A 55,954-nucleotide genomic window follows, 5' to 3' on the forward strand; every position below is an offset into this window, starting at 1 on the left:
GGTGGATGCGCCTACGCGGACGGGCCCGTCGCGACCGGGCGGCCGGGGGTGTTCGACCACTGCGACCACGAGCCGGGGTACAGGCGCGGCGCGAAGCCCGCGAGGGTGAGCGCGACCGCGTCGGCGGCGGCCGTCACTCCGGAGCCGCAGTACACGCCGACGGGAGCATCGGCCCGCACCCCGACCGCCTCGAAGCGCGCGCGCAGCTCGGACGCCGGGAGGAACCGCCCGTCGGAGTCGACGTTCTCGGTCGCCGGCGCGTTGAGCGCCCCCGGGATGTGCCCGGCGCGAGGGTCGATCGGCTCGACGTCCCCGCGGTACCGCTCGGGGGCGCGGGCGTCGAGCAGCACACCGGCGGAGGGGAACGCGGCCGCCGCGTCGATGTCGAGCACCGGCAGGGAACCGTAGGCGAGCTCCACATCACCCTGCTCCGGAGTCGCCGGCCCGGTCTCGAGCGAGCGACCCGAGCCGGTCCACGCGCGGAGCGAGCCGTCGAGCAGCCGCACATCCGAGACTCCGGCCGCGCGCAGCAGCCACCAGGCCCGGGCGGACGAGAGGTTCTTGAGGTCGTCGTAGACCACGACGGCCTGCCCCCGCCGCAGGCCCCAGCCGCGTGCCGCCTCCTGCAGCGCCTCGATCGGAGGCAGCGGGTGCCGCCCGTCGCCGGGGTCACCGTGCGAAGCCAGCTCGCGATCGAGGTCGACGTACACGGCTCCCGGCACGTGTCCCTCGAGGTACGCGGGTCTGCCGTCGGGCCGGTCGAGGCGCCAGCGCACGTCGAGGACGAGCGGGGGCTCCGGCGACGCGAGCGCCGCCTCCAGCTCGTCGGGCGTCACGAGGACGGCAGCGCGGTCCGGGATGTCGGTGCCGGTGGAGGAGGCAGTGTCGGTCATGACCGTCCTTTCGAGTGCGCTCACAGCGCGGTTCCGGGATTCAGGATGCCCTGCGGATCGAACAGCCGCCGCACCGCGCGCTGCAGGGCGACGATGTCGGGGCCGAGTTCGCGCCGGGCCCACTCGCGCTTGAGGCCGCCGACGCCGTGCTCACCGCTGACGGTGCCGCCGAGCTCGAGGGCGAGGGCGAACACCGCCTCGGCCGCGGCGTCGGCCTGCGCGCGCGCCTCCGCCGAGTCGTCGCGGAGGCGGATGATCGGGTGCAGGTTGCCGTCGCCGGCGTGGGCGAAGACGTAGACGTCGGCCCCGGTGTCGGCGGCGATCGCGTGGATGCGGCGGATCGCCTCGGCGAGGCGCGACCGAGGCACGGCGATGTCCTCGATCAGCACGCGCCCGCGCGCCTCGATGGCGGGCAGGGCATCGCGACGCGCGGCCGCCAGGGCGAGCCCCTCGGCGGCGTCGAGCGTGGTCTCGACGCTGGTCGCGGTCACCGCGAGCACGGCGCGCACCGCCTCGATCTCGTCCGCCGCGCCGTAGCCGTCGGTCTGCACGAGGAGGAACGCGCCTCCGCGGGCCGCCAGATCGCTGCCGCGCAGACTATCGATCGCCTCGAGTGTGCGGTCGTCGACGAGCTCGAGGACGCTCGGGCGGAGCCCCGCCAGCGCCAGCGCGACCGCCGCCTCGGCTCCCGCGGCGACGTCGGTGAAGAACGCGGCGGCGGTCGCAGTGATGCGCGGCCGCGGCAGGAGGCGCAGGGTCGCACCGACGACGACGCCGAGACTCCCCTCCGACCCCACCACGAGAGCGGTCAGGTCGAGGCCGACGACGCCCTTCACCGTGTCGCGGCCGAGGTGCACGAGGGAGCCGTCGGCCAGGACGACGTCGAGGGCGAGTACGGCGTCGCGCGTCACTCCGTACTTCGCGCCGCGCAGCCCGCCCGCGTTGGTGGCGATGTTGCCGCCGATGGTCGAGATCTCGACGCTGCCGGGGTCGGGGGCGTAGAGGAGGCCGTGGCGGGCTGCGGCGCGATCGAGATCGGCGGTGATCACCCCGGGCTCGACGCGCGCGATGCCGTCGACCGCGTCGATCGAGAGGATGCGGTCGAGCCCCGAGACGTCGAGCACGATCACGCCCTCGCCCGCGCTCGCGGCGCCCGCGAGTCCGGAGGCGGCCCCGCGCGTCACCACGGGGATCCCGTGGGCGGAGGCGTACGCGAGCGTCGCGCGGACCTCGTCGACATCGCGGGCGCGGACCACTCCGACGGGGTCTCCGCCGGGCGACCAGCCCGAGCGATCGGCCAGCGCGACGGCCGGCGCGAAGTCCGGGGCGACGGGCGGGGCGACGGCGCTCACGCCTCCACCCGCGTGATGATCGCCGCGGTCGCCGCCGACGCCTTCACCCGCTCGAGGAACAGCACCACGGTCGCCGCGGCCGAGCGGTGCGTCGCGTCGTTCAGCGCGTCGTGCCGCCCGTCGGCGAGGAGGTGGATCTCGGCGCGCGGGGCGGTGCGGTAGACGGCCACCGCCTCCGCCGCGGGGCTGATCGCGTCGGCCTCGCCGTGCAGCGCGAGCAGCGGGGCGCGCACGGCGCTGGCCGCGACCGCGAGCAGCGACGGCGGCAGCACCGCGTCGCGCGCGCCGGCGTCGGCCTCACGCGCCAGCACGCCTGCGTGGTTCGGGCAGGCGGTCCGCTCGGCGATGCCCTCGCCGCCCTCGGCGCGGACGGGCAGACCGGCGACGATCACCGCGTCGACCGCGTCGGGGTGGGTGGCGGCGATCTCGAGGGCCACGGCCGCGCCCGCGTCGGAACCGACGAGCACGAGGGGCGAGACGGCCGCGGGGTCGCGGAGGAGCTCGAGCGCCGCCTCCCGCACGCCCACTCTGGTCGCGTCGCCGAGGGCGCGGACGCGGTAGGCGTCGCGGGCGATGCGGCTGCCGAAGCGCTCGTAGACGGCGGGAGTCTCGCCGCGGCCGCCGAGGACGATCAGCGTGCCGCGGGGGGCGATGCCCTCGGGCTCGTCGAAGTGCCGCGCCGGGAGGACGGGGATGGTCAGGGTCATGCGGGCACTCCTTCAGGAGAGGGGACGAAGACAGAAGAGGGGACGGAGAGCTCGGCGAGGGCCAGCGGCACGACGGCCGCCTCCCGACCGCGGAGCCCGAGGAGGAACTGCAGCCGCTCGCTCACCGGCACGGCGACGCCCGCGCGCCGGGCGAGCAGAACGACCTCGCCGGTGAGGTGATCGACCTCGCTGCCGGCACCGCGGGCGAAGCTCTGCCAGGTCGAGAGACGACCGGGAGTGTGGCCGGCGACGGGGTCGACACGGAGGCGCGTGCCGTCGTCGTCGGCGACCGTGCGGCCGTTCGCGGTGAGCGCGAGGCGCGCCTCGGCCACGAGCACCTCGCGCAGGGCGGCGCGCTCGTCGTCGCTGCCGGTGAAGAGATCGAGGCCGTTGACGGCGTTCGCGAGCAGCTTGCGCGCCTTCCACGCACTGATGTCGGGCACCGCGCGGGCCGCGAAGCCCGCGCCGCGGAACGTCGCGGCGAGCGCCTCCGCCCGCGGATCGTCGGCGTCGGGATGGGGGCCGATCCACAGTGCGCCGACGGTCGGGAACGACGGGGAGACGACTTCGCCCGGGGTGAGGAAGCTGGCCGCGATGCCGATCGAGACGCCGTGCACCTCGGCGAAGCGCCGGAGGGCCAGGTCCTCGGCCGCGAGTCCGTTCTGGAAGGTGAGCACCGGCAGGGTGGCGCCCGCTCCCCCGCCGGCCAGCGGCGTCCACGCCCATTCGGCGAGCGCCGCCTCGGCGTCCTGCGCCTTGACGGTGAGGACGAGCACGTCTCCCCGGCGGGGCGCGGCCTCGAGGGGCCCGCTTGCCACGGGAAGGGGCACGATCTCGTCGCCGGCCGGTCGTCGGAGGCGCAGCCCGCGCTCGCGGACGAGGCGCAGGTGCTCGCCGCGCGCGATCAGGACGACGTCCTCCCCCGCGAGGTGCAGCTGCGCCGCGACGACCGAGCCCACAGCGCCTCCGCCGATGACGACGAAGCGCCGGCTCACGAGGCCACCGCCGAGGCGCCCGGGATCGCGGCCAGCAGCGTCCGGGTGTACTCCGCCTCCGGGGAGCGGAAGACGCGCGACGTGGTGCCCGCCTCCTCGACCCGGCCGCGGTTGAGCACCACGATCTCGTGCGACACCTCGGCGACGACCGCGAGGTCGTGCGAGATGAAGAGGTAGGCGACGCCGAGGTCGCGCTGCAGCTCGACCAGCAGCTCGAGGATCTGCGCCTGCACCGACACGTCGAGGGCCGACACCGGCTCGTCGAGCAGCACGAGGTCGGGGCCGAGCGCGAGCGCCCGGGCGATCGCCACCCGCTGCCGCTGGCCGCCCGACAGCTCGGCGGGCAGGCGGGACAGGAAGGAGTCGGGCAGCCCGACCCGGTCGAGCAGCTCGTGGGCGCGGGCGAGGCGGGAGGCGCGATCGCCGACTCCGAAGGACACCAGCGGCTCGACGACCGACTCCAGCACGGTGAAGCGCGGGTCGAGCGCCGCGAACGGATTCTGGTGCACCAGCTGGATGCGCCGGCGCAGCGGCCGCCACTGCTTCTCGCGCGCCGTCGTCAGGTCGGCGCCCTCGACGAGCACGCGGCCGCTCGACGCGCGCTCCAGCCCGAGGGCGATCCGGAGCGCGGTCGTCTTGCCCGACCCCGACTCCCCCACCAGCGCGAGCGTCTGCCCGGCGCGCACGGTGAACGACACGTCGTCGAGCGCGCGGAAGTCGCCGCGGCGCCCCGGCAGCGGGAAGTCCTTGACGACGTTCTCGATCCGGAGGATCTCGGGTGCCGGTTCGACGTGCTCGAAGCGCGGCACGACCCTCCCGCCGTGCCCGAGACCGGGCGCCGCGGCGATGAGGGCGCGGGTGTACTCCTCGCGCGGCGAGACGAGGATCTCGGCCGGCGGACCCTGCTCCACCACCCGGCCCGCGCGCAGCACGAGCACGCGGTCTGCCCGGTCGGCCGCGACCGCGAGGTCGTGCGTGATGATCAGCAGCGCGATCCCCTGCTCGCGGACCAGCGACTGCAGGTGGTCGAGGATCCGCTTCTGCACCGTGACGTCGAGGGCGGAGGTGGGCTCGTCGGCGATGATCAGCCGCGGCTTCCCCGCCAGGGCGATCGCGATCAGCGCCCGCTGGCGGAGCCCGCCCGAGAGCTCGTGCGGGTACTGCCGCGCCCGCAGCTCCGGGTCGTCGATCCCGGCCTGCCCGAGCGCCTCGAGCACCTCGGCGTCGACCGAGCGGCGGTCGACGCCGCGCAGGCGCACGGCCTCGGCGACCTGCGCACCGATCCGGAGGGTCGGGTCGAGCCCGACCATCGGGTCCTGCGGCACGAGTCCGACGAACCGGCCGCGAAGGCGTCGCAGCTCCTTCTCGGAGGCGCGGGTCACGTCGTCCCCGGCGATCTCGATCGAGCCGCCGAGGATCCTGCCGTTCGCGGGCAGCAGCCCGAGCACGGCGTTCGCGGTCGTCGACTTGCCCGACCCCGACTCGCCGACCACGGCCACGATCTCGCCCGGTGCGATCTCGAGCGAGACCTCGTGCACGACGGTCTGCTCGCCGTAGGCGACCGAGAGGCGGTCCAGCCGCACGAGCGCGCTCATCGCTGCACCTCCTCGACGGTCTTCGCCACGTGGTTGAGCGAGAACACCAGGAGTCCGACGAACAGGCCGGGCAGCAGCGAGAGCCACGGGCTGGTCACCAGGTAGTTGCGGCCGCTCGAGATGAGCGTGCCCCACTCCGCGGCGGGTGGTGCGGCACCGAAGCCGAGGAAGCTCAGGGCCGCGACGGCGATGATCGCCGTGCCGAGGTCGAGCACCGCCAGCACGGCGACCGGGCCCCACGAATTCGGGAGCACGTGCCGCACGAGGATGCGCAGGCGGGTGGCGCCTCCGGTGCGGGCGGCCTCGACGTAGGGCAGCGTCTTCACCCGCAGGACCTCGGCGCGGGTGGTGCGCGCGAAGCCCGGCAGGATCCCGATGCCCACGGCGAGCGCCACCGGCAGCGTGCCGAAGCCGATCGCGGTGACGATGGCGAGCGCCAGCAGCAGACCCGGGATCGCGAGCAGCACGTCGACGATCCGCATGATGACGGCGTCGACGACTCCGCCCGCATAGCCCGAGACGACGCCGAGCGCGAGACCGCCGACCAGGGCGATCGCGAGGGCGATTACCGTGGCCTGGACGGTCAGCGCCCCGCCGTGCAGGACCCGCGAGAGCAGGTCGCGGCCGAGCTCGTCGGTGCCGAAGGGGTGCGCACCGCTGGGCGCCTGCAGCTTGTCGACCGGAGCCGTCGCGTACGGGTCGTAGCCGGTGAACAGCGCCGGGACGATCGCCGACAGCAGCACGAAGACGGCGAAGGCGAGCGCGAGCACGAATCCCGGTCGGCGCAGGAGGAGCCGGAGCGTCCTCAGCCGCCGGGCAGACCTCCCGTGCGCGGCGCGCTCTCGGGGCTCGGAGGCGAGCGTCACGGCGGTCTCGGTGCGGGTCAGTTCGAGCGTCATGGCCGGCTCGCCTTCGCTGTCGTGGTGATGCGCGGATCGAGGAGGGGGTAGAGCAGGTCGACGAGGAGGTTGATCCCGACGAAGACGGCCGCGGCCAGCACCACGATGGCCTGCACCACCGGCACGTCCTGGGTGAGCACCGACTCCTGGGCGAGCGTGCCGATGCCCTGCCGGGCGAAGATCGTCTCGGCGACGATCGCGCCGGTGACGGTGTTGCCGGCCAGGATGCCCAGGATCGTCAGCGTCGGCAGCGAGGCGTTGCGGAACGCGTGCCGCCACTGCACCGCACCGCGGGAGAGCCCGGTGGCGCGCGCGGTCGTGATGTACGCCTCCCGCTCGACGTCCGCGAAGCTGCGGATCAGCACCTGGGCGAGCATCGCCGAGGTGGGGATCGCCATCGTCACCGCCGGCAGGATCAGGCTCGCCGGCGTCGCGCTGCCGGTGGAGGGCAGCAGATGCAGAGTGAAGGCGAAGAACTGGATGAGCAGCAGCCCGATCCAGAACCCGGGGAAAGCGACTCCCGCCGACGGGAGTCGGCTCAGCACCACCTTGAGCGGCCGATACCGCACGTACGCCGCCAGGTAGGCCAGCGCGGTGCCGCCGACGAGCGCGAGCCCGATCGCGAGGGCGCTCAGCTGGAGGGTGCCGGGCAGCTTCTCGGCGATCAGGTCGGCGACCGGGATCCCCTTGGTGATCGAGGTGCCGAAGTCGCCCCGGAGCGCACCGCCGAGCATGTGCAGGTACTGCTGCCAGACCGGCTGGTCGAGTCCGTAGCGCGCCTGCGCCTCGGCGAGCTGCTGCGGGGTGAGGGAGTCGAGCTCGACGTTGTTGGCCGAGAGCAGGAGCGCCAATGGATCGCTCGGCAGCAGCCACAGCACCGCGAAGGTCACGGTGTAGGCGGCCCACAGCACGAGAACGGCCTGACCCAGCCGGCCGGCGACGTAGCGGCCGAGGCCCGAGGGGGCCGAGCGGGTGCCCGGCCTCCTCGGCGCCGCGAGCGTCGTCATCGCTGGATCCAGGTCCCGGCGAAGTCGCCGAACGCCTCGGACGTGAAGCGGAACCCGTGCACCGCCGACGAGACGCCCGCGAGCTGCACCCGCTCGGCGAAGGGGAAGACCAGCGCGTTCTCGAGCAGGTAGTCCTGCAGCTCGGCGTAGACGTCCGCCCTGGCCGTCGCGTCGACGGTCTGGACTCCCTCGTCGAGCAGCGCCTGCACCTCGGTCGCCTGCGCGGCGGTGAAGTTGTTGACCGCCTGCGCCTTCGATCCGGCGTACCGGGAGTCGATGATCCACTGGATCACTCCCGGATCGGCGCGGGTGTAGTAGGTCGAGATCAGGTCGTAGTCGCCGCTGGTCAGCACGTCGGCGCGCTGCGCCGCGGTGATCACGTTCAGCTCGAGGTCGATGCCGACCTGCTTGAGCTGGTCCTGGATCAGCTGATCCCCGGCTCCGAACTGCGCGACAATCGGCGTCGAGAGGGTGAGCCTCGTCCCGTCCCTGTAGCGGTAGCCGTCGTCCTCCAGCGCCCAGCCCGCCTCGTCGAGCAGCTCGCCCGCGCCGTCGGCGTCGAAGGCCAGCGTCGCGGACTCGTCCTCGTAGAACGGCGTCGTCGTGTCGTAGACGCTGGTCGCGGCCGGGTAGTCCGCTCCGAAGACGGTCGACGCGTAGGTCTCGCGGTCGATCGCCTTCTGCACGGCCTGCCGCACCGTCTCGTCGGCCAGGATCTTCCCCTCCGCGATGTTCGGGTAGTAGTTGTACGCCGGGCCCGGCAGTGACCGGCTCTCGACGGAGTCGCCGCCGCCGGTGATCACCGCCTGGTCGTTCTCGGAGATCGGGTTGCGAGGCCAGGCGATGTCGATCTCGTCGCTCGTCAGCTGGCCGACGCGGACGCTGTCCTCGGCGACGTAGCTGATGTCGATCCCGTCGAGATGCGCCTCCCCGGTGTTCCCGCGCAGGGCTGAGCCCCAGGCGTAGCCGGCGCGCTTGTCGAGCGTGATGCCCGTGCCCGGCGTGTAGTCGGTCAGCGTGAAGGGCCCCGAGCCGACCACGGCCCCGAGGCAGCGCTCCTCGGGCGTCTTCTCGTACGAGGACGCGGCGAGGATCGCGAGGTTGGTGGTCGAGGTGCCCTGGAGGAACGCGGCGTTCGGGGTCGAGAAGGTGACCTTCACCGTGTCGGCGTCGATCACCTCCGTGCCCGAGTAACCGGAGAGGTAGACGCCGCCGTAGGCCGCGGGCAGCTGGGCGAGCGTCGCCTGGTCGTTGTCGAACGCCGTCTTCACGCTGTCGGCGGTGAAGGCGGTGCCGTCCGAGAACGTCACATCGGTGCGCAGGTTGAACGTGTACTCCGTACCGGCCTCGTCGACGCTCCAATCCGTGGCGAGCCACGGCTCGATCTCGCCCGTCTCCGGGTCCTGGTCGGTGAGGGAGTCGGCGACATTGCGGATCACGGTGCGGTGCTCGATCCAGTAGGTCTGGAACGGGTCGACGCACGAGAAGGCGGCGTTGTCGGGGAAGAACGCGAGCGAGAGCCGGCCGCCGTCGACCGGGGTCCCGTCGGTGGAGGCGGTTCCCGCGTCGGAGGATCCGGAGCAGGCGGTCAGAGCGAGGGCGGTGGCGAGGGTGAGCGCGGCGGCGCCGGCCCAGCGGGATCGTCGGAGAGTCATGGCTGTGTGTCCTAAGAGGAAGAAAGGGTCAGAACGCGGCGAGGGTGCGCGTGCCGGCGATCAGGAGGGCGGCGTCGTCCTGCGGCGGGTGCACCCGCGAGGCCAGGACGTCGCGGAGGTGGCGCTCGAGCGGGTGGTGCCGCGTGAGCCCCGGGTTGCCGAGGGCGGCGACGGCGGTCTCGACCGCGGCGATCGCCGAGCGGGTGGCGAGCAGCTTGCCGACGACGAGGCGCTCGGCGGCCCTCGGGTCGCCGGCGTCGACGCGGGCGGCGAGCGAGAGCAGCACCTCCTCGGCCTGCACGAGCTGCGCCTCGATCTCGCCGGCGACCGAGCGGATGCGCTCCGTCGTCGCGATCGGGCGGCCGAGCGAGGTCGGGATCCGCTCGTTCGCGAACCGCACGAAGAAGCTCTGCGCCGCCCGCCCGATGCCGACGTAGAGCGCCGCGACCGCGAGGCCGAAGCCTCCGCCGGCCCCCGCCTCCGGAGCGAGCTGTGAGCGCGGGACGCCGCGGAAGTACTCGAGCGGCAGGCGCACCTGCTCGTAGACCACGTCGTGAGTGCTCGAGGCCCGCTGACCGAGGTGGTCCCAGGTCTTCTCGACCCGGACCCCCGGGGCGTCTCCCGGCACGATCGCGTGTGCGAGCTCCGGCTCGCCCGAGGGTCCCTGCAGGTCGACCGCCCAGACCAGGTGGTAGGCGAGCCCCTCGGAGCCGGTGGCGAAGCCCTTGCGCCCCTCCAGCACCCACTCGTCGCCGTCGCGGCGGATGGTGGTGGCGGGCAGCCCGCCGCGGGCGGGGGCGCCCCATTCGGGCTCGGCGCGCACCGCGTTCAGCAGCACCGGGCGCTCGGCGGAGTCGGCGAGGACGCGGCGGTACAGCTCGTCGGGCCAGGTCGCCCCTCGGTCGTGCGCGGCGTGCTGCAGCACGGTCATCGCCGAGATCAGCGCGACGGCCGGATCGCCCTGGCCGAGTGCCCCGAAGATCCGGACGAGATCGACGGTGGAGGGCGGCGTGCCGCCGTAGCGGGAGCCGACCGCGACGGTGAGCAGTCCCGCCTCGTGGACGGCGCGGATCCCCTCCCACGGGAACTCGGCGGTGCGGTCGTAGTGCTCGGCGGTCTCGGCCAGGCGCGCGGTGAGGCGCGCGAGGGCGCGGTCCGAGAGGTCGGGGACGAGGCGGGCGGGGGCGTCGAGGAGCGTCACGCGATCGCTCCGACCAGCTCGGGGCTCTCGAGCGGAGGCTGCGCGACGATCTCGCCGCGGCGTCCGGACGCCTCGCGGTGCGCGAGCTCCTCGCGGACCAACGGGATGATGTAGCGCCCGTAGTCGACCGCGTCGTTGAGGTTGTCGTAGCCGCGGATCGAGATCAGGTCGGCGCCGAGGTCGACGTAGTCGAGGATCGCCGCCGCGACGGTCTCGGGGGTGCCGACGAGAGCGGTGGAGGCGCCCTGCGCACCGGTCGCGGTCGCCGTCGGGGTCCAGAGGGCGCGGTCGTGCAGATCCTTGCGGCTCGCGATGTCGAGCAGGCGCTGCGAGCCGACGTTCGCCGGTCCCTTCGCGTCGGGTGTCTGCACCCAGAGGCCCTTCTCGCCCTTCCGAGGGGTCGCGGTCGCGCTCGAGCGGCCCTGCAGGATCCCGAGGATCCGGTGCGCCTTCTCCCACGCGAGCTCCTCGGTCGGCGCGATGATCGGCCGGAAGGTGACCCAGGTGCGCGGAGTGTCGGCGCGACCCGCGGCGAGCGCGGCGTCGGCGATCCGGTCGATCTGCTGCTGCGTGTCGGCCAACGGCTCGCCCCACAGTCCGAAGATGTCGGCGAGCGCCCCGCCCTGGCGGTAGGCCTCGTCGCTCGAGCCGCCGACCGAGACGGGGATGCTCCCGCGCACCGGTCGCACCCGCGAGACGAAGTCCTCGAAGCGGTAGTAGGTGCCCTCATGATCGAAGGGCTCGGTCGCCGACCACACCTGGCGCAGGATCCGGATGTACTCCTCCTGGCGGGCGTAGCGCTCGACCTTGCCCAGGCGGTCGCCCTCGCGGGCCTGCTCGTGGTCGTTGCCTCCGGCGATGAAGTGCACCACGGCGCGGCCGCCCGAGAGCTGGTCGAGCGTGGCGAGCGCCTTGGCGGCGACGGTCGGGTAGACCGTGTTCGGCCGCAGCGCGACGATCGGCTTCAAGTGCTCGGTGTACTGCGTCACCGCGGCGGCGACGGTGAACGGGTCGTGCCCGGCCGAGCCGTAGGGCACCAGTGTGTAGTCGAAGCCGCCGTCCTCGAGGATCCGGGAGTAGCGGCGGAGGTGGGCGACGTCGATGCCCGCCTGCGTGAGGCCGTTGACCTCATTGGAGCTGTTGACGTTGATCGCGGAGATGAACTCGACGGCCATGGTGGTGGTCCTTTCGAAGGGGGTGCGCGAAGGCGCGGAGACGGTGCGCGGGCGCGGCGCAGCGGCCCGGCGGAGGGGGTCGACGGCGCTGCACGAGGAGCGCCCGTCGCGAGCGGCCGAGGATGCGGCCGTGTCAGAGGAGGGTGACGCCGAGGCGTCAGCGCAGGCGACGCGGAGGCGTCAGCGCCGGGCCGTCAGCGAGAGGCCGGACAGGAACATCCGCGCACCGACGCGAAGGGGTTCCCGCCCACGAGCATTCGGCGGCGCATCCGACCGGCCGCTGCTCCGAGGCGCGCCACTCGCACCGCGCCGAAGGGCACGGTCGAGACGAGGGCACGCGGAGAGGTCATGTCATCGACGCTACGGGCGGCCGCAGCCCGGCGTCCAACGATGATTCCGGATGCGTTCCGATCGGCGAATCCGATCATTGGTAAGAATTCGTCATGGTCACGAGCGCACCTCGCGCAGCGGCGTTCTGACGCGGGACGCGCCGAACAGCTCGGTGAGCGCAGCGAGCGCCGTGTCCTCGACATCGGGCGCGAGTCCGCGGCGCGAGACCAGCCGGAGGTTCACCGAGCCGAGTGCCGGCAGGTCGCGCCGCACCTCGAGACCGTCGGCAGCGGCGCCCTGGTGCGAGGTCGGGAGCACCGCGACTCCGATGCCCGCTCGCGCCGCAGCGATCACGCCCTCGAGCCCCGCGGACTCGGCGACGACCCGCACCTCGTGCCCGAACGCGCCGAGCTGCTGCAGCGCGCGCTGGCGCATCCCGCACGGCTCGGAGTAGGCGACGAGCGGGATCGGCGCGCCCTCGGGAGGCTGCCAGCCGGGCGCCGCGTACCAGTCGAGCGGCAGCGTCGCGACTTGGCGGCCCGGCAGGTCGCCGCCGACCCCGAGGATGACCGCGAGGTCGACGACTCCGCGGGCCACCGCCTCCGCCAGATGGGTCGAGCGGTCGAGAGAGAAGGTCAGGGGCCGATCGTCGAAGGCACGCTGCAGGGTCTCGAGCAGGCGCGGCAGCAGCTGCTCGACGGCGGGCTCGGTCAGGCCGAGGGCCAGCGGGTTCTCGCTGGCCGCGTCCAGCGTCTCGAGCGCGTCGTCGTGGACGGCGAGAATGCGGCGGGCCTGCACGAGGAGGCGCTCGCCGGCCGGCGTGAAGCGGGCCTTCCGCCCGACCTTCTCGATGAAGGTGCGCTCGAGCCGGCGCTCGAGGGTGCGGACGTGCTGCGAGACCGTCGGCTGGCTGATGTGCAGCGCGACGGCCGCACGCCCGAAGCCGCCGCAGTCGGCGATCGCCACGAGCGTGCGCAGGTGGACGATGTCGAGGGTCTCGGGCATCCCCCGACGCTACTGACGCACCGTGGCCGCCTCGACGGCGCCTGCAACACGCCGACATGTCGGGCGAGACGACGGAGCGGACGAGACCCCGGAAGGTCCCGTCCGCTCCGTCGTCCAGGGCTCAGTGCGCGATCACCGGCTCCGCTCCGGCGGTCGGGCTGATCGCGTCCGACTTCCGGCGGAACAGCAGCACCGACAGCACCGCGCCGAGGGCGAAGAAGCCGGCGCCCCAGCCGTACGCCACCGCGTAGCTCTGCACGGCCGCCTCCGCCGCCGTGGCCGCTGTCGCCGGGGTGTGCGAGGCGAGGTAGTCGGTGACCGCGGTGGCCGCGAGCGTGTTCAGCAGCGCCGTGCCGATCGATCCGCCGACCTGCTGGCTGGTGTTGACCATCGCCGAGGCGACTCCGGCGAAGCGCATGTCGACTCCGCGGGTCGCCGTCTGCATCGAGCCGGGCATGATCGAGCCCATGGCGAAGCCGAGCACCATTAGTGCGGGCAGCACGTCGGCGGCGTACGCGCTGTCGAGGTCGAGGCGGGTGAGCAGCAGCATTCCGATCACGCCGAGCACCATGCCGAACGGCACCATGATCTTCGGCCCGAAGCGGGGCAGCAGGAGGTTCGTCGAGAGCTGGGCGGCGAGCACCAGCATCCCGATCATCGGGAGGAAGGACAGACCGGTCTGGATCGGCGAGTAGCCCAGCGACACCTGCAGGAAGTAGGTGACGAACAGGAAGATCCCGAACATCCCCGCTCCCGCGATCAGCACCGACAGGTAGGCGGCGCCGCGGTCGCGGTCGAGCACGATATGCAGCGGCAGCAGCGGGTGCTCGGTGGTGCGCTGGCGCTGCACGAAGCCGACCAGCAGCACCACGGAGGCGGCGAGCGGCACCCAGGTCATCGGCGAGTCCCAGCCGTCGGTCTCGGCGTTGGCGAAGCCGAACACCAGGCCGAACAGCGCGGCCGAGACCAGGATCGTGCCCGGCACGTCGAGCCTCGGGCGGGGCCCGGTGCGGTCGATGGCCGGGACGAAGACGATCGCGCCGATCACCGCGACGACCGCGATGATCACGTTGATGTAGAGGTTCCAGCGCCAGTCGAAGCTCTCGGTGAGCACGCCGCCGAGGAGGAGGCCGACGGCGCCGCCGGCTCCCGCGATCGCGCCGAAGACGCCGAACGCGCGCGCCCGCTCCTTCGGCACGGTGAAGGTCGTGGTGAGCACCGCGAGCGCGGTCGGGGCGAGCAGAGCGCCGAAGACGCCCTGAAGGGCGCGGGCCGCGATCAGCAGCTCGAAGTTCGGCGCGGCGCCACCCAGGGCGGAGGCGATGGCGAAGCCGATCAGGCCGATGATGAAGGTGCGCTTGCGGCCGATGAGGTCGGAGAGGCGGCCGCCGAGCAGCAGGAGGCTGCCGAAGGCGAGCGAGTAGGCGGTGACCACCCACTGGCGGTCACCGTCCGAGAAGCCGAGGTCGGCCTGGGCGGCGGGGAGGGCGATGTTCACGACGGTCGAGTCGAGCACGACCATGAGCTGGGCGAGTCCGACGGCGACGAGCGTCCACCATCGGCGGTTCGAGGGGGCCGGGACCGCGGGGGCGGTGACTACCGGCAGGGAGGAGGTCTGCGACATGGAGGCGACCATATACGAGACTCCGGAGTTTCGGAACTGCCCGGTTCAGTATTCGTCGTAGAATTCACGTGGCCGTCACACGGGCGGCCTCCGATCGACAGGAGACGCCGCGATGATGCCGCCCCCTCCCCCGACCATCGACTCCGACGCCCCCGCGCGTCCGGGTCGCCGCCGCGACCCGAGCCGCGACGTCGAGATCCTCACCGCGGCCCTCGACGTGCTCGCCGAGACCGGCTACGACGGCATGACCATCGACATGGTCGCCTCGCGGGCCCGTGCCGGCAAGGCCACGCTCTACCGCCGCTGGGACTCGAAGGCCGAGCTCGTGGTCGAGGCGCTCGCCTGCATGAAGGGCGCCGATCTCACGGAGGCGGCGCTCCCCGACACCGGCACGCTCCGCGGCGACCTCGTCGCCCTGATCAAGCCCCGCACGATGGAGGACGCCGAGCGCAAGCTCCAGATCATGGCCGGTGTCGTCGCCATGATCTCCAAGTCGCCCGACCTCTCGGACGCCGTGCGGGCCGCGATCGTCGAGCCGCGCGCGCGGGCGAACAGCTTCCTCCTGCGCCGCGCGATCGCCCGCGGCGAGATCGCACCGGACGTCGACGTCGAGATGGTCGCGCTGATCTCCCCGTCGATGGTCGCCTACCGCGTGCTGCTGCTGCGCGAGCCGATCGACCGCGACTACCTGGTGTCGCTGATCGACGAGATAGTGATGCCCGCGGTGGGGCTGCGCGGGGGGATCTGACAGGCGGATCGCTAGTCGCCCAGCTCGAGAAGGAGTTTCCCGGGGAGGGCGCGGTGCGGCCGGACGGGCGAAGGCCCGCCTCCGGTCGTGGAAGCGGGCCTTCGCCGAAGCCGTTCCCTACGGCGCTCCGGGAAGACTCTCGCAGGGCACGCCGTCGCCGTCGCCGTCGAGATTTCCGGCGTTTGCGTACGTCTGGAACCACGCGTTGGCGGCCGCCCAGTCACCCTGTCCTCGGAAAGAGTCGCAGGTCCGCTCAGGTCCGTTCGGGCGCGGTCCAGGCCCCGGAGCAGGCCCGGGCTGCGGAGCGGGAGCAGGCGCGGCCTGGTTGCTCTGCCAAATGGGCACCGCTCCTCGGTAGATGACGAGGTTGCCGTCGTTCTGCATGACCATGCGCGCCCCAGGGTTGCCGCTGGTACCCGACTGCCACCTGACCTGATTGCTCGCGGAGTAGATCACCGCATTGCCGTCGGCCTGCATGACGAGCCGGTTGCCCCCGCCGGTCGTGCCGGTGCTGAAGCGCACGGATCCACGGCTGTAGACGACGAAGTTGCCGTCCGACTGCATCACGGCCTCGCTGCCCCGGTCGCTCGAGCGCAGGCCGCGGCCCGACCCGAGCTCGTTGCCCGAGGAGAGCGTGTCCTCGATGGCGGGTGCAGGGGGCGCGGGAGGCGTGTAGCTGGACCACAGCGGACGGTCGGTGGTCGAGTAGATCACGAGGTTGCCGTCGTTCTGCATCACCATGCGAGCGCCCGCGCTCCCACTCGTGAACGACTGCCAGAGGGGGCGGCCGTCGGAGGAGTAGACGACGGCGTTGCCGTCGGCCTGCATCGCCAGCCGATTGCCCGCGCCCGTCGTGCCGGCGGAGAAGCGCACGCCGTTCGCGCTGTAGACGACGAAGTTGCCGTCGGCCTGCACGACCGCGCGCGATCCTCCGTCGCTCGATAGAAGCTGCTGACCGGAGCGGAGCTCACCGCCTCCGGAGAGCACGTCGCGCAGGACGGGCGCGGGAGGCGTGTAGGTCGACCACAGTGCCCGACCGGAGGGCGAGTAGATGACGAGGTTGCCGTCGTTCTGCATCACCATCCGCGCACCCGGGGTGCCCGAGGTGCCCGACTGCCAGCGGACGGCGCCTCCGGACGAGTACACGACCGCGTTGCCGTCGGACTGCATCGCCAGCTTGTTCCCGGCTCCCGACGTCCCCGCGTTCCAGCGCACGGCGTCGCCGCTGTAGACCACGAAGTTGCCGTCGACCTGCATGACGGCGCGCGAGCCTCCGTCGGTCGAGGTGAGCTGCTGCGAGGAACGCAGCTCTTCTCCCCCGCGCAGGGTGTCGCCGGTCACGGCGGGAGGAGTCGACGTCGAGGTCGCCCAGGCGGCCGTTCCGTTGCTGCGGTAGATCACGAGATTGCCGTCGTCCTGCATCACGAGGACGGCGCCTGGGTTGCCACCCGTGCCCGAGTTCCAGACAGCGCTGTTCGAAGCGGTGTAGACGACCAGGTTGCCGTCACCCTGCATGACGAGGCGCGTTCCGCCCGAGCCTCCCGTGCCGGTGCTCCAGCGGGCGTTGTTCGTGTCGTCGTAGAGGACCGCGTTGCCGTCCGACTGCAGGGTGAAGCGGAAGAAGCGGTTCGGCGACGTGATGCTCTGGTTCGCGGTCAGCGACTGGCCGCCGACGAGCCGGTCCGGCCGCGTCGCGGGCGGAGGTGTCGGCGTCGGGGTCGGAGTCGGGGTGCGCGTCGGCGCGACGGTCGGCCTCGGCGTCGCGGTCGGAGCGACCGTCGCGGTCGGAGCGACCGTCGGCGTCGGAGCGACCGTCGGCGTCGGCGTCGGCGTCGCGGTGGGAGCGACCGTCGGCGTCGGCGTCGGCGTCGCGGTGGGAGCGACCGTCGGCGTCGGCGTCGGCGTCGCGGTGGGAGTCGGCGTCGGCTCGGGAGTGACGGTGGGCTCGGGAGTCGCTGTGGGAGTCGCGGTGGGCTCAGGAGTCGCCGTCGGCTCGATCACCCCGGCCGGCAGGGCGGAGGCGAGCGGGGCGAGCGCGGCTGCGCCACCCGTCACGAGGAGACAGGCGAGAGTGATCGCGGCGACGCGGCGAAGCACGGGTTGTGGCACGGAGTGGCCTTTCGCGGTGCAGAGCAGGCGGAGCCACTCGTCGTCGAGTGGCCTGCGGAGCGTGGCACGCGCTCACCGCGGCCGTCCAGACCCCCAACGGGAAACCACCCAGTCGGCCCTCGCGGGCCACTCGGCCGGGTCCGGCGGCACGAGCACCCCCGCGGAGTCTCCTAAAATCGGAGCCATGTCGAAAGTGTTGAGCAGTCTGCCCGTGGGCGAGCGTGTCGGAATCGCATTCTCGGGAGGCCTCGACACATCCGTCGCTGTCGCCTGGATGCGCGAGAAGGGTGCCGTCCCGTGCACCTACACCGCCGACATCGGCCAAGCCGACGAGCCCGACATCGAGAGCGTGCCCTCTCGCGCCGCGCAGTACGGCGCCGAGATCTCGCGCCTCGTCGACGCGAAGAGCGCGCTGGTCGAGGAGGGCCTCGTCGCCCTCCAGTGCGGCGCCTTCCACATCCGCTCGGGGGGCAAGACCTACTTCAACACCACCCCGCTGGGCCGTGCGGTCACCGGCACGCTGCTGGTGCGCGCGATGCGCGAGGACGGCGTCGACATCTGGGGCGACGGCTCCACCTACAAGGGCAACGACATCGAGCGGTTCTACCGCTACGGTCTGCTCGCCAACCCGCGCCTGCGCATCTACAAGCCCTGGCTCGACGTGCAGTTCGTCAACGAGCTCGGCGGCCGCACCGAGATGTCGGAGTGGCTCGTCGCCCGCGGCTTCCCGTACCGCGACGCCACCGAGAAGGCCTACTCGACCGACGCCAACATCTGGGGCGCGACCCACGAGGCCAAGCGCCTCGAGGAGCTCTCGAGCGGCATGGAGCTGGTCGAGCCGATCATGGGCGTCGCCGCCTGGCGCGAGGACGTCGAGATCGCCGCCGAGACGGTGTCCGTCCGCTTCGAGGCCGGTCGCCCCGTCGCGATCAACGGCGTCGAGTACTCCGACCCGGTCGCTCTCGTCCTCGAGGCGAACACGATCGGCGGACGCCACGGCCTGGGTAACTCCGACCAGATCGAGAACCGGATCATCGAGGCCAAGAGCCGCGGCATCTACGAGGCGCCGGGCATGGCCCTGCTGCACCTGACGTACGAGCGCCTGCTCAACGCGATCCACAACGAGGACACCATCGCGCAGTACCACTCGGAGGGCCGCCGCCTCGGCCGCCTGATGTACGAGGGCCGCTGGCTCGACCCGCAGTCGCTGATGCTGCGCGAGTCGATCCAGCGCTGGGTCGGCTCGGCCGTCAGCGGCGAGGTCACCGTGCGCCTGCGCCGCGGGGACGACTACACGATCCTCGACACGTCGGGTCCGGCGCTGAGCTACCACCCCGACAAGCTGTCGATGGAGCGCGTCGGCGACGCCGCCTTCGGCCCGGAGGACCGCATCGGGCAGCTCACGATGCGCAACCTCGACATCGCCGACTCGCGCTCGCGCCTCGAGCAGTACGCGGCCGCCGGACTGGTCGGCGGCTCGACCGCCGAGCTGGTCGGCCACCTCGAGATCGGCGAGGGCGAGGCGATCACCGAGGGCGGAGGCTCCGCCGCGGCCGACGCGCTCGGTCGCGCGACCGACCTCGCCTCCGAGGGCGCCGCGTTCGACGCCGGCACCGACTGACACGCTGCACGCCGGAAGCCCCCGCGCACGCCCGTCCTCGAGATCGGGCGTGCACGGGGGCTTCCTCCGTGCACGCCGCGTCGTCGGCTCGCGTGAACCCGTTCGGCTCGCACGAATCGCCGGTTTCCGCGGGTCGAACCCGGTTCGGCGAGCCGGAGGTGCGTCAGGACGCGTGCGGCGCCCGCACCAGCGCCAGCGCCGCGTCGACCGTCGCCACCGACTGCGCGGAGTCGACACGCGCCAGCACCAGCGCAGCGACCAGCAGCGACACCAGCACGTCGGCCTGCTGCGCTAGCCACCCGGAGGAGGCGCTCGGCCAGCGCGACGCCGCCCCCGCCCGCATCGCGGCCAGCAGCTCGGCCCGGTAGTCGGCGATCACCTCGCGCACGGCGTCGTCGCGCGCGATCGGCGCGCCCGCCGCGTTCAGCAGCAGGCAGCCGCTCCGCGCCGAGATCGACGCCGCGTCGGCGAGGGCGCCTCGCAGCCCCGTGAAGTAGTCCTCGAGCGCTCCGAAGTCGACGGTCTCCGTCACCAGAGGCGCCAGCCGCGGTCGCACCACCTCGTCGAGGTAGCTCTGCACCGCCGCGTCGAACAGCCCGCGCTTGCTGCCGAACGCGTGGTAGAGGCTCGATCGGCCGACGCCGGTCGCCGTCTCGAGCTCGGGCAGCGACGCCTCCTCGAAGCCCCGCTCCCAGAACACGGCGCGCGCGGCGCGGACGACCGCCCCGGTCTCGAAGCCCTGCAGCCGACCCATCGCGCCTCCCTGGTTGTGTAACGCTCGATCCAGTATATTGTGGACCAGCCATTACACAATCAGGAGGCTCTCCCGTGATCGTCATCGGACTCGTGCTCGCGGCCCTCGCCGCGCTGCTGCACGTCTACATCTTCGTGCTCGAGTCGCTCCTCTGGACGACTCCGCGGGCCCGCACCACCTTCGGCACGAGTGCGGGCGAAGCCGAGGCGACCAGGGAGCTCGCGTTCAACCAGGGCTTCTACAACCTGTTCCTCGCGATCGTGACGATCGTCGGAGTCGTGACGCTCGCCTCCGGAGCCACCGCCGTCGGCGCCGCGCTGGTCTTCACCGGCACCGGCTCGATGGTCGGGGCCGCGCTGGTCCTGCTGCTCTCCTCCCCCGCGAAGCGCCGCGCCGCGCTGACCCAGATGGCTCCGGGTCTGCTCGCGGTGATCGCGCTCGCGATCGGCCTCGCCGCCTCCTGAACCGCCGCCCCACCCCGAAAGGCCTCATGATCACCAGCACTCAGATCCAGCTCGTCCGCCGCCCCGACGGCTGGCCCGTCGCCGACGACTTCCGCACCGCTCAGGTGCACTACGACGAGCCGGCCGACGGCGAGGTCCGCGTCGCGAACGCGTTCCTCTCGGTCGACCCCTACATGCGCGGCCGCATGAACGACGTCAAGAGCTACACGCCGCCCTACACGCTCGGCGAGACCATGACCGGAGGCGCGATCGGCCGCGTGACCGCCTCCGCCGACCCGTCGATCCCGGTCGGCAGCGTCGTGCTGCACCAGCTCGGCTGGCGCGACATCGCGCAGGCTCCCGCGTCGCAGTTCCGTGTCGTCGACGAGATCCCCGGGGTGCCGCTGTCGCTCCGGCTCGGCATCCTCGGCATGACCGGGCTCACCGCCTACGTCGGCCTCACCGCGATCGCGGGCATGAAGGAGGGCGACACCGTCTTCGTCTCGGGCGCCGCGGGAGCCGTCGGCTCGGCCGCCGGGCAGATCGCGCGCCTGCTGGGAGCGTCCCGGGTGATCGGATCCGCGGGCTCCGCCGAGAAGGTCGCTCTGCTCACCGAGAAGTACGGCTACGACGCCGCGTTCGACTACCACGCGGGCCCCGTGCGCCAGCAGCTCGCCGCGGCGGCACCCGACGGCATCGACGTCTACTTCGACAACGTCGGAGGCGACCACCTCGAGGCCGCGCTCGACGCGTTCCGCGACGGCGGGCGGGCGGCGCTCTGCGGTGCCATCGCCGGCTACAACAGCGCCCAGGCGTCGGCCGGCCCCGACAACATGTCGAACATCATCACGCGCGGGCTCACCCTCCGCGGCTTCACGCTGAGCGGCTACCTCGACCACGCGCCGGAGTTCAATCGGCTCATGTCGGGCTGGTTCGCCGAGGGCAGCATCGCCTACGACGAGACGGTCGTCGACGGCATCGAGAACGCGGTCGACGCGTTCCTCTCGATGATGCGCGGCGCCAACACCGGCAAGATGGTCGTCCGCCTCTAGCGGTACGACCGAGGGAACCCCGGGCCGTCGAGACCGCCGCTGACAGCGGGCCCTCTCGACGGGCCGGGGTTCCCTCGTTGCGGGATCAGCGCTTGACGGCGTCGATCTTGAGCATCTTCGCGATGACCGAGTCGAGCTCGGAGTCGTCGAAGATCTTCTTCCAGTCGTCCTTGATGAGCGCCTCGCGGCCGTAGCCCATCGCGATGTGGCACGCCTCCGAGAAGGGGTTCGAGCCGCGCAGGCCGTTGGTGAGCGCGATCCAGGTGTGGCCGTAGAGCATGGCGCGGGCGGCCTCGTAGGGCACGCCGACCCCGTTCACGGTCTCCTCGAGCGCCTCCTTGAGGAACTCGCCGATCATGCAGGCGATGGTCTCGACCAGGGTCGGCTCGAGCACGGCGAGCTGCTTGACGGTGACCCAGTGCACCGCGATGACGGGGGCGTAGATCGTCGAGATGACGCCCTCCGCGATCGCACGCACGTCGTCGTCCGCCTCCTCGAGCGCCGCGACGACCTCCTGCGGGGCCGCGATGCCGCCGAACGTGTCGGCCCACTCCTCCGGAGTGGTGCGCTCGAGGAACACCGAGGGGTGGCACGGGTGCGCGACCGCGTAGTGGATGTCCTCGCGCTTCGCGAGCAGCCCGGCGTAGGCGGCCGCGGGGTCGAGCGTCAGGATGATCGCGCCCGACTTCATCTGCGGGATGACGTCCTCGGACACCGCGCCGAGCACGACGTCGGGGACCGCGAGGATGACGACGTCGGCGTTCGCGACGGCGTCCGGGGTCGAGGTGATCTCGCGGCCGGCCTCGCGGGTGCGCTCCTGGCCGGCGGGGGACGCCTCCGAGTAGAGGGCGGTGTAGGCGGACTTCTGCAGGTTGTTCGAGACCCGCATGCCCATCTTGCCGCCGGCGCCGATGACGGCGACGGTGAGGGCGGGGGCGGCGGTGCCCGAGGTGGTGACGGTGGTGTCGGTCATGGGTTCCTTCTCCTGAGGTGAGCGAGGGTGGTGGCGGTCCACTCGGCTTCGAGCCGGGTGGTGACGAGTGCCTGGTCCGCGGCAGGGACGGTGTCCTGCCAGGGGAGCCAGAACTCGATGATCTGGTGGATGCCGCGGGCATCCGGGTCGAGCAGCGCGAGCATGCCGTCGTAGTCGAGGCGGCCGTCGCCGAGCGCCGTGCCGGTGTAGACGAAGCCGACCCAGCCGGGGTTGCGGCTGAAGTCGAAGTCCTTGACGTGCCAGTTGGCGACGTAGGGGGCGCAGAGCGCGGTCACGTCGGCCGGCAGCTCGAGGTTCGCGACGGTGTTCGCGGGGTCGAGGCAGATGCGGATCCGCGGGTCGTCCAACGTCTCGATGACGTCGACCAGCGCGGCGGTGGCGACCTGCTCGTAGGTCTCGAGCGCGAGCGTGACCCCGGCGGTCTCGAGGGCGGGGGCGATCTCGCGGAGGCGCCGCAGCGTCTCCTCGCGGTCCGGCCGGTCCTCCCCCGAGGTCCACATGCTGCGCAGCAGTGTCACGTCGAGCGCGGCGGCCAGGCGGAGGTAGCGCCGCAGGTGCTCGGGGTCGGTACCGCGGGTGCCGAGCTCGAGGGCGACGCCCTCGGCGGCGGCGAGTGCGCGCAGCGACTCGAGCCGCTCCGCGTCGAACTCCTCGATCACCGGCACGTCGCACAGCTGCAGCAGGCCGACGCCGAGCGCCGCCGTCTCGCGCACCATGTCCTCGATGCCCAGCGGCTCGGGCACGCGGTCGGAGGAGCGCCAGAAGAAGGCGTAGCTGCTCAGCCCGATCACGGTCTGGCCCCCGCGAGCACGTACGCCTCGTCGAGGATCGAGCGCACCGCCTCCGGATCGTGCGCGAAGCGCCCGAGGAAGAGCCCGGGCACGCGCCCCGCCAGTGCGGTGAGCAGGCCCGGCCCGGCGCTGCCGCCGTAGATCACGCGGCTGCCGGCCCGCCCCGGGAGCGCGGTGAGCGCCTCCTCGAGGGCCGTGACGACTCCGGCGATGAAGGCGGGCTCGGCGGGCTCGGGGGCGCCGATCGCCCACACCGGCTCGTACGCCGCGAGGATCGGGCCGAGAGCTCCGGCCTCATCGCTCGTCTCGAGCGCGGAGGCGATCTGCGCGAGCACCAGCTCGACCGCGTCCTCGACACTGCCGCGCTCGGCCTCGCCGACGCAGAGCAACGGCACGAGGTCGTTCCGGAACGCGGCGGCGACCTTGAGGCGGATGCGCTCGTCGTCGTCGCCGAAGAGAGCTCGGCGCTCCGCGTGGCCGATCTCCACCAGCCGGCACCCGACCTCGCGCAGCTCGGCACCGCTGACCTCGCCGGTGAACGCTCCCGCGTCCTCCCAGAACAGGTCCTGCGCGCCGAGGGCGATGCCCGCCTCCGCGGCGAGGGCGCCGACCGGCACGAGCGAGGGGAACGTCGGCACGACGAAGAGCTCGACGGCGCCGCTCGTGATCGCCGGATGCGTCCGCGCCAGCTCGGCGACGCTGCGCGCCCAGTCGAGGGTGCGCGCGTGCCCGAAGTACATCTTCAGACTCACGCCGATCGTGAACGCCGGCGCGGGCCCCGCGGCCGTGGTCAGCACGACGCGGCGACCCCGTCGGCGGGGTGCCCGGCCTCGTACGCCTCGATGACCCGCACCTTCTCGGCGGAGGCGGAGGACGTGTCGAACTCGTAGCCCAGCCACTCCTTCGCGAGGCGGCGAGCCAGCTCGATACCGACGACGCGCTGGCCCATGCAGAGCACCTGTGCGTCGTTCGAGAGGATCGAGCGCTCGACCGAGAACGAGTCGTGCGCAGTGACGGCGCGGATGCCGGCGACCTTGTTCGCGGCGATCGCGACTCCGAGCCCCGTGCCGCAGATCAGGATCGCGCGGTCGGCCTCGCCGCGGGCCACCATCTCGGCGGCCGCGATGGCGACGCTCGGGTAGGGGGTGTGCGACTCGGCGTCGACGCCCACGTCGACCAGGCTCACGACGCGCGGGTCCTTCTCGAGGTCGGCCTTGATGATCTGCTTGTAGTCGAAGCCGGCGTCGTCGGAGCCGACGACCAGGCGGAACGGTGCGCTCATGAGTGTTCTCCTCGTGCTGTTCTGAAAAGGGGGGCGGTATCGACGCTACGCGCCGGTGCCGGAGGCGGTCAGCACGACGCCGACGGCCGTGACGATCAGCGCGAGCGAGTGCGCTCCCGCGTCGGGCGTGCCGAGGCTCTTCTCGGCGTGCGGCCGGGCGCGCCCCATCTTCGGCAGCAGCTGCGCGGTGGCGGCGGCGGCCTCGGTGCAGGCGAGGGCGGCGTCACCCCAGGCCTCGGCGAGCGGTGCGCCGGCGCCGATCCGTGCACCGAGCACGTCGGCGAAGGGCACGAGCGAGTCGACCATGGTCTTGTCCCCCGGAGTCGCGCCGAAGGCGAGGATCGCGGTCCGCGCCCTCTCGACTCCCGCGAGCACCGACTCCGCGGCGGGGTGATCGGCATCGCCGAGGGCAGCGCCGACGGCGTCGAGCGCGGCCCCCCAGAGGGCTCCTGAGGTGCCTCCCGCGCGGTCGGACCAGGCGTCGCCCGCGTGGGCGAGCACGGTCCCCGAGCCGGCGCCGGCCTCGAGCGCGGCACGGGCCGCCGCGACGGCCGCGTGCACCCCGCGCTGCATCCCGATCCCGTGATCGCCGTCTCCGGCGACCGCGTCGATCCGGCCGAGTTCGTCGGCGTTCTCGTCGATGACGCGCTCGGTCGCCTCGAGGGCGGCGAGCACGGTGGTGGCGGCGGCGCGGGAGTCGTCGGACGCCTCGGCGATCGCGACCGGCCCGGCGGTCTCCTCCGCAGCGTCCTCGATCAGTGCCGCGGGGAGCACGGCGCCCTTGCGGTAGGCGGGGGTCTCGGCCGGGGCCGCCCAGAGCCGCTCGAGCTCGTCGTCGACCCAGAAGAAGGTGAGCGAGACGCCCGCCATGTCGAAGCTCGTGACCAGCTCTCCGACCTCTGGCTCGAGCACCTCAATGCCGTGGCTGCGCAGGCGCCGCTCGACGCCCGAGTAGACGACGAAGAGCTCCTCGTACTTCACCGAGCCGAGCCCGTTGAGGATCACGACGAGGCGGGCGCCGTCGAGTTCCTCGACCCCGTCGGGCCGCTCGGCGAGGAGCGACTCGACCAGCAGCTCGGCGAGGCCGTCGGCCGTCGGCACGTCGTCCTCGCGGATGCCGGGCTCGCCGTGGATGCCCATGCCGACCGCCATGCGGCCCTCGGGCACCTCGAACAGCGGCTCGGAGGCTCCGGGCAGTGAGCAGCCGGAGAACGCGACGCCGAACGACCGGGTGCGCTCGTTGGCGAGGGCGGCGATCCGCTCGACCTCGTCGAGTGACGCTCCCTCCTCCGCTGCGGCTCCCGCGACCTTGAAGACCGTGAGGTCGCCCGCGATGCCCCGGCGCTTGTGCTTCTCGTGCGGCGCCGCGCTCGAGATGTCGTCGGTCACCGTCACGGTGCGCACGTCGATCCCCTCGTCGCGCAGGCGCCGCTCGGCCGCGTCGAAGTTGAGCACGTCGCCGGCGTAGTTGCCGTAGCTGAGCAGCACGCCGCCGCCGAGCTCGGCCGCCTTCGCGACCGAGTGGACCTGCTGCGCGGACGGCGAGGCGAAGAGGTTCCCCATCGCCGCCCCGTGCGCGAGGCCCTGCCCGACCAGCCCGCCGAACGCCGGGTAGTGGCCGGAGCCGCCGCCCACGACCAGGGCGACCGAGCCGGGTGCGCTCGCGGTGGAGCGCACCACGCCTCCCTGCACCCGCCGTACGAAGCGGCGGTTCGCGGCGACGAAGCCGTCGATCATCTCGTCGGCGAAGTCGGACGGGTCGTTGTAGAGCCGGGTCATGCGTTCGGTCCTGTTCGGTGTCGTGTCGGCGGTGGAGGCGGACGGTCAGTGCGCGATGACGTCGACGCTCGGCGCGTCCAGCGGCGCGTCCTTGTACTTGCGGGCCAGCAGCGACATCAGCAGGGCCGAGAGCAGCAGGAAGAACCCGACGATGAACATCGGCACCTCGTAGCCGCCGGTCGCGTCCTTCAGGGCACCCGTGATGTACGGGGCCGAGAAGCCGGCGAGGTTGCCCACCGTGTTGATGAGCGCGATGCCCGCGGCCGCCGCGGCTCCGGTGAGGAAGCGGGTCGGGAAGGTCCAGAAGTTGGGCAGCGCCGAGAAGATCGCCATCGCGGTGACGGTGATGACCGCGATCGTCGCCGCTGGCGAGCCGGCGAACAGGGCGAGCGGGATGCTGAGGCCGCCGGCGATCGCCGGGATGACGATGTGCCAGGTGCGGACCCCGCGGCGGGAGGCGTCGCGCGACCAGAGGAACAGCGCGATGGCGGCGGGCACGTACGGGATCGCCGTGATCAGGCCCTTCTCGAAGATGCCGAAGGTCGTGCCGTACTGCTCCTGGAAGCCCTCGATGATGGTGGGGAGGAAGAAGGCGAGCGCGTAGAGGCCGTAGATGAAGCCGAAGTAGACGAAGCTCAGCATCCAGACGCGGCCGCTCTTGAAGGCGGACGACATCCTGGGGTGCGTCGTGACGCCCTTGGTCTTGACGTCCTCCTCGCGCTGCAGCGCGGTGGTGAGCCAGACCTGCTCCTCGCGGGTCAGCCACTTGGCGTCGGAGGGCTTGTCCTTGAGGTAGAACCAGGCGATGAGGCCGACGATGATCGCGGGGACCGAGACGCCGAGGAACATGAAGCGCCAGCCCTCGAGGCCGAAGATGCCGTCCTGCTCGATCAGCAGACCCGCGAGCGGGGCGCCGATGACCGTGGTGAGCGGCTGCGCCAGGTAGAAGAGCGCGAGGATCTTGGAGCGGTGCTTCGCCGGGACCCAGAGGCTGAGGAAGAGGATGGCGCCCGGGAAGAAGCCGGCCTCCGCGACTCCCAGCAGGAAGCGCAGCACGACGAGCTGCTCGAAGTTCTGCACCCAGGTGAACAGGAGCGCGACGATGCCCCAGCTGACCATGATCCGGGCGAGCCAGCGGCGGGCGCCGAAGCGGTGCAGCGCGAGATTGCTCGGCACCTCCAGCAGGATGTACCCGATGAAGAAGACGCCCGAGGCGAAGCCGAACTGGGCCGCCGAGAGCGCGAGGTCCGCCTCCATGCCGTTCGGCGCGGCGAAGCCGATTGCCGTGCGGTCGAGGTAGTTGATGAAGAACATCAGGGCGACGAACGGTACGAGGCGCACCGAGATCTTCCTGATCGTGCTCTTCTCGACGGCGGCGTCGGCGGTCTGCCGGCTGCCGGTCTGAGGGGGAAGGTCCACGTCGATCTCCTGATCCGTGTCAACGACTGTGTTGGGGTCTCGGTCTGCATCGCAATTGGCTGACCGGTTGACCAATTAGATGATGCTCCTTCCCCCGATCTCCTGTCAACCGGTTCGCATCTCGCGTGGCTGCCGGAGGGTGGGGTCGGCGGTTGCTAGCGTCGGGGCATGCCGGCGTACCCCGAAGACGATCCGTCCCTCGTGCGCCTCGAGCTGCAGACCCTGCCCCGCGGGACGGCGGTCGCCGAGGTCGCGAAGCAGCTCACCTCCCTCCTCACCCGAGGTGACCTCGTGCCCGGCTCGCGGCTGCCCCCCGAGCGCCAGCTCGCCGAGAGCCTCGGAGTCGGCCGCTCGGCCGTGCGCGAGGCGCTCGCCGCGCTCGAGATCCTCGGCATCGTCTCGGTGCGCCCGGGCTCGGGGACCTACCTCCGCGACAGCACCTCCGAGCTGCTGCCGACGACGCTCAGCTGGGGGCTCATGCTGTCGGCGGGGCGTACCGCCGAGCTCATCGAGGTGCGGAGCGGCCTCGAGATCCAGGCCGCCATGCTCGCCGCGATCCGGATCGACGCCGAGGGCCTCGAGAAGCTGCGCGCTCACCTCGCCGCGATGGAGTCGCACCTCGACGACATGAGCGTGTTCGTCGACGCCGATGTGCGCTTCCACCTGCAGATCGCGCTCAGCTCGGGGAACGTGGTGCTGCGCGATCTGCTGCAGACGATCCGCTCGCTGCTGAGGCTCTGGGTCGAGCGCGCGCTGAGCAGCCCCGAGCAGGCTCTGGATGCGTTCACCGAGCACCGCGCCGTGCTCGAGGCCCTGGAGGCGGGCGACCCCGCCGCCGCGGCCCGCGCGATGGAGTCGCACATGAGCACCGCCTCCCGGCGCCTCGCCGATACCGGGAGCTGACGCGCGGTGGCAGGATCGGGTGATGAGCCCGATCCTGCGCCGCACCGCCGCGATCGCCGCCGTGGCGACCGTGCTTCTCCTCACCGGATGCGCGGGTCGCTCCGATGTCGCCTCGTCGCAGACACCGCTGCCGACTCCGACGGTGACGGCGACAGCGACGCCGGCTCCCCCGCCCTCGTCGACTCCCGCACCCTCCCCCACCGCCACGGAGGCGCCGCCCACCGCGGCCCCGGAGCCGAGCGTCCCGCCCGAGCCGAGCGTCGCACCCTCGACCGTGCGCTGCACGGGGGCCGACCTCGCGCTCGAGTACCGGCCCGACCCCGACGCGTCCGGCGCCGGCAGCAGCGCCTTCGACCTCGTCTTCACCAACACCACCGCCGTCACCTGCACGCTCGCGGGCATCCCCGGTGTCTACGCGACGGATGCCGACGGGGTCCGGCTCGGAGCGGTCGCCGCCGCCACCGGCCCGAACCCCGGCGGACTGCTCTCGCTGATCCCCTCCGGGCAGGCCGACGTGCGCGTGACCTGGCACTCGCCCGGCGCCTACGGCTGCCCCGTCGCGACCTCGGCCTCCCTCGTCGCCGAGGTCGTGGATGCGGTGAACGCCGCCGTCCGCGCGCCGGCCTCGATCGAGGTGTGCACCGACGACACGGTGTTCATGGAGGCGTCGACCTACACGCTGCTCGGCTGAGCCGCGAGCTCGATCCTGACGGCGTCCCCCGGAGCGAGCCGGATCGCGCCCTCCTCGGAACCGCCGCCGCCCGCGCGACGCCACTCGACGACTCCGTCGATCGCGACCTCGACCGCCTCGCCACCGAGGTTGCCCAGGAGGACGACGGTGCCCGCCGCGAGCGCCGCGAGGCCCGGAGCGTGCACCTCGCGGCGTAGCGCGCCGCTCAGCTCGGCGGCCCACTCGAGTACTCGGCCGGCCGGTGCGAGCCCGTCGCGCCCGGCGACGCCGCGCGGTCCCCACTGCTCGAAGTAGGCGAGGGAGTCGACACCCTCCTGCGCGAGCGCGTCGAGGCTGCCGACCACCCAGGCCGCGAGCGACGGCGACGACTGCCGCTCATCGGTCGCGCCCGGCACGTTCTGCGGGCCGTAGCCGGAGCGCTCGATGTCCTCGTCGCCCGGGTCGAACGGCGAGGTCGAGACCGCGTTCATCCGCGCGCCGAGGGTGACGGGGCCGACGTGGAGGCGGCGTCCAGCGGCGATCCGGCGCGCCTCCTGCACCACGGCGCGCTGCTGCGCGAGGGACTCGACGAGCTGGTGTCCCGAGCGGTCGTGCATGAAGGGCGTGATGCTGAAGGCGAGGGGCGCATCGAGCGGGGCCAGCGCCTCCGCACCCCGGTTGAGCTCGGTGAAGTGCGAGCGGACGCCGCCGATCGCCTGGGCGTCGCGCTCCCGAGCGGCCCGGCGTGCCCGCTCGAGCAGCTCCGACTCGCTCCGGTGCCCCTCCGCGGCGAAGACGCCGACGCGCGCGAGCGGAGTGTCGCCGAGCGCGTCGAGGACTGCGTCGACATCGTCCGCGGCGGCGGCCACGATCCGCAGGTCGACCGCTCCCGGAGCGTCGTGCACGGCCCGCTCGAGCGCCGCGCGCCATCCGGCCCAGCGCGGGTCGACCTCGACGAGCAGTCCGAGGAGGCTCCGGTGCCGTGAGCGATCCGACGACGGAGCACTCGACGCGGCCGTGCGGATCTCGGGGAGCGGATGCGCCGCACCTCCGATGCTCACGGCGACCACCGCGGCGCTCTCGGGGGCGGGCTCGCGCTGCTCGGCCGGCCGCGGCGCCGCACCGCAGGTCACGCGGATGCTCTGGTGGACGGTGTCACCCGCGGTGATCCGCACCGGGAAGGGCAGGTCGAGCGGGGTGGAGTAGGTCTTGAACGAGCCGTCGGTCCAGTTGCGCTGGTCCTCCATCTCGAACACGTCGCCCTCGAACGAGAGCTCGACCGGCACGTCCGAGACGGTGAACGACAGCCCCGCGAGGTCGCGGGCCGGCTGGTGCGGTGCGATGCGCTCGGGGAACGAGAGCGACTCCACGGACCCGTCGGGGTGGCGCGCCTCGAACGGCGTACCGGCCACTGACGGAGCGTGCAGCACGACGAGGCCGAGCCGGTTGCGGAGGAACGAGGAGGCCGCGACCGCCTCGAGAGCGACGCTCAGCACCGAGTCCTCGACTCCGACCCGCAGCGTCCAGTGCACCCTCGCCGCGCCGTCGGAGGACTCGCCCTCGATGAGCAGCCCGCCCGCCGCCGCGACGGCGGTCGTGCGCGTGGTCGGCAGCGTGCCCCAGTCGCGGTCACGGACCACGAACCGGATGCCGCGCAGGATCAGCGCCGTGCCGTAGCGGAGGTCGTCGAGGCGGCCGTCGGAGAGGCGCAGCGACCAGCGCCCTGCACGGATCAGCTGCTCGTCCCGCTCGACGGGGAGCAGGAGATCGACGGGGACGGAGGGCTCCGCCGTCAGGATCCGGATCGCGGCCATCCTCAGAGCGTGGTCATGCCGCCGTCGACGCGGAAGAGGGCTCCGGTCGCGTAGCTGGACTCGTCGCTGGCGAGGTAGACCATGATCCCCTCGACGTCCTCGGCCGAGCCGGGGCGGCCGAGCGGGATGCGCGAGGTGATGGCGGCGCGGGCGTCGGCGTCTCCCGAGATCGCGGTCACGAGCGGAGTCTCGGTGTACCCGGGCACGACGGTGTTGACCCGGATGCCCTCGCTCGCGTAGGCGGCGGCGACCGTGCGGGCCAGACCGTGGATGCCCGCCTTCGAGCTGCTGTAGGCGGTGAAGTCCTGGCCTTCGCCGTTGAGCCCGGTCGGGCTGCCGGTGAGGACGATCGAGCCGCCGCGGCCGCGCAGGGCGCGCACGGCGTGCTTGACGGTGAGGAAGGTGCCGGTGAGGTTGATGTCGATCGTGCGCCGCCACACGTCGAGGTCGAGGTCCGCGATCTTCGCATCCTGGCCGAACAGCTGGACTCCCGCGTTGGCGACGACGACGTCGGGCGAGCGCCCCTCGTCGGCGAGCCGCGCGAACGCGGCCTCGACGCTCGCCTCGTCGGCGATGTCGAGCGCGACGGCGACGGCGTCGGGGAACGCGGAGGCGGCGCTCTCGGCCGCGGCGAGATCGCGATCGGTGAAGGCGACGCGGGCGCCCTCCCGCGCGAAGCGCTCGGCGACGGCGCGACCGATGCCGGAGCCGGCTCCGGTGACGAGGGCGTTCTTGCCAGTGAGGCGACCGGTCATGCGTTCTCTCCTTCGAGTCGATCTGCTCCGATCATAGGAGGCCAACCGGTTGACCGCAGCCCTGCGTACTGCTCGATTCCCGCGCGTGCGAGCCCTTGACCGACTGCGTCGCCGGAGCCACGCTCGGTTCACACGTCCCGCTACCCCGGAGGTCACCATGAAGGTCGGCTCGCTCATTCTCCGTCTCGCCGTCGGCGGACTCTTCCTCGGCCACGGCCTGCAGAAGCTCCGCGGCTCGTTCGGCGGTCCCGGTCTCGACGGCACCCAGCAGATGATGGAGAGCCTCGAGATGCACCCGCCGCGGCGGAACGCGCTCGCGGCCGCGGTCACCGAGACGGCCGGAGGTGCCGCCCTCGTCCTCGGAGCCGCTACGCCCCTCGCCGCGGCCGGCCTGATCGCGACCATGGTCACCGCCGTGCGCAAGGTGCACTGGAGCAACGGCCTGTGGAACGCGGGGGGCGGCTGGGAGTTCAACGGCCTGCTGGTCGCCGCGTCGGCCGCGATCGTCGCCGACGGACCGGGAGCGCTCTCGTTCGACGCGCTGCTCGGCAAGAAGAAGTGGGGCGCAGGCTGGGCGCTGTTCGCCCTCGTCGCCGGAGCCGCCGCCTCCACGGCCGCGATCGAGGTCGGCCGCCGTGCCGCGCCGCTGACCTCGCCCGACTCCCCCACCTCGCCCGACTCCCCCACTTCGGCTGCCGACGGCACGGCCTGACCGCGCGGGCCCGCTGAGCAGCGCGCCCTCCCGGGCCTGCCGACCCTCTGCTGGTCGAGGAGCCCCCGCAGGGGGCGTATCGAGACCCGCCTGCTCCAGCAGACCGGGTGCACGAGTACCCCCGCTAGCGTCGCAGCATGACCTCCGACCCCACCGCCGCCTGGCAGCGCTCCGTCGACGACCTCTGGACCCTCGCCGACCCCGAGGACGTCCTCACCCGCATGCGAGTCCTCGCCGAGGAGTTCCCCGGCTCCGACGGCTCTGCCCACTTCGAGCTCGGCGGCGCTCTCGACAGCGCCGGGCACGAGGCCGAGGCGGCACTCGAGTACGAGCGCGCACTCGCGGCCGGCCTCGACGGCGAGCGCCTCGCGCGCCTGATCATCCAGTACGCCTCCACCCTGCGCACTCTCGGACGCGCCGAGGAGTCGGTCGCCCTCCTCACCGCCGCATCTCCCCATCCCGCCATCGGCGCGGCTCGCGAGGTCTTCCTCGCACTCGCACTGCACAGCGCGGGCCGATCGGACGAGGCGCTGCGCGTCGCCCTCGAAGCGCTCGTGCCGACCCTCCCTCGCTATCAGCGCTCCGTCGCCGCGTACGCCGCCGACCTCACCCGGATGCCGTAGCCGCCTGCACGGTCGGCCTCGCCACGAGGCCTCTCGCGCAGCGGGATCGCCGCTCAGTCCTCCGGGGCGCCGTCCGTCCTCCGCTCCAGATCCCGGAGGCGCCCCAGCAGCGCCCGCGCGACCTTGTCGTTCTCGCGGAACGAGACCGCGTTCGTGTCCGGCCGCGCGAAGGCGCCGACGAACGGCGAGTCGGTGTACGGGCCGATCGCGTACCTCCGCCCCGAGCGGTCACCCGTCGCGGAGCGCAGCAGCGTGTCGTCCTGGTGCACCAGCAGCCGCCCGGTCGAGGCGCGGGCGTCGCCGAGGTCCACGATCTCCTCCAGCGCCCCGCCCTCCGCGACGAGCGCGCGGAGCACGGCGTTGTCGCTGGTCGAGACTCCGGCGTGCGGCAGGCGGGCGTCGATCAGCGCGGAAGTGACGACGATCCTGTCGGACGCCGTACTGGTCGCGACGAAGCGCCCCTCCACCACTGCGACGCTCATGCCCGGCCCGAGGAACTCGACCACCCCCGCCTCCGAGAGGGCGAGGAGCTCCTCGAGACGGTGCGCGGGCGGCCCGCTCGCGATCGACGAGAACCAGCCGAGCCACCAGCCGTGCAGATCCTCGAGCCGTGATCGCGGCGTCCACTCGGCGGCGGCGGTGAGGTCGACGAAGAGGAAGTGGCTGCGCAGCAGCGCGAGGAAGAGCCCGAGCGTGGCGCTGTGCTCCTGCCGCGTGCGCAGGGCGAGGTCGTCACGGAGGTGCGCTCGCACCGCCTCCTGGAGTGCTGCCCCGTCCGCGAAGCGGGCACCGGCGAGGGGCCGGTCGAGGTCGGGGAGCAACAGCCGGTCGATCCTCCCGGGGACGAGGTCGTCGACCAGCGCAGTCAGAGTGCGGGCGTCCGCGAGTACGCGCTCGATGTCGGCCCCGAGCACCGGCACCGCGTAGCCCTGCGGCGCATCGGGGTCGGGTCCGAGCGAGCCCGCGAGCACCGACGCCCTCGGGTCGAGCCGTTCGAAGACCGCGGCGAAGTCGGCCCAGCTCCCGCGCACCCGCTCGGGATGACCGGTGAAGAGCTCCCGGTAGTAGCCCCAGAGCATCTCCTGGGCGATCAGCGGCCAGACGTCGTCGGCGAAGTCGAGCGGGCGGCCGATCGACCGCAGTCGCTCCGCGACGGCGGGGGTGAACCATCTCAGATCCGGCGCGGCGCCCTGCAGCGTCGACCCGATCTTCGAGTGGTGCGGCACCCCTCGCCGGCTGCCCATGATCAGGCGCGGCTCGCGACCCGATGGCCGGTAGTGGAGGCGTCCCTCCTCGTCGCGGCCGAAGCGGCCCCCGCGCCCCTCGGTGAGCAGGACGACGAGGTCGACGGCGACGAGTCCGAGGCCGCGCACGATCACCTCGCGGCCGGGCGCGAGAGTGCTCAGGTCGGCGTCGGCGGTGAACGACGGCGGGAGGTAGTCGAGCCGATGCCGCTGGGCCGCGTCGAGCAGGAGTCGCTCGTCGTCGGAGGGCACCGCCCCGCTGTGCCCGAGCGAGAACAGCACCAGGTCGGCCGGGATCGCCACTGCGGAGTCGAGGAGCACCGTCTGCGTCGCCTCGGCGCCTCCCCCGACCTCGACCACCCGACCTCGGTGCTCGCGCACCACGATGCCGTGCCTCCGAGCCTCCGCGACCGCCCTCTCGTGGAACCAGCGCAGGTACAGGCTCGCGAGCCGCCGGGTCGGGAAGCTGCCGGGCCGGAGCGTCTCGATCTCGCGCTGCACCCGCTCGTCGCCGCCGTCGAGAGTCGTCCGCCCCGATCGCACCTGCTCGGCCCACTCGAGGAGGGAGGGACCGGGCAGCACCGGCCCGTCTATGGTCGCGCTCGAGTCGGTGAACATGGTGACGTCGGCGGCGAGCGAGTTGAGCGTCAGCAGGGGCGACTGCTCCCAGCGCCAGATGCGTCCGGGGCCGGCGGGGTGCGGATCCACGATGTGCACGACGAGGGGCCCGGGCTCGAGGTCGGTCGCGTTGGCGGCGATCCGCTCGAGGACACCGGCCGCCCGCGGGCCGCCGCCGACGATCACGAGGGACCGGCGGGCGTCCCTGGGCGCTGACATGCCCCCACGATGACCGCTCGTGCTGGGAGTGCACCGGCGTGTGACGGCGCGTGACGCCGGGCGCCTCCGCGACCACCGCATGGACTGTGTAGCCTCCGAGGAGACCGCGCGCACACTGCTCCGCAGTGCGGCGGCCGACCCCCTGCCGTCGACCGAGAGGAGCTCCGGGTGCCCATCGAGTTCCTCGGCATGGCCGCACTGAACGACGGCAGTGAGACTCGCGCGCGCAGTGGGGCGAGCTTCGATCCCGAGTACACCCTGCGTCTCGCCGCCGCGCACGAGGAGAGCGGCTGGGACCGCATCCTGTTCGCGTACCACTCCGGCGCTCCCGACCCCACCGTCGCTGCGACCTTCGTCGCGTCGCACATCGAGAGCCTGCAGCTCCTGCTCGCGCACCGGCCGAACATCTCGTACCCGACCGTGGCGGCCAAGGCCTTCGCGACCCTCGACCAGGTGAGCCGCGGCCGCCTGAGCATTCACATCATCACCGGAGGCTCGGATGCCGACCAGGCGGCTGAGGGCGACTTCCTGACCAAGGACGAGCGCTACACGCGGACGGCCGAGTACATCCGCATCCTCAAGCAGGTCTGGGCCTCCCGCGAGCCCTTCGACCACAGCGGTGAGCACTACCGCTTCGAGGGGTTCGTCAGCGATGTCTGGCCCGTCCAGCAGCCGCGCCCCCAGATCTCGTTCGGCGGCTCGTCGCCGGCGGCACTCGAGGTCGGTGCCGCCGAGAGCGACGTCTATGCGCTCTGGGGCGAGCCTCTGCGCGACACCGCGGAGCAGATCCGCAGCGTCACGGAGGCGTCGGAGCGAGCCGGTCGCAGCAGCCGACCGCGCATCCAGGTCGCCTTCCGGCCGATCCTCGGTGCGACCGAGGAGCAGGCGTGGGAGAAGGCGGAGCGGATCCTGGGCCGCATCGAGGCGCGGAACCGCGAGGTCGCGCCGGCCGGGCTGGGCGCTCCTGAGAACACCGGCTCGCAGCGCCTCCTGTCGATCGCCGCCTCCGGCGAGCGCTACGACCGCGCCCTGTGGACGAAGGCGGGTGCCGCCGCAGGAGCCCGCGGCAACTCGAACGCACTCGTCGGCACTCCCGAGACCGTCGCGGCGGCCCTCCTCGACTACGTCGATCTCGGCGTCGACATCATCTCGGCCCGCGGCTACGACTACCTCGAGGACGCGGTCGACTTCGGCCGCCAGGTGATCCCGCTCGTGCGAGCCGAGGTCGCGCTCCGCGATGCGGCCTCTGCGGCGACCCGACCCTCCGATGTCCGCGCCTGACGCCGGGGCGTCGACCGACGTCTTCGTGCACGTCCGCGCCGACGACCCGCGCGCGCGACCGCTGCTCGACGAGCTCGAGCTCGAGTACGACACCCGGTACGGGACCACCTGGGGCGGACCCGCCTCGACCGAGCTGAGCAGGTACCCGATCCACGCTTTCGCCCCGCCGACGGGCGCGTTCGTGCTGCTGCTGCGCGACGGGATCGCGATCGCCGGAGGCGCGTTCAAGGTGTTCGACGAGACGACCTGCGAGCTCAAGCGCATCTGGACCTCCTCCGCCCACCGTCGCCAGGGGCTCGCCCTCCGCGTGGTCGCCGAGCTCGAGGCCGAGGCCCGCCGTCTCGGCTACGCGACGGCCTACCTGACGACCGGTCCGCTCCAGCCCGAGGCGCAGCGCCTCTACCTGACCGCGGGCTACACGCCGCTCTTCGACACCACGCAGCCTCCGGAGGTCGTCGTCCTGCACGGGTACGCCAAGACGCTGACCGATCGCCCGCTCGACATCCCCCGTATCCAGGACGCGCACGACGCCGAGTTCCGGGCGCTGCTCGCGGTGCTGCCCGACGGCGGCGAGCGTCTGCGGGCCGCCACGCGGGAGCGCTCCTCGTGAGCAGGACTCGCGCGGAGTAGCGGGCCTCTCCTCTCACGACTCGTCCTCCGAGTGGCACGGGCGCTCCACGTCCGTGGGCCGGCTCATGCCCGCTGGGACGCGGCGACGAGCGACCGGGAGGCCGCGCCGACGACCCAGTCGGGCAGCGTCCGGTACGAGAAGACCGTGGCGTAGAGCCGCGCCATCGAGTAGCCGGGATCGATCGTCAGAGCCGATTCGAGGTGCGCGGCGGCCAGGCTCGACACTCCGAGCGCCCACCAGCACCAGGCGAGGACGGTGAGCACGGGTGGCCGCGCCTCCCGTGGCGCAAGAGCAGCGAGACGGGCCAGTGCCGCGGTCGCGTGCTCGACCCGGGCGCGGACGGGGCCGTCTCCGGTCCCCATCAGCAGGGCGGCCGACGAGCGGTCGTGATCGTCGGCCTCGCCGGCGGCCGACTCCCGCTGGACGATCTCGTCGACCGTCTCACCGGTGCTCCTCTGCACGGCCTCGAGCCTGCGCTGAAGCCGCCGGGCCTCCTCCCCCGCCGCCCTGCCGAGCGCGATCTGGACCGTGACCTGATCCCGCAGGGCGGGAGCCTGCAGCAGCCGGATGATCCCGCCGTCCCGTCCGGCCGCCGGCGGCGAGATCAGCCAGCGCTCCACCATCGAGACCGCGTCGCGCACCGCCCCGGGCCCGCGGTCGAGGATCGCGGCGACGACGGCGCGGTCGGCGTCCGTGACCTCCGGCAGTTCGGCGAGCTCGGTCGTGTCGAGCGCGTCGGGAGCCGACGCCCGCGCCAGGATCCCCGCCTCGCTGGAGTCGATCTCGGCGGGCGACCGCGGGGCGCGGCTCTCGGCGGCGATGCTGTACCGCCCCCAGCCGTCCGAGGCGACGCAGGCCACTCCGACGATACCCAGCCCGGTCCTCTCGAGCCGTCGGAGGATCGCGCGGCCCAGATCCAGCAGTGGGATGCCCCGTGCCTGCTCGTACGAGGCGTCGGTGTAGACGACGACCAGTGCCGCGTCCGCTTCCGGGACCGCCCTCATCACCTCGATGCAACCGCGAGCCAGAGCCTGCGTCTCGATCCGACGCAGTCGCGCGGGGAGCGGCAGCCGGAAGCCGCTGACGGCTCGCGTGCCCAGGAAGGGCACGACGACCACGGAGTTCTCGGGTCTCATGCCGATCATCGACGGGACGACGGCGAGCAGATCGGCGATGTCGCCGGCGTGGACCAGCTCGGGTTCGCGAGCGGAGGAGTGGAAGTGTCGTGTCATGGCTGCCACGGTCGTCGGTCGGCGCTGGGCGCGGGTGGATAACCCCCGGATCAGTGGAGAGTCGGTATCAGGAAGGCCCTGGGGAGGAGCCTCGAGCCGCTCTCGCGAGCTCTCCGATCAGCCGCTCCAGCGCACCGGACACCTCGGCGATCACCTCAGGGCTTCCCTCCAGCCGGTACTGCACTCCTGCCGGGATCCACACGAGCGCCGAGAGCAGTCCCTCCGCCGTCTCGGCGTCGACCGGCCACCGTGTGAGGCGCTCGTCCACCGCGACCGCACCCGCCGACCACCGCCCGAGCAGCGCCGTCATCTCTTCGAGCGGCAGCGACAGCACGACGTCCAGACGGAGCCGCCCCTCGCCCGGCGTCTCGACCGCCGCCTCCGGGCCGACCCTCGCCTCGAACCGCACCCGCGTGCCGACGACGCCGCTCATCCGGTCGAGCCGGAACGTCCGCCAGTCCTCCCGCCGCAGGTCCCAGCAGACGAGCACCCACGTCTGCCGAGTCGAGACCACCGCGTGCGGATCCACCAGACGATCCGATTCGCCCCCATCGGCGGCGGTGTAGTGGAAGCGGATCCGCTCCTGATCGCGGCAGGCGAGCGCCAGCCGGCCCAGCAGCTCCTGCGGCACCGCCGTCGCCCGAGGCCGCCGCCACCGCTGCAGCCGGCTCACGGCGTTCACCCGCTCCCGCAGGGCCGCCGGGAGCACCTGCTCGAACTTCGCCAGCGCACTCAGCGTGGTCCGCTCGCCGTCCTCGAGGCCCTCGTCGGCGGCGAGACGCAGCCCGACCGCCTCCGTCACCGCCTCGTCGTCGGTGAGGAGGAGGGGCGGCACCCGCGCACCGGCCTCGAGCCGGTACCCGCCGGACGCCCCGCGCGCCGCCACGACCTCGTACCCCAGCTCGCGGAGGCGCTCGACATCGCGCCGGAGCGTCCGCTCCGTCACCCCCAGACGAGCGGCGAGCACAGGTCCCGTCCACTGCTGGTGGGTCTGCAGCAGGTCGAGCAGCGCGAGCACGCGCGAGGTCGTCCGGGACATGCGCCGATTCTGCTCGCCGATCAGGACAGGAAGCGACCTGATGGGGTCGTACCGTCGCTCTCGAGAACATCGGGAGGGCCACACCCCGCTCCGGCACGACACCGAGGAGAACACCATGGACATGAGACTCGAACTGATCCCCGTACCGGTCACCGACGTCGACCGCGCGAAGGACTTCTACGTGAAGACCATCGGCTTCGTCGCCGACCACGATCAGGTGGTGCACGAGGGGCTGCGCTTCGTGCAGCTGACCCCTCCCGGGTCGGCGTGCTCGATCGTGATCGGCATCGGCATCACCGAGATGGTGCCCGGTTCGCAGAAGGGGCTGCAGATGGTCGTCGCGAACGCCGCGGAGGCGCACGCCGAGCTCCGAGCGCGCGGCGCGGAGGTGTCCGAGATCGACTCGCAGCCCTGGGGCGAGTTCGTCTACTTCGCCGACCCCGACGGCAACACCTGGGCGCTGCAGCAGATCGTCCACCCGAGCTGACGAGCGCTCCATCCGACTCGAGACGTCTCTGAGACGATCGCCCTCGCTTCGACACTGTCAGAGTGAGGGCGAGAGGAGGTGGAGTCGTGACGACAGAGCGATCGGTAGGCGCAGAGCATGTGACAGGTGTCCACGAGACCGACGCGGAGCTGGTGCGCCGTGCCGCCGCGGGCAGCGAGCTCGCCTTCCGCAGCCTCTACCGCGCCTACATCCGGCCGGTCTACTGGCTCGCGCACGGCATCCTCCGCGATGCGGGCGAGGCTGAGGACGTCGCACAGGAGACGTTCGTCGTCGCCTGGAGCAAGCTGGGCGGGCTCGAGCTCGTCAGCGACTCGCTGCTGCCGTGGCTCGTCACGATCTGCCGCTTCGAGGCCGCCAACCGCCTTCGGTCCCGCCGCCGCGATCGCGAGAGGACGGTCGAGGCCGACGACGACCTCGCCTCGCCCCACGACCTCGAGCAGCAGATGGTGACAGCGGCGCTCACCGAGGCGATCCTGCGCGAGACAGAGGGTCTCGCCGATCTCGATCGCACGATCTTCCGCCTCTGCGCCACCGAGGGTCGCGCGTACGACGAGGCGGCCGCGACCCTCGGCGTCTCGCACGCCACCGTCCGCAACCGCCTGTCCCGGGTGCGCCGCCGTCTGCGCCTCGTGGTCGACGACTTCCGAGGAGCCGAGCAGCCATGACCGATCCCCTCACCCTCGCGCCCCTCGACGACGGGCGGGTCTCCGCCCTCGAGGCACGCGTCTTCCGCTCGATCGCGACGTCGCGCGCGGCCCGGTCGGCCCGCCGTCGCCGTGCTGCGACCCTCGGAGGCGTCGCCGCCGGTCTCCTCGTCCTCGCCGTGGTCATCGGCCCCACCCTCGGCTCGGCGAGCATCGGTTCGTCGTCGAGCGCCGGATCCTCGGCCGCCGACGAGGCGCCCGCCTTCGCCGGCAGCGGCAACGAGTCGAACCCCCAGGCAGCGCCCGAGGCTGCCGCAGGAGACTCCTCGACTCGCGGGATCGTCTCGACCGCGTCGGCCACCCTCGAGGTCCCCTCGGTCCCCGACGCACTCGAGGCGCTCACCGCCTCCGCCGCCACCCTGGGCGGCTACGTCGAGAGCTCGACCACCTCGGCCCTGCAGGCGACGACCGACACGATGGCCGTCGACCCGTCCTTCCCCGCGCCCGTCCCCGACGGGTCCGGAGTCATCACCCTCCGCGTGCCCGCCGATCGTCTGGCCGAGGCCCGCGACTCCCTGGAGTCCCTCGGCACCGTGACCGCGAGCTCGATCAGCCGCACCGACGTCACGACGCAGGCCATCGATCTCCGTGCGCAGGTCGACTCGGCGCAGGCCTCCGTCGACCGGCTGACCGAGCTCATCGCCCAGGCCGGCAGCCTGACCGATCTCCTCGCCGCCGAGTCCGCGCTCGCCGACCGCCAGGCCTCGCTCGAGTCCTCCCAGCAGCAGCTCACGGTCCTCGAGAGCCAGGTGTCCCTCGCCTCTCTGACGGTCACCGCGGTCCCGGAGTCCTCCCCCACCTCCGCCGAACCGGCCGGCTTCCTCGACGGCCTCCTCGCCGGCTGGAACGGCCTGATCGCCGCCGCGAACGGCGCCCTGATCGGCATCGGGTTCCTGCTCCCCTGGCTCGTCGTCATCGGAGTCGTCGCCCTGATCGTCGTCGCCGTCCGTCGACGCCGCGGTCCGCCCGCACCGGGCGGGAGCGCGGGCTCCGAGTCATCCGGCGCCTGACCGAGACGGCACGAGTCAGGCGCGCAGCACCTTCTCCATCGATCGGCTGGTCCTGAGCTCGTCGACCAGCTTGTCGAGCCGGCGGATCTTCTGCATCAGCGGATCCTCCACCTCCTCGACGCGGATCCCGCAGATCACTCCCGTGACCAGCTCCGATCTCGGGTTCATCGTCGCCGACGCGAAGAAGTCCTCGAAGGTCGTCCCGTCCTCGAGGTGCTTCCGCAGCTCGGCGTCGGAGTACCCGGTCAGCCACTCGATGACCGCATCCACATCGGCCCGGGTCCGACCCCGCCGCTCGGCCTTCGCCACGTAGTGCGGATACACCGAGGCCACGCTGGTCGTGAAGATCCTGTGCATGCGTCGAAGGGTAGACCCGCGCGACCACCGAGGCGAGGGGAGAAGAAGAGGAGGGCGGCAGCTATCCGCGGGCCCGCGCGGCATACACCGCGGGGGTCGTCCCCAGCCGTGCCCTGAACGCGGCGATGAAGCTGCTCACCGAGTCGTAGCCGACCGCGGGCGCGACCGTCTGCACCGCATCACCGCGCACGAGCATCCCCACTGCGGTGTGCATCCGCACCCGCACCCGCCATTCGCGGAACGTGCTGCCGGTCTCGGCCGAGAACGCCCGCGCGATCGTCTTGCTGCTCACCCCGATCTCGGCGGCCCAGTCGGCGAGCTCACGGGGATCGGCCGGATACTCGAGCAGGGCGGCCGCCACCGATCGTGCCCGGGGATCACGCGGCAGCGCCACAGCGGCATCCTGGTCCGGCGCCTCACCGAGCAGCTCGCCGAGCAGCAGCCAGCAGCGCCGGCGCCGCACCGGAGAGGGGTCGGCGTCGGCGAGATGGAGCATCAGCGAGCCGGCCAGGTCCTCGAGACGGAGCGTCCGCGCACGCTCCCAGCGCTCTCCGGCCGGCCGGAGAGACGGGGCCGCGTAGACACTGATCAGATCCCCCGGCTCGACGAAGGTCATCTCGTGCGGCACCCCGGCGGGGATCCACGCCAGGTGCTCGCGGCGGAGGTGCCACCGGTCGCCGACGACGCCGAGCTCCATCGACCCCGTGGCCATCCATGCGAGCTGATCCTCCTGGTGCACATGCGGGTCGAACCCGGTCCCGCGCACGACTCTCGAGCGGGATGCGGTGAGAACGGCGGATGTCCCCTCGGCGACATCGAATCCGGCCGCAGCGGCGCGAACGGACTGCGGATGCTCTCGGACGGACACGGTCGTGTCCTCCCTTCCGGATCGATGTCCGCTCGCGGCGATGGCGAGCGTGGTAAGGCAAGGCTAACCTGACGACCGCCTCCCCCGTCCGACCGATCCCGGAAGAGTCATGACCCCTGCACCCCGCCTCCTCGCCGCCTCGGCCGCGCTCGCCCTGAGCGTGGCCGCCCTCTCCGGCTGCTCGGCCGCCGCCACGGCGAGCGCCGAGAACCCCGACTACACCACCGAGCCCAGCGACTCCTTCCCGGTGACGCTCGAGCACCAGTACGGCGAGACGGTGATCCCGGCCGAGCCGCAGCGCGTCGTGGTCGTCGGTCTCACCGAGCAGGACATCCTGCTCGAGCTCGGCGTGACTCCCATCGCCACCACCGAGTGGTACGGCGAGCAGCCGTACGCCGTCTGGCCGTGGGCGACCGATCTGCTCGGCGACGCCGAGCCGACCGTCCTCGACCAGACCGACGGACCCGAGTACGAGAAGATCGCCTCCCTCGAGCCCGACCTGATCGTCGGCACCAACGCCGGAATGACCGAGGAGATGTACGACAAGCTCACCGAGATCGCCCCCACAGTCACGAGCGTCGAGGGCTCGGGCCTCTACTTCTCGAGCTGGCAGGACCAGACCCGCCAGGTCGCGACCGCGGTCGGCCGCTCCGCCGAGGGGGAGGCGCTCATCGCGGGCGTCGAGGACGCCTACGCCGAAGCCGCTGCCGCTCACCCCGAGTTCGCCGGGCTCACCGCGACGTTCTCGCAGGGCGGCCCGTGGGACGGGAACCTCTGGGTCTACCCCGACGGTCTCAACACCGACTTCCTGACGGACCTCGGCTTCACCATCACCCCGGGACTCGAGGAGTACGTGCCCGAGGAGGGTGGTCAGGCTCAGATCTCGCCCGAGAACGTGGGCCTCATCGATGCCGACGTCGTCGTCTTCGCGACGGAGTCGGCCGAGAGCGTCGACGAGCTGCTCGGGTTCGGCACCACGTCGAGCCTCGGAGCCGTCACCGGCGGACACGCCGTCTTCACCGACCCCGAGCTCGCGGGCGCCATCTACTTCCTCACGCCGCTCAGCCAGAAGTACGTCCTCGACCAGCTCACGCCGCGCCTGGTCGATGCCGTCGCGGGTGAGGCGCCGCAGAGCATCGAGGGCTGACGCCTCCGTGACCCGTCTCCTCGAGGCCGGAGCGGCGGTGCCGACCGTCGGTCGACGCCGCCGTCCCGGCCTCGCCCTCTCACTCGCCGCGCTCCTCGCCGCCGTGGTGCTGAGCGTCGCCGTCGGCTCGAACCACCTCGGCCCGGCAGAGCTCTGGCACGCGCTCACCGCCTACGACGGCTCGACCGCCGATCAGGTGGTCGTCGACCTCCGCCTCCCGCGGACCGTCGCGGGTCTCGTCGTCGGCGTCGCCCTCGGAGTGGCGGGCGCCGTCATCCAGGCGCTGACCCGCAACCCGCTCGGCGATCCGGGAATCCTCGGTGTCGACGCCGGCGCCGCGCTGTTCGTCGCCATCGGCGTCGCACTCGGAGCGAGCTCTCCCGTGCAGTACCTGCCCTTCGCCTTCCTCGGCGCCCTCGTCGTCACCGGAGTCGTCTCGGTCATCGGATCGGTCGGCCGCGGCGGACCGGACCCCGTCCGCCTCACCCTCGCGGGGGTCGCGGTCGCCGCCGTCCTGACGGGCATCACCACGGCGATGATGCTGCTCGACCCCGTCACCTTCACGAAGCTCCGGGGGTGGAACGCCGGCTCCTTCGTCGAGCGCGGCGTCGACGTCGTCCTCCCGGCGCTCCCCTTCGTCGTCGCGGGCGTCGCGGTCGCCCTGGCCTCCGCCGGATCACTGACAGCCCTGGGACTGGGCGACGACCTCGCCGCCTCCCTGGGCACGCGCCTCGGGCGCACCCGGCTGCTGTCGGTGCTGGCGATCACCCTCCTCGCGGGATCCGCGACCGCGATCGCCGGTCCCATCGGCTTCGTCGGGCTCGCGATCCCGCACATCGCCCGCTGGATCGTCGGTCCCGACCAGCGCTGGATCCTCACCCTCTCGATCGTGCTCGCCCCGACCCTGCTCCTGCTCTCCGACGTCCTCGGCCGGGTCCTGCTGTGGCCGGGCGAGATCCCCGCGGGAGTCGTCACCGCGTTCGTCGGCGCTCCCGTCCTCATCCATCTGGTGCGCCGTGCGAAGGCGAGCACGCTGTGACAGGCGTCGTCGTCCTGAGGAGCGGACCGCTGTCGCTGCGGTTCCGCAGGCGCACCCTCCTCGTCGGTGCAGCCCTCGCCGGCGCGGTCCTCGCGCTCGCCGTCGTCGCCCTGGGCCTCGGCGAGCTGCGGCTCGCGGCACCCGACGTGGTGGCGGCCCTGCTCGGGCAGCGCACCGGCATCGCCCGCACGGTCGTCCTCGAGTGGCGGCTCCCGCGCGTTCTCGGCGCGGTCCTCTTCGGCGCCGCGCTCGGCGTCTCGGGCGCGGTCTTCCAGTCGCTCACCCGCAATCCGCTCGCGAGCCCCGACATCATCGGCCTGACCTCCGGCTCCTACGCCGGCGGCCTGGTCGTGATCATCCTGATCGGAGCGGGCGCGGGGTCGCTGCCCGTCGCCGCCGGCAGCGTCGTCGGCGGCCTGATCGCCGCGGCTCTGGTCTACCTCCTCGCCCGTCGGCGCGGAGTCCAGGGCTTCCGGTTGATCGTCGTGGGCATCGGCGTCTCGGCGATGCTCGAGGCGCTCAGCACCTACCTCGTCCTCCGAGCGAAGCTGGAAATCGCGATGACCGCGTCCGTCTGGGGTTCCGGCTCGCTCAACCCCGTGGGCTGGGGCCAGCTGCTCCCCGCGGCCGTCGTGATCGCCGCAGCCCTGGTCGGACTCGGCCTGCTGGCCCGGTCGATGCGGCAGCTCGAGCTCGGAGACGACGCCGCGCGGGCCCTGGGCAGCCCGGTCGAGCGCACCCGCCTGCTGCTCGTCGTCGGAGCCGTCGCGCTGACGGCCGCGGTGACCGCCGCCTCCGGCCCGATCGCGTTCGTCGCACTCGCCGCCCCGCAGATCGCCCGACGACTCACCCGCACCGCAGGGGTGGCGCTGGTCCCGTCGGCGCTCGTCGGAGCCCTCGTGCTGCTCGGAGCCGACGTCGTCGCCCAGCACGTCCTCCCGGGGTCCCTCCCGGTCGGCGTCGTCACGGTCGTCGTCGGCGGCCTCTACCTCGTCGGACTCCTCCTCCACGAAGCTCGGAGACGCTCATGACCGCCCGCCTCGCCGCCGTCGACCTCACCATCGGCTACGACCGCCGCGTGATCTCGCGGGACCTCTCGCTCGAGATCCCCGACGGCTCCTTCACGGTGATCGTCGGCCCCAACGCCTGCGGCAAGTCGACGCTCCTGCGAGCACTCTCCCGGCTCCTCGCCCCGACCGCCGGCCAGGTCCTGCTCGACGGCCGCTCGATCGCCTCCTCGAAGCCGAAGGAGGTGGCGCGGGTGCTCGGCCTCCTGCCCCAGACCTCGCTCGCTCCCGACGGCATCACCGTCGCCGACCTGGTGGCGCGCGGGAGGCATCCGCACCAGGGGTTCCTGCGGCAGTGGTCGGTCGCCGACGAGGAGGCGGTCGGCGCGGCGATGGCCGCGACGGGCGTCACCGAGCTGGCCGGCCGTCTCGTCGACGAGCTCTCGGGCGGTCAGCGGCAGCGTGTCTGGGTCGCGATGGTGCTCGCGCAGCAGACCCCGCTGATGCTGCTCGACGAGCCGACGACCTTCCTCGACATCGCCCACCAGATCGAGCTCATGGAGCTGTTCACCGATCTGCACGAGCAGGGCACGACGCTCGTCGCCGTGCTCCACGATCTCAATCAGGCCGCCCGCTACGGCACGCACCTCGTCGCCGTGAAGGACGGCGCCGTCGTCGCCCAGGGCGCCCCGCGCGAGATCGTGACCGCCGAGCTCGTCGAGCACGTCTTCGGGCTGCGCTGCGTCGTCATCCCCGACCCGGTGACGGGGGCGCCGCTCGTGGCGCCGATCGGCCGTGAGCGGCAGGGCACCCGCCGATGACGCGCGGCCCCCTCCTGCAGGCGCCGCCCGAGCCGATCGAGGCGCGCCCCCTCCGCATCGACCACGCCACGACTCCCCTGCGGCTGACCCTGCGTGTCCTCGCCGGCGCGCGCCGCTTCACGGTGCCGGCGACCGCGCTCTCGGTCAGCCACCAGATCGGGGAGGCGCTGGTCCCGGTGCTGATGGGGCTGGCGATCGAGCGCGCCGTCGCGACCGGCGATCCCGTGCAGCTGGTGCTCTGGCTCGCCCTGCTGGCCGCCGACTTCGCTCTGCTCTCGTTCTCGTGGCGCTTCGGCTCCCGCCTCGCCGAGCTCGGGATGCTCGTCGTCCAGCACCGCCTCCGCGGGCTCGTCGCCGAGCACCTCCTCATGCGTCCCGCCCGTGGAGGCCGCGCCTCCGACCAGCCCGGCGTCGCCCTCTCGCTCGCCACCTCCGATGTGAACCGGCTCTCCAGCGCCGTCGAGATCGGTGTGCACCCCGTGGGCCAGCTGGCCGCGGTGGTCTTCGGAGGGGCGCTGCTGCTCGGTCTCTCCTGGCCGCTCGGTCTCGCCGTGCTCGTCGGCGCCCCCGTGCTGCTCGGGGCGACCGAGCTCGCCGGGCGGGGTCTCCGACGCAGCAGCGGCGACGAGCAGGAGGCGGCGGCCGCGGCGGCCGGCCGGGCGGCCGATCTGATGGCCGGCTATCGCGTCCTCCGCGGGATCGGCGCCGAGCAGGAGGCGTCGCGCCGCTACCGCACCGCCAGCCGCGCGGCCCTGCTCAGCACCGTCCGGGCGAGGCGCGCCGAGGGCGTCTTCGGCGGAGTGATGGATCTGGCCACCGGCCTCTTCCTCACCGCCGTCGCCGTCGCCGCCGCTCTCCTCGCCCTCTCCGGAGAGCTCGGCCTCGGCGAGTTCGTCGCGGTGGTCGGGCTCACCCAGTTCCTGATCGACCCGCTGCAGAACGCGGCGCGGGACGCGGGATCGTGGTGGGCGACCGCGACCGCGTCCGCCGCGCGCCTCCTCGATCTGCTGCGCGAGACCGGAGCCGCCGACGAGCCCCTCGCGCGGACGCTCGTCGACGACGTGCGCCCCGGAGAGCTCGTCGTCGTCGCGGTCGACGGCTCGAGCGCCGACCGCGTCCTCGCCGGGCTTCGATCGACGCACCCCGGCGCCCTCGTCGCACCGCACGCCGCCCACCTCTTCTCGGGCAGCGTGCGCGCCAACGTCCTGCTTCCCGGAGTCGATCCCGCGAGCGCCCACCGCGCCCTGGAGGCCTCGGGCTGCGCCGAGCTCGCCGCGATCCTTGCAGGCGGTCTCGACGGCGACGTCGGCGAGGGCGGCTCCGCGCTCTCCGGCGGTCAGCGCCAGCGCGTCGCTCTCGCCCGAGCGCTCGCGCAGGACGCGCCGCTGCTCGTGCTGCACGACCCCACGACCGCGGTCGATGCGGTGACCGAGGCGGCGATCGCCTCCCGTCTGCGGGCCGTTCGAGGCGAGCACCGCACCGTGGTCGTCTCCCGCTCGCCCGCCTTCACCGCGGTCGCCGATCGGGTCGTCGGGGAGGACGGCATCCAGGTCGGCGTCGGAGTCGAGGGCGCCGATACCGACGAGCGCAGATCCGAGAGCACCCTCTAGGCCCGACGATGACGACCGATCGCCTCCCGACGGCCCCCGGCCGCGTCGTCCTGGGCGCGTCGTGGGATGCTCTCGGGCGAGGACGCCTCCTCCTCCTGCCCCTCGTCGTGCTGCTCGTCGCGGCCGCCGCCGCCGGGATCGCGCCTCCGCTCGCCCTGGGGGCCGTCGTCGACGCCGTCACCGCCGCGGAGCGTGATCCGGGGATCGTTCCGCTGCTCGGTCTCGTGATGGCCGCGACCGTGATCGCCGGCGCGCTGCTCTCGGCCGTCGGCGTCGTCGCGGCGTCGCGGCTGTTCGAGCGGATGCTCGCCGAGTTGCGTGAGCGGATGGTGGACGCCGCGTTCCGACTCCCCCAGTACCGGGTGGAGCGGGCGGGCACCGGCGACCTCGTCACTCGAGCCGGCGACGACGTCGCCGAGGTGTCCGACGCGATCCCCAGCGTCGTCCCCGCGGTGACGGGCGCGCTCTTCACCATCGCCGTGACTCTGGTGGGCATGGCGGTCATCGATCTGCGCTACGCCGCCGCGATGCTCGTGATCGTCCCCGTGCACGTGCTCGCCGTGCGCTGGTACCTGCGCTCCGCCCCGTCCGTCTACGCCGCAGAGCGCTCGGCGATGTCCGACCGCGCCCAACGGCTCCTCGACTCGCTGCGCGGCCTGGAGTCGGTGCGCGCGTACGGTCTCGGCCGCGCCCACCTGCAGCGCATCGCCGCCGCGTCGTGGTCGGTGGTGCGGGTGACCATGCGCGCTCGCGCGATCCAGAACGGCTTCTTCGCCCGGCTCAATCTGGCCGAGTTCCTCGGGATGAGCGCGCTGCTGGTCGTGGGCTTCCTCCTCGTCCGCAGCGGCGCCGGCACCCTCGGCGGCACGACGGCAGCGATGCTGCTCTTCCTCCGCCTGTTCGGGCCGATCAACCAGCTGCTCTTCGTCGTCGACGAGCTGCAGTCCGCCCTCGCCTCCCTCGGCCGCATCGTCGGTGTGATCGCGGCGGAGGCGCCGCACCCGGTCACCTCCGCCGCCTCCGCAGAGCTGCGGCTCACCTCGCTGCACCACGCGCACCTCCCCGGCCACCCCGTGCTCATCGACGTCTCGGTGGTCGTGCCCGCCGGTGCGACCGTCGCCGTGGTCGGAGCCTCGGGCGCCGGCAAGAGCACCCTCGCCGCACTCGCCGCGGGCGTGCACACCGCCGATTCGGGTTCGGTGACCCGCCCGGAGCCGACGGTGCTCGTGACGCAGGAGGTCCACGTCTTCGACGCCACCCTGCGCGAGAACCTGACCCTCGCCTCCCCCGCGGCGCTCGACGCCGAGGTCGCGGAGGCGCTGCTCCGCGTCGGAGCCGGGCACCTGCTGAGCCGACCCGGTCTCGATGCGCTGCTGGGCGCCTCCGGCCTCGCGCTCACCCCCGCCGAAGCGCAGCAGCTCGCCCTCGCCCGCGTGCTGCTGGCCGATCCCGCGACCGTGATCCTCGACGAGGCCACCGCCGAGGCGGGCTCGGTCGACGCCGGCCGGCTCGAGCAGGCCGCGGCGGAGGTGCTGCGCGGTCGCACCGCGCTGGTCGTCGCACACCGCCTCAGCCAGGCGGCGACGGCCGACCGCGTGGTCCTGATGGAGGCGGGCCGCATCGCCGAGGAGGGCACCCACGCCGAGCTGCTCGCCGCCGGCGGCCGCTATGCGCGCCTGTGGGACGCGTGGAGCGCGAGCGCACGCCCCTGACGCGCCCGCGCCACTATCCTCCCGGAGTGCCTTCGCACCGCGAATCGCCGCACCCACCGCACCGGGAGAGAACCACCGTGAGCATCCTCCGCACCAAGTCCGTCGAGCAGTCGATCGCCGACACCGACGACCCCGAGTTCCGCCTCAAGAAGTCCTTGAGCGCGCTCGACCTCACCGTCTTCGGCGTCGGAGTCGTCATCGGCGCCGGCATCTTCACCCTCACCGGCCGTGCCGCGCACGACATCGCCGGCCCCGCGATCGTGCTGAGCTTCGTCGTCGCCGCCTTCGCCTGCGCGCTCGCGGCCATGTGCTACGCCGAGTTCGCCTCGACCGTGCCCGTCTCGGGCTCGGCCTACACGTTCTCGTACGCCTCGCTCGGTGAGCTCTTCGCGTGGATCATCGGCTGGGACCTCATCCTCGAGCTGTTCCTCGGCGCGAGCGTCGTCGCGCAGGGCTGGAGCGCCTACCTCGGCTCGTTCCTCGGTCAACTCGGCATCGTGCTCCCCGAGGCGCTCTCCTACGGCGGAGTGGTCGACGTCCCCGCGATCCTCCTCGTCCTCGTGCTCGGCGCCCTGATGACGTTCGGCATCAAGGAGTCGCTGCGCGTCAACCTGGTCCTCGTCGCGGTGAAGCTCTTCATCGTGCTCTTCGTCATCATCGCCGGTCTGCAGTTCGTGAACGCCGCCAACTACTCGCCGTTCATCCCGCCGGCGGAGGCGTCCCAGGCCGCGTCCGGTCTCACCCAGCCGCTCCTGCAGTTCCTCTCCGGTATCGAGCCGGCGACCTTCGGAGTCGGTGGCATCATCGCCGGCGCCTCGCTGGTCTTCTTCGCCTACATCGGCTTCGACGTCGTGGCGACGACCGCCGAGGAGACCCGCAATCCGCAGCGCGACATGCCCATCGGCATCATCGCCTCCCTCATCATCTGCACCGTGCTCTACTGCGCCGTCGCCCTCGTCGTGACCGGGATGGTCCCCTACCGCGAGCTCGACCCCTCCGCCGCGCTGGCGAACGCCTTCGCCTACCACGGCCAGACCTGGATGGCGACGGTCATCTCGGCGGGTGCCGTCGCAGGCCTCACCACGGTCGTGCTCACCCTGCTCATCGGAGCGACGCGCATCATCTTCGCGATGTCCCGCGATGGCCTGCTCCCCCCGCGCCTCGCGGCGGTGCACCCGCGCCTGCGCACACCGTGGGTCACCTCCGTCGTCGTCACCGTGATCGTGGCCCTGCTCGCCGGCTTCACCCCGATCGGCGTCCTCGAGGAGATGGTGAACATCGGCACCCTCTCGGCCTTCGTGCTGGTCTCGGTCGGCGTCATCGTCCTGCGCCGCAAGCGGCCCGAGCTCGAGCGCGGCTTCCGAGTACCGCTCAACCCCTGGCTGCCCGGCCTCTCGGCCCTGATCTGCACGTACCTGATGCTCAACCTCTCGATCGAGACCTGGCTGCGCTTCGTGGTCTGGCTCGCGATCGGATTCGCGATCTACTTCGCCTACTCCCGTTCGCACGCGAAGATCGGGCGCTGAGGGGAGCGCCGAGGCCGAAGCGGCGCGCTCAGCGGGACGGACGCAGGTCGCGGATCATCTCCTTGAGCTGAGCGATCTCGCCCCGGAGTGCCTCCACCTGCTCTTCCGTCGCCGCCACCGTCTCCTCCGTCTCGAGCGACACCCGCTCGACGATCCAGGACGCGAGCGTCGCCGTGACCACACCGATCAGCGCTATGCCTCCGACCATGAGCCCGACGGCGACCACGCGGCCGATCACGCTCACGGGCACGAAGTCGCCGTAGCCGACGGTCGTCACAGTGACGAACGCCCACCAGATCGCGTCGCCGAAGTCCCGGATCGGACCACCGCTTCCCCGCTCCGCGTCGAGGACCGCCAGCGCCGCTACCAGGATCGTCAGCGCCGTCGCGCCGACGGTGTAGACGACCACCTTCCCGCGGAGCATCGACCCGGCGTTGCGCTGGATCAGCGAGATGATCGTGAGGAACCTCATGAGTCGCAGCGGCCGGAGCATCGGCAGGGCGACGACGGCGAGGTCGAGCAGATGCCGCGAGAACCATCGCCCGCGCTGCTCGGCGAGCGCCAGACGCGCGAGATAGTCGAGGAGGAAGACCGCCCAGGTCCCCCACAGCAGGGCCTCGGCGACGGCCTCGACCGGTCCCTCCGCTCGCGCGAGGATCTGGGTCGCGTAGGCGGCGAGGAACACCGACGCGGCGATCATCAGCGGCCACTCGGCGGCGCGCTCCCAGCGCGCGAGGCGGTTCCCGTACATCCCCTCATCATCGCGGACGAGCCGATCGCCTTCGGCACCGCCTGCATCCCCTCCCCTTCGCAGGTCTGCGGCATCACACCGCGGCGCCTCGGCCCACCGAGCCGCTTCACCGGCGGACTGACGGGCCGCCTCCCGAGGCGGTCGATCAGGGGTCCAGCCGAGCGTCACGCACGAACGTGCGCTGCCGGGGAGTTTCGACCGCCCCTGGCCGGTAGGTGGAGCGGACCCAGGCGACGGCCTCGTCCGCCGGCACGCCGTCGAGCCGGGCCAGGAGGGCGAGGGCGGTTCCCGTTCGCCCTGTGCCTCCGCCGCAGGCGACTTCGACTCTTCCGCTCGAGGACCGTTCGTAGGCGTCCCGGAGCGCCGCGATCGCGTCGGACGGCGCTCGGGGCAGACGGAAGTCCGGCCACGCGATCCATCGCGACGGCCAGTTCTCGCTGTGCGCGCGCGACGTCAGATACAGCCCGAAGTCCGGTGCGTCCTGCTCGCCCACAGGACCGTCTCTCAACGCACGCCCGCGCACGAGCCGACCGCTCGGCAGCATCACGACGCCGCTGCGATGGGTCGGCCACGGCTCCATGCCCCTATCGTCCTACGAACGAAGCGGCATCGGACGCCGGCGGCGCCTGGCCGTTCTGCGCACGTTCCACCCGTCGCTGGAGGCTCTCGTGCCGCGGTACTCCTCGGAGGGGGCGACCCGGTCGACGTTCCACGAGCAAGCGCTCAGCGTTGTCGCGAGGGGCTCGGTCGCGCCTCCCGATCGCGGTCGGTCAGGGGGCGCGACACCCTCGCAGAAACGAAGAAGCCCCGATGAGAACGACGTCTCATCAGGGCTTTCTGTCGGGCTGACAGGATTTGAACCTGCGACCCCTTGACCCCCAGTCAAGTGCGCTACCAAGCTGCGCCACAGCCCGTGGCAGTCCGGACCGTGGCCCGGGCAACTCGACTACCTTAGCGGATCGCGGCCCCCGAAGTGAAAACGTGCCTCCGCTCGCGCACGTAGAATCGCGGAGCGCGTGGGCCCGTCCGGGCAGGCGGGGGCGGCGCGGACGACGGAGGCAACAGGAGTGGACGCGCGGCAGAAGCGATCGCAGGTGGCCCTGCACCGAGCCATCATCGATCTGGCCACCGACGCGGAGGTGTCGAGCCTCACGGTCTCGGACATCACCGACCGCGCCGGCGTCAACCGCTCCACGTTCTACGCCCATGCCTCGTCGGCCGCCGAACTGCTCTGCTCGGCCCTCGGCGCCGAACTCGACGCGATCCGCGACGACTATCTCGAGACTCTCCGCGGCGGAGCAGCGACCGATACGACCATCCGTGAGGGCACGTCGCGCATCCTCGGGCATCTCGAGTCGCACCGGACCCTCTACATTCGGGCCTTCGACTCCGCGGGCGGCGACTCCGGGCTGCGCGCGATGCTCGCGGTGCACTTCCGCTCCGCCGTCACCGCCACGCTCGAGACGGGCACCCTCGACATCCCCGCGAGTGACGCGCTCGGCACCTTCCTCGCCGACGGGACGGCGTCCTTCCTGGCCGCGGGCTCGACTGGGCTGATGGAGGCGTGGCTGCGCCTCCCCGCACCGCGCACCCCCGACATCTACCTCGCCGCCTACCGCAGCCTGCTGCCGTCCTGGTGGCCGTTCGCCACCGGCACCTGACGAGCTCACCGTCGGATCCGTCACAGACGGCTGCCTCCCCTCACGGACGGCGACCACTCGTGACGAGTCGATCGAGCGGCTGACCGGTCCGACGCACGCGCCTTCCGAATCGCCGGTGCTCGATCACCGTTGCCGGGCCCGGTCCGGCTCGCAGGAACACGTTCGGCTCACGGGATCCGAGGATTCCCGCGAGCCGAACGCAGAACGGCGAGCCGAAGAGCCCGAGACGATCAAGCGCCTCAGCGCACCCGCTTCTCGCGCACGCGCATGTTGACGTTCACCGGCGAGCCCTCGAACCCGTAGATCTCGCGGAGGCGTCGCTGGATGTAGCGGCGGTATCCCGGGTCGAGGAACCCGGTCGTGAAGAGCACGAAGGTCGGCGGACGCGAGGCGGCCTGCGTGCCGAACAGCACGCGCGGCTGCTTGCCGCCGCGCAGCGGGTGCGGGTGCGCCGCCGTGAGCTCGGCGAGGAACGCGTTGAACTTGCCGGTGGGGATGCGGGTGTCCCACGACTCGAGGGCGAGCTCGAGAGCGGGCACCAGCTTCTCGAGGTGGCGGCCGGTCTTGGCCGAGATGTTGACGCGCGGCGCCCACGCCACGTGATGGAGGTCCTTCTCGATCTCGCGCTCGAGGTAGCGGCGGCGCTCGTCGTCGAGCAGGTCCCACTTGTTGAAGGCGAGGACCAGCGCACGACCCGACTCGAGGACGAGGTCGATGATCCGGACGTCCTGCTCCGAGATCGGCTCGGAGACGTCGATCACGACGACCGCGACCTCCGCCTTCTCGAGCGCGGTCGAGGTGCGCAGCGACGCGTAGAAGTCGGCGCCCTGCTGCAGGTGCACGCGGCGGCGGATGCCGGCGGTGTCGACGAAGCGCCACACCTTGCCGGCGATCTCGACCTGCTCGTCCACCGGGTCGCGCGTGGTGCCGGCGAGCTCGTTGACGACGACCCGCTCCTCCCCCGCGGCCTTGTTCAGGAGGCTCGACTTGCCGACGTTCGGGCGGCCGAGGATCGCGACGCGGCGGGGTCCGCCGATCTCGCGCTTGGCGACGGCCGACTCGAGCGGCAGCTTCTCCAGCACGGTGTCGAGCAGATCCGCGACGCCGCGGCCGTGCACGGCCGAGACGGGGTAGGGCTCGCCGAGGCCCAGCGACCACAGCGAGGCGGCGTTCGGCTCCTGGCGCGCGTCGTCGACCTTGTTGGCCGCGAGGAACACGGGCTTCTTCGTCTTGCGCAGCAGCCGGACGACGTGCTCGTCGGTCGCGGTCGCGCCGACGTTCGCGTCGACGACGAAGATCACGGCGTCGGCGAGGTCGATCGCGATCTCGGCCTGCATCGCGACGGAGGCGTCGATGCCGCGGGCGTCGGGCTCCCAGCCGCCGGTGTCCACGATCGTGAACGAGCGGTCGAGCCACTCCGCCTTGTACGAGACGCGGTCGCGCGTGACGCCGGGGGTGTCCTCGACGACGGCCTCGCGGCGGCCGAGGATGCGGTTCACGAGCGCCGACTTGCCGACGTTGGGCCGGCCGACGATCGCCACGACCGGCAGTGCCGGCAGGTAGATCACCTCGTCGGACTCGCTGCCCGAGTAGTCGAGGAGCGTCAGGTCCTCGTCGTCGAGGTTGTAGTCCTCGAGTCCGCTGCGCAGCGCCTGCGCGCGGGAGGCGGCGAGCTGCTCGTCGAGGTCGCCGAGGCGCTCGACGAGGTCGTCGTCCGGGTAGTTCAGCTCGTCGTCACCGACGTGCGTGTCCTGTGCCATGATCGGCCCTTGCTCTCGAAGATCGGACCTCGGCGATGACCGCATCGACGGTCTGCTCGAAGTCGAGGTGAGTGGAGTCGAGAAGAGTGACTCCTTCTGCGGCGTTCATGAAGTCGACCACCTGGGAGTCGGCGCGGTCCCTCGACCGCAGTGCCAGACCCGTCGCCTCAGCGGATTCCGTGGTGACTTCGCGCGAACGCCTCGCCATCCTAGCCTCTTCGCTCGCGGTGAGGAGGATCCGCACGGGAGCGGTCGGCGCGACGACCGTGGTGATGTCGCGTCCCTCGACGATGATGCCCGCC

At 72.5% G+C, this 55,954-nt stretch carries 52 protein-coding genes and 1 tRNA gene (1 of these 53 cut by a window edge); 21 read left to right on the forward strand and 32 right to left on the reverse strand.

What is annotated here, in order from left to right:
* Nucleotides 1-11: 11 nt before the first annotated feature.
* The 12 genes from ASG06_RS13945 to ASG06_RS14000 all read right to left on the reverse strand — a co-directional run bounded on the left by ASG06_RS13945 (nt 12) and on the right by ASG06_RS14000 (nt 14,438).
* Nucleotides 12-893 (reverse strand): sulfurtransferase, encoded by an 882-nt coding sequence (locus tag ASG06_RS13945; RefSeq protein ID WP_056043316.1) that lies wholly within the window; start codon nt 891-893, stop codon nt 12-14.
* Nucleotides 894-913: 20 nt separating this feature from the next.
* Nucleotides 914-2,245: an FAD-binding oxidoreductase gene (locus tag ASG06_RS13950; protein ID WP_056043319.1), complete on the reverse strand. Its 1,332-nt coding sequence runs from the start codon at nt 2,243-2,245 to the stop codon at nt 914-916.
* A complete protein-coding gene (locus ASG06_RS13955; RefSeq protein ID WP_056043321.1) occupies nt 2,242-2,952 on the reverse strand; it encodes an alpha/beta hydrolase in 711 nt (236 codons plus the stop codon). Before ASG06_RS13955 ends, ASG06_RS13950 begins: the two co-directional genes overlap by 4 nt.
* Nucleotides 2,949-3,947: a ketopantoate reductase family protein gene (locus ASG06_RS13960; protein WP_056043324.1), complete on the reverse strand. Its 999-nt coding sequence runs from the start codon at nt 3,945-3,947 to the stop codon at nt 2,949-2,951. The genes ASG06_RS13955 and ASG06_RS13960 overlap by 4 nt, the downstream gene beginning before the upstream one ends.
* On the reverse strand, nt 3,944-5,542 hold the full coding sequence (locus ASG06_RS13965) for a dipeptide ABC transporter ATP-binding protein (RefSeq protein ID WP_056043327.1): 1,599 nt from the start codon (nt 5,540-5,542) through the stop codon (nt 3,944-3,946). Before ASG06_RS13965 ends, ASG06_RS13960 begins: the two co-directional genes overlap by 4 nt.
* Nucleotides 5,539-6,441 carry an ABC transporter permease gene (locus ASG06_RS13970; protein ID WP_056043329.1) on the reverse strand — a complete coding sequence of 301 codons (903 nt, stop codon included), beginning with the start codon at nt 6,439-6,441 and terminating at the stop codon, nt 5,539-5,541. The genes ASG06_RS13965 and ASG06_RS13970 overlap by 4 nt, the downstream gene beginning before the upstream one ends.
* On the reverse strand, nt 6,438-7,448 hold the full coding sequence (locus ASG06_RS13975) for an ABC transporter permease (protein WP_056043332.1): 1,011 nt from the start codon (nt 7,446-7,448) through the stop codon (nt 6,438-6,440). Before ASG06_RS13975 ends, ASG06_RS13970 begins: the two co-directional genes overlap by 4 nt.
* Nucleotides 7,445-9,103, reverse strand: coding sequence for an ABC transporter substrate-binding protein (locus ASG06_RS13980; protein WP_056043335.1), 1,659 nt, complete (start codon nt 9,101-9,103; stop codon nt 7,445-7,447). The genes ASG06_RS13975 and ASG06_RS13980 overlap by 4 nt, the downstream gene beginning before the upstream one ends.
* Nucleotides 9,104-9,131: 28 nt before the next feature.
* The gene (locus ASG06_RS13985; protein ID WP_056043337.1) at nt 9,132-10,304 is read right to left on the reverse strand and encodes an acyl-CoA dehydrogenase family protein; all 1,173 of its coding nucleotides are present in this window, start codon (nt 10,302-10,304) and stop codon (nt 9,132-9,134) included.
* Nucleotides 10,301-11,479 carry an LLM class flavin-dependent oxidoreductase gene (locus tag ASG06_RS13990; protein WP_056043341.1) on the reverse strand — a complete coding sequence of 393 codons (1,179 nt, stop codon included), beginning with the start codon at nt 11,477-11,479 and terminating at the stop codon, nt 10,301-10,303. Before ASG06_RS13990 ends, ASG06_RS13985 begins: the two co-directional genes overlap by 4 nt.
* 447 nt (nt 11,480-11,926) lie before the next feature.
* Nucleotides 11,927-12,814: a LysR family transcriptional regulator gene (locus ASG06_RS13995; RefSeq protein WP_056043343.1), complete on the reverse strand. Its 888-nt coding sequence runs from the start codon at nt 12,812-12,814 to the stop codon at nt 11,927-11,929.
* 121 nt (nt 12,815-12,935) lie between these two features.
* Complete coding sequence (locus tag ASG06_RS14000) at nt 12,936-14,438, reverse strand: MFS transporter (protein WP_231727743.1); 1,503 nt, start codon at nt 14,436-14,438, stop codon at nt 12,936-12,938.
* Nucleotides 14,439-14,550: 112 nt separating this feature from the next.
* Between ASG06_RS14000 and ASG06_RS14005 the strand changes: the two genes are divergently transcribed.
* Nucleotides 14,551-15,186 (forward strand): TetR/AcrR family transcriptional regulator, encoded by a 636-nt coding sequence (locus ASG06_RS14005; RefSeq protein WP_056043349.1) that lies wholly within the window; start codon nt 14,551-14,553, stop codon nt 15,184-15,186.
* Between the two features lie 117 nt (nt 15,187-15,303).
* On the opposite strand, the gene ASG06_RS14010 is transcribed toward ASG06_RS14005, so the two are convergent.
* Nucleotides 15,304-17,295, reverse strand: coding sequence for a hypothetical protein (locus ASG06_RS14010; protein WP_082499242.1), 1,992 nt, complete (start codon nt 17,293-17,295; stop codon nt 15,304-15,306).
* 184 nt (nt 17,296-17,479) lie between these two features.
* Here ASG06_RS14010 and argG point away from each other — a divergent pair, with 184 nt between their 5' ends.
* Entirely contained in the window at nt 17,480-18,916 is a 1,437-nt protein-coding gene (gene argG, locus ASG06_RS14015; RefSeq protein ID WP_056043355.1) for an argininosuccinate synthase, read from the forward strand.
* A 163-nt stretch (nt 18,917-19,079) separates the two neighbouring features.
* On the opposite strand, the gene ASG06_RS14020 is transcribed toward argG, so the two are convergent.
* Entirely contained in the window at nt 19,080-19,670 is a 591-nt protein-coding gene (locus ASG06_RS14020) for a TetR/AcrR family transcriptional regulator (protein WP_056043358.1), read from the reverse strand.
* A 74-nt stretch (nt 19,671-19,744) separates the two neighbouring features.
* On the opposite strand from ASG06_RS14020, the gene ASG06_RS14025 reads away from it, so the two are divergent.
* Entirely contained in the window at nt 19,745-20,134 is a 390-nt protein-coding gene (locus ASG06_RS14025) for a DUF1304 domain-containing protein (protein ID WP_056043361.1), read from the forward strand.
* A gap of 26 nt (nt 20,135-20,160) precedes the next feature.
* Entirely contained in the window at nt 20,161-21,165 is a 1,005-nt protein-coding gene (locus ASG06_RS14030; protein WP_056043365.1) for an NADP-dependent oxidoreductase, read from the forward strand.
* 85 nt (nt 21,166-21,250) lie between these two features.
* On the opposite strand, the gene ASG06_RS14035 is transcribed toward ASG06_RS14030, so the two are convergent.
* Genes ASG06_RS14035 through ASG06_RS14060 form a run of 6 tightly spaced genes read right to left on the reverse strand, consistent with a single transcriptional unit; the run spans nt 21,251 to nt 27,325 of the window.
* Nucleotides 21,251-22,138, reverse strand: a complete 888-nt coding sequence (locus tag ASG06_RS14035; protein ID WP_056043368.1) for a phosphogluconate dehydrogenase C-terminal domain-containing protein — start codon at nt 22,136-22,138, stop codon at nt 21,251-21,253.
* Complete coding sequence (locus ASG06_RS14040; protein ID WP_056043370.1) at nt 22,135-22,950, reverse strand: sugar phosphate isomerase/epimerase family protein; 816 nt, start codon at nt 22,948-22,950, stop codon at nt 22,135-22,137. Before ASG06_RS14040 ends, ASG06_RS14035 begins: the two co-directional genes overlap by 4 nt.
* Complete coding sequence (locus ASG06_RS14045) at nt 22,947-23,702, reverse strand: triose-phosphate isomerase family protein (protein ID WP_231727745.1); 756 nt, start codon at nt 23,700-23,702, stop codon at nt 22,947-22,949. Before ASG06_RS14045 ends, ASG06_RS14040 begins: the two co-directional genes overlap by 4 nt.
* Nucleotides 23,703-23,740: 38 nt before the next feature.
* On the reverse strand, nt 23,741-24,232 hold the full coding sequence (locus tag ASG06_RS14050) for a ribose-5-phosphate isomerase (RefSeq protein ID WP_056043372.1): 492 nt from the start codon (nt 24,230-24,232) through the stop codon (nt 23,741-23,743).
* Nucleotides 24,233-24,277: 45 nt separating this feature from the next.
* Complete coding sequence (locus ASG06_RS14055; RefSeq protein WP_056043374.1) at nt 24,278-26,011, reverse strand: dihydroxyacetone kinase family protein; 1,734 nt, start codon at nt 26,009-26,011, stop codon at nt 24,278-24,280.
* Between the two features lie 45 nt (nt 26,012-26,056).
* Nucleotides 26,057-27,325, reverse strand: coding sequence for an MFS transporter (locus ASG06_RS14060; RefSeq protein WP_197409430.1), 1,269 nt, complete (start codon nt 27,323-27,325; stop codon nt 26,057-26,059).
* A gap of 273 nt (nt 27,326-27,598) precedes the next feature.
* Here ASG06_RS14060 and ASG06_RS14065 point away from each other — a divergent pair, with 273 nt between their 5' ends.
* On the forward strand, nt 27,599-28,333 hold the full coding sequence (locus tag ASG06_RS14065; protein ID WP_056043382.1) for a FadR/GntR family transcriptional regulator: 735 nt from the start codon (nt 27,599-27,601) through the stop codon (nt 28,331-28,333).
* A gap of 22 nt (nt 28,334-28,355) precedes the next feature.
* Nucleotides 28,356-29,024 carry a DUF4232 domain-containing protein gene (locus ASG06_RS14070; protein ID WP_056043384.1) on the forward strand — a complete coding sequence of 223 codons (669 nt, stop codon included), beginning with the start codon at nt 28,356-28,358 and terminating at the stop codon, nt 29,022-29,024.
* Here the strand turns inward: ASG06_RS14070 and ASG06_RS14075 are convergent.
* A complete protein-coding gene (locus tag ASG06_RS14075; protein WP_056043387.1) occupies nt 29,006-30,817 on the reverse strand; it encodes a hypothetical protein in 1,812 nt (603 codons plus the stop codon). The genes ASG06_RS14070 and ASG06_RS14075 overlap by 19 nt on opposite strands.
* A gap of 2 nt (nt 30,818-30,819) precedes the next feature.
* Nucleotides 30,820-31,572 carry an SDR family NAD(P)-dependent oxidoreductase gene (locus ASG06_RS14080; RefSeq protein ID WP_056043390.1) on the reverse strand — a complete coding sequence of 251 codons (753 nt, stop codon included), beginning with the start codon at nt 31,570-31,572 and terminating at the stop codon, nt 30,820-30,822.
* A 157-nt stretch (nt 31,573-31,729) separates the two neighbouring features.
* Here ASG06_RS14080 and ASG06_RS14085 point away from each other — a divergent pair, with 157 nt between their 5' ends.
* Entirely contained in the window at nt 31,730-32,284 is a 555-nt protein-coding gene (locus ASG06_RS14085; protein WP_082499243.1) for a DoxX family protein, read from the forward strand.
* A 137-nt stretch (nt 32,285-32,421) separates the two neighbouring features.
* Nucleotides 32,422-32,907 carry a tetratricopeptide repeat protein gene (locus tag ASG06_RS14090; protein WP_056043393.1) on the forward strand — a complete coding sequence of 162 codons (486 nt, stop codon included), beginning with the start codon at nt 32,422-32,424 and terminating at the stop codon, nt 32,905-32,907.
* A gap of 53 nt (nt 32,908-32,960) precedes the next feature.
* On the opposite strand, the gene ASG06_RS14095 is transcribed toward ASG06_RS14090, so the two are convergent.
* On the reverse strand, nt 32,961-34,988 hold the full coding sequence (locus ASG06_RS14095; protein ID WP_056043396.1) for an FAD/NAD(P)-binding protein: 2,028 nt from the start codon (nt 34,986-34,988) through the stop codon (nt 32,961-32,963).
* Between the two features lie 168 nt (nt 34,989-35,156).
* Here ASG06_RS14095 and ASG06_RS14100 point away from each other — a divergent pair, with 168 nt between their 5' ends.
* On the forward strand, nt 35,157-36,269 hold the full coding sequence (locus ASG06_RS14100; protein WP_056043399.1) for an LLM class flavin-dependent oxidoreductase: 1,113 nt from the start codon (nt 35,157-35,159) through the stop codon (nt 36,267-36,269).
* A complete protein-coding gene (locus ASG06_RS14105; RefSeq protein ID WP_082499244.1) occupies nt 36,256-36,879 on the forward strand; it encodes a GNAT family N-acetyltransferase in 624 nt (207 codons plus the stop codon). Before ASG06_RS14100 ends, ASG06_RS14105 begins: the two co-directional genes overlap by 14 nt.
* Nucleotides 36,880-36,962: 83 nt before the next feature.
* On the opposite strand, the gene ASG06_RS14110 is transcribed toward ASG06_RS14105, so the two are convergent.
* Entirely contained in the window at nt 36,963-38,132 is a 1,170-nt protein-coding gene (locus ASG06_RS14110; protein ID WP_056043402.1) for a DUF4192 family protein, read from the reverse strand.
* Nucleotides 38,133-38,199: 67 nt separating this feature from the next.
* On the reverse strand, nt 38,200-39,171 hold the full coding sequence (locus ASG06_RS14115) for a WYL domain-containing protein (RefSeq protein ID WP_056043404.1): 972 nt from the start codon (nt 39,169-39,171) through the stop codon (nt 38,200-38,202).
* Nucleotides 39,172-39,286: 115 nt separating this feature from the next.
* On the opposite strand from ASG06_RS14115, the gene ASG06_RS14120 reads away from it, so the two are divergent.
* From ASG06_RS14120 to ASG06_RS14130, 3 genes are all read left to right on the forward strand, one after another.
* Entirely contained in the window at nt 39,287-39,658 is a 372-nt protein-coding gene (locus ASG06_RS14120; protein WP_056043407.1) for a VOC family protein, read from the forward strand.
* 119 nt (nt 39,659-39,777) lie between these two features.
* Nucleotides 39,778-40,344, forward strand: a complete 567-nt coding sequence (locus ASG06_RS14125; RefSeq protein WP_056043410.1) for an RNA polymerase sigma factor — start codon at nt 39,778-39,780, stop codon at nt 40,342-40,344.
* Entirely contained in the window at nt 40,341-41,393 is a 1,053-nt protein-coding gene (locus tag ASG06_RS14130) for a DUF4349 domain-containing protein (RefSeq protein WP_056043413.1), read from the forward strand. The genes ASG06_RS14125 and ASG06_RS14130 overlap by 4 nt, the downstream gene beginning before the upstream one ends.
* Nucleotides 41,394-41,408: 15 nt before the next feature.
* Here ASG06_RS14130 and ASG06_RS14135 read toward each other — a convergent pair whose 3' ends face one another.
* On the reverse strand, nt 41,409-41,750 hold the full coding sequence (locus ASG06_RS14135; RefSeq protein ID WP_056043416.1) for a DUF2200 domain-containing protein: 342 nt from the start codon (nt 41,748-41,750) through the stop codon (nt 41,409-41,411).
* Nucleotides 41,751-41,811: 61 nt separating this feature from the next.
* Nucleotides 41,812-42,618, reverse strand: coding sequence for a helix-turn-helix domain-containing protein (locus tag ASG06_RS14140; RefSeq protein ID WP_056043419.1), 807 nt, complete (start codon nt 42,616-42,618; stop codon nt 41,812-41,814).
* 109 nt (nt 42,619-42,727) lie between these two features.
* Between ASG06_RS14140 and ASG06_RS14145 the strand changes: the two genes are divergently transcribed.
* The 7 genes from ASG06_RS14145 (at nt 42,728) to ASG06_RS14175 (ending at nt 51,480) form a co-directional block, all read left to right on the forward strand.
* A complete protein-coding gene (locus ASG06_RS14145) occupies nt 42,728-43,765 on the forward strand; it encodes an ABC transporter substrate-binding protein (RefSeq protein WP_056043432.1) in 1,038 nt (345 codons plus the stop codon).
* 7 nt (nt 43,766-43,772) lie between these two features.
* Nucleotides 43,773-44,804, forward strand: coding sequence for a FecCD family ABC transporter permease (locus ASG06_RS14150; protein ID WP_231727747.1), 1,032 nt, complete (start codon nt 43,773-43,775; stop codon nt 44,802-44,804).
* A complete protein-coding gene (locus ASG06_RS14155) occupies nt 44,801-45,835 on the forward strand; it encodes a FecCD family ABC transporter permease (protein WP_056043435.1) in 1,035 nt (344 codons plus the stop codon). The genes ASG06_RS14150 and ASG06_RS14155 overlap by 4 nt, the downstream gene beginning before the upstream one ends.
* Complete coding sequence (locus ASG06_RS14160) at nt 45,832-46,632, forward strand: ABC transporter ATP-binding protein (RefSeq protein ID WP_056043438.1); 801 nt, start codon at nt 45,832-45,834, stop codon at nt 46,630-46,632. Before ASG06_RS14155 ends, ASG06_RS14160 begins: the two co-directional genes overlap by 4 nt.
* Nucleotides 46,629-48,242, forward strand: coding sequence for an ABC transporter transmembrane domain-containing protein (locus tag ASG06_RS14165; RefSeq protein ID WP_056043440.1), 1,614 nt, complete (start codon nt 46,629-46,631; stop codon nt 48,240-48,242). Before ASG06_RS14160 ends, ASG06_RS14165 begins: the two co-directional genes overlap by 4 nt.
* An 8-nt stretch (nt 48,243-48,250) precedes the next feature.
* Entirely contained in the window at nt 48,251-49,954 is a 1,704-nt protein-coding gene (locus ASG06_RS14170; RefSeq protein ID WP_056043443.1) for an ABC transporter ATP-binding protein, read from the forward strand.
* A gap of 77 nt (nt 49,955-50,031) precedes the next feature.
* Complete coding sequence (locus ASG06_RS14175) at nt 50,032-51,480, forward strand: amino acid permease (protein WP_056043446.1); 1,449 nt, start codon at nt 50,032-50,034, stop codon at nt 51,478-51,480.
* Between the two features lie 28 nt (nt 51,481-51,508).
* Here ASG06_RS14175 and ASG06_RS14180 read toward each other — a convergent pair whose 3' ends face one another.
* The 3 genes from ASG06_RS14180 to ASG06_RS14190 all read right to left on the reverse strand — a co-directional run bounded on the left by ASG06_RS14180 (nt 51,509) and on the right by ASG06_RS14190 (nt 53,145).
* A complete protein-coding gene (locus tag ASG06_RS14180) occupies nt 51,509-52,231 on the reverse strand; it encodes a potassium channel family protein (RefSeq protein WP_056043449.1) in 723 nt (240 codons plus the stop codon).
* 145 nt (nt 52,232-52,376) lie between these two features.
* Entirely contained in the window at nt 52,377-52,811 is a 435-nt protein-coding gene (locus tag ASG06_RS14185) for a protein-tyrosine phosphatase family protein (RefSeq protein ID WP_056043451.1), read from the reverse strand.
* A gap of 260 nt (nt 52,812-53,071) precedes the next feature.
* Nucleotides 53,072-53,145 (reverse strand) — tRNA-Pro (locus tag ASG06_RS14190).
* 180 nt (nt 53,146-53,325) lie between these two features.
* On the opposite strand from ASG06_RS14190, the gene ASG06_RS14195 reads away from it, so the two are divergent.
* Nucleotides 53,326-53,892 carry a TetR/AcrR family transcriptional regulator gene (locus ASG06_RS14195; protein WP_162239027.1) on the forward strand — a complete coding sequence of 189 codons (567 nt, stop codon included), beginning with the start codon at nt 53,326-53,328 and terminating at the stop codon, nt 53,890-53,892.
* A gap of 239 nt (nt 53,893-54,131) precedes the next feature.
* Here the strand turns inward: ASG06_RS14195 and der are convergent, their stop codons facing one another.
* Nucleotides 54,132-55,652 (reverse strand): ribosome biogenesis GTPase Der, encoded by a 1,521-nt coding sequence (gene der / locus ASG06_RS14200; RefSeq protein ID WP_056043456.1) that lies wholly within the window; start codon nt 55,650-55,652, stop codon nt 54,132-54,134.
* Nucleotides 55,627-55,954, reverse strand: the final stretch of a protein-coding gene (cmk, locus tag ASG06_RS14205) for a (d)CMP kinase (protein WP_231727748.1). It continues 512 nt past the right edge of the window; only the last 328 of its 840 coding nucleotides appear in the window; the start codon falls outside the window, past its right edge; the stop codon is at nt 55,627-55,629. The genes der and cmk overlap by 26 nt, the downstream gene beginning before the upstream one ends.

The organism is Rathayibacter sp. Leaf185, assembly GCF_001423885.1.
Taxonomy (GTDB): domain Bacteria; phylum Actinomycetota; class Actinomycetes; order Actinomycetales; family Microbacteriaceae; genus Rathayibacter.

Excerpts from the sequence above, each read along its gene's own strand:
- ASG06_RS13945 (WP_056043316.1), bottom strand. The coding sequence starts at position 893 with ATGACCGACACTGCCTCCTCCACCGGCACCGACATCCCGGACCGCGCT.
- ASG06_RS13955 (WP_056043321.1), bottom strand. The coding sequence starts at position 2,952 with ATGACCCTGACCATCCCCGTCCTCCCGGCGCGGCACTTCGACGAGCCC.
- ASG06_RS13965 (WP_056043327.1), bottom strand. The coding sequence starts at position 5,542 with ATGAGCGCGCTCGTGCGGCTGGACCGCCTCTCGGTCGCCTACGGCGAG.
- ASG06_RS13970 (WP_056043329.1), bottom strand. The coding sequence starts at position 6,441 with ATGACGCTCGAACTGACCCGCACCGAGACCGCCGTGACGCTCGCCTCC.
- ASG06_RS13975 (WP_056043332.1), bottom strand. The coding sequence starts at position 7,448 with ATGACGACGCTCGCGGCGCCGAGGAGGCCGGGCACCCGCTCGGCCCCC.
- ASG06_RS13980 (WP_056043335.1), bottom strand. The coding sequence starts at position 9,103 with ATGACTCTCCGACGATCCCGCTGGGCCGGCGCCGCCGCGCTCACCCTC.
- ASG06_RS13990 (WP_056043341.1), bottom strand. The coding sequence starts at position 11,479 with ATGGCCGTCGAGTTCATCTCCGCGATCAACGTCAACAGCTCCAATGAG.
- ASG06_RS13995 (WP_056043343.1), bottom strand. The coding sequence starts at position 12,814 with ATGCCCGAGACCCTCGACATCGTCCACCTGCGCACGCTCGTGGCGATC.
- ASG06_RS14000 (WP_231727743.1), bottom strand. The coding sequence starts at position 14,438 with ATGTCGCAGACCTCCTCCCTGCCGGTAGTCACCGCCCCCGCGGTCCCG.
- ASG06_RS14005 (WP_056043349.1), top strand. The coding sequence starts at position 14,551 with ATGATGCCGCCCCCTCCCCCGACCATCGACTCCGACGCCCCCGCGCGT.
- argG (WP_056043355.1), top strand. The coding sequence starts at position 17,480 with ATGTCGAAAGTGTTGAGCAGTCTGCCCGTGGGCGAGCGTGTCGGAATC.
- ASG06_RS14020 (WP_056043358.1), bottom strand. The coding sequence starts at position 19,670 with ATGGGTCGGCTGCAGGGCTTCGAGACCGGGGCGGTCGTCCGCGCCGCG.
- ASG06_RS14030 (WP_056043365.1), top strand. The coding sequence starts at position 20,161 with ATGATCACCAGCACTCAGATCCAGCTCGTCCGCCGCCCCGACGGCTGG.
- ASG06_RS14035 (WP_056043368.1), bottom strand. The coding sequence starts at position 22,138 with ATGACCGACACCACCGTCACCACCTCGGGCACCGCCGCCCCCGCCCTC.
- ASG06_RS14050 (WP_056043372.1), bottom strand. The coding sequence starts at position 24,232 with ATGAGCGCACCGTTCCGCCTGGTCGTCGGCTCCGACGACGCCGGCTTC.
- ASG06_RS14055 (WP_056043374.1), bottom strand. The coding sequence starts at position 26,011 with ATGACCCGGCTCTACAACGACCCGTCCGACTTCGCCGACGAGATGATC.
- ASG06_RS14060 (WP_197409430.1), bottom strand. The coding sequence starts at position 27,325 with ATGTTCTTCATCAACTACCTCGACCGCACGGCAATCGGCTTCGCCGCG.
- ASG06_RS14065 (WP_056043382.1), top strand. The coding sequence starts at position 27,599 with ATGCCGGCGTACCCCGAAGACGATCCGTCCCTCGTGCGCCTCGAGCTG.
- ASG06_RS14070 (WP_056043384.1), top strand. The coding sequence starts at position 28,356 with ATGAGCCCGATCCTGCGCCGCACCGCCGCGATCGCCGCCGTGGCGACC.
- ASG06_RS14075 (WP_056043387.1), bottom strand. The coding sequence starts at position 30,817 with ATGGCCGCGATCCGGATCCTGACGGCGGAGCCCTCCGTCCCCGTCGAT.
- ASG06_RS14080 (WP_056043390.1), bottom strand. The coding sequence starts at position 31,572 with ATGACCGGTCGCCTCACTGGCAAGAACGCCCTCGTCACCGGAGCCGGC.
- ASG06_RS14085 (WP_082499243.1), top strand. The coding sequence starts at position 31,730 with ATGAAGGTCGGCTCGCTCATTCTCCGTCTCGCCGTCGGCGGACTCTTC.
- ASG06_RS14090 (WP_056043393.1), top strand. The coding sequence starts at position 32,422 with ATGACCTCCGACCCCACCGCCGCCTGGCAGCGCTCCGTCGACGACCTC.
- ASG06_RS14095 (WP_056043396.1), bottom strand. The coding sequence starts at position 34,988 with ATGTCAGCGCCCAGGGACGCCCGCCGGTCCCTCGTGATCGTCGGCGGC.
- ASG06_RS14105 (WP_082499244.1), top strand. The coding sequence starts at position 36,256 with ATGTCCGCGCCTGACGCCGGGGCGTCGACCGACGTCTTCGTGCACGTC.
- ASG06_RS14110 (WP_056043402.1), bottom strand. The coding sequence starts at position 38,132 with ATGACACGACACTTCCACTCCTCCGCTCGCGAACCCGAGCTGGTCCAC.
- ASG06_RS14115 (WP_056043404.1), bottom strand. The coding sequence starts at position 39,171 with ATGTCCCGGACGACCTCGCGCGTGCTCGCGCTGCTCGACCTGCTGCAG.
- ASG06_RS14120 (WP_056043407.1), top strand. The coding sequence starts at position 39,287 with ATGGACATGAGACTCGAACTGATCCCCGTACCGGTCACCGACGTCGAC.
- ASG06_RS14130 (WP_056043413.1), top strand. The coding sequence starts at position 40,341 with ATGACCGATCCCCTCACCCTCGCGCCCCTCGACGACGGGCGGGTCTCC.
- ASG06_RS14135 (WP_056043416.1), bottom strand. The coding sequence starts at position 41,750 with ATGCACAGGATCTTCACGACCAGCGTGGCCTCGGTGTATCCGCACTAC.
- ASG06_RS14145 (WP_056043432.1), top strand. The coding sequence starts at position 42,728 with ATGACCCCTGCACCCCGCCTCCTCGCCGCCTCGGCCGCGCTCGCCCTG.
- ASG06_RS14160 (WP_056043438.1), top strand. The coding sequence starts at position 45,832 with ATGACCGCCCGCCTCGCCGCCGTCGACCTCACCATCGGCTACGACCGC.
- ASG06_RS14165 (WP_056043440.1), top strand. The coding sequence starts at position 46,629 with ATGACGCGCGGCCCCCTCCTGCAGGCGCCGCCCGAGCCGATCGAGGCG.
- ASG06_RS14170 (WP_056043443.1), top strand. The coding sequence starts at position 48,251 with ATGACGACCGATCGCCTCCCGACGGCCCCCGGCCGCGTCGTCCTGGGC.
- ASG06_RS14180 (WP_056043449.1), bottom strand. The coding sequence starts at position 52,231 with ATGTACGGGAACCGCCTCGCGCGCTGGGAGCGCGCCGCCGAGTGGCCG.
- ASG06_RS14185 (WP_056043451.1), bottom strand. The coding sequence starts at position 52,811 with ATGGAGCCGTGGCCGACCCATCGCAGCGGCGTCGTGATGCTGCCGAGC.
- der (WP_056043456.1), bottom strand. The coding sequence starts at position 55,652 with ATGGCACAGGACACGCACGTCGGTGACGACGAGCTGAACTACCCGGAC.